This window comes from Snodgrassella sp. W8132 (assembly GCF_016100865.1).
Classification (GTDB): domain Bacteria; phylum Pseudomonadota; class Gammaproteobacteria; order Burkholderiales; family Neisseriaceae; genus Snodgrassella; species Snodgrassella alvi.
Genome location: NZ_JACFRQ010000001.1, coordinates 356,644 through 414,314, shown reverse-complemented (window position 1 = coordinate 414,314; position 57,671 = coordinate 356,644). Strand labels below are relative to the sequence as shown.

The 57,671-nt window shown below is 40.4% G+C and carries 38 protein-coding genes (2 of these 38 only partly in view); 21 read left to right on the top strand and 17 right to left on the bottom strand.

The features are described 5' to 3' along the window. A protein-coding gene (locus H3U82_RS01855) for a calcium-binding protein (protein WP_198208937.1) crosses the window boundary here: on the top strand, positions 1-2,538 show its 3' end. It extends 3,285 nt beyond the left edge of the window; only the last 2,538 of its 5,823 coding nucleotides appear in the window; its start codon lies off the left edge, out of view; the stop codon is at positions 2,536-2,538. Between the two features lie 179 nt (positions 2,539-2,717). On the opposite strand, the gene carB is transcribed toward H3U82_RS01855, so the two are convergent. The 4 genes from carB to guaB form a co-directional block, all read right to left on the bottom strand. Then, on the bottom strand, positions 2,718-5,939 hold the full coding sequence (gene carB, locus H3U82_RS01850) for a carbamoyl-phosphate synthase large subunit (protein WP_198208935.1): 3,222 nt from the start codon (positions 5,937-5,939) through the stop codon (positions 2,718-2,720). 72 nt (positions 5,940-6,011) lie between these two features. Beyond that, complete coding sequence (gene leuE, locus H3U82_RS01845; RefSeq protein WP_198208925.1) at positions 6,012-6,692, bottom strand: leucine efflux protein LeuE; 681 nt, start codon at positions 6,690-6,692, stop codon at positions 6,012-6,014. A gap of 57 nt (positions 6,693-6,749) precedes the next feature. Then, entirely contained in the window at positions 6,750-7,883 is a 1,134-nt protein-coding gene (gene carA / locus H3U82_RS01840; RefSeq protein ID WP_084586677.1) for a glutamine-hydrolyzing carbamoyl-phosphate synthase small subunit, read from the bottom strand. A 307-nt stretch (positions 7,884-8,190) separates the two neighbouring features. Then, entirely contained in the window at positions 8,191-9,651 is a 1,461-nt protein-coding gene (guaB, locus tag H3U82_RS01835) for an IMP dehydrogenase (protein ID WP_084550851.1), read from the bottom strand. A 182-nt stretch (positions 9,652-9,833) separates the two neighbouring features. On the opposite strand from guaB, the gene H3U82_RS01830 reads away from it, so the two are divergent. The 3 genes from H3U82_RS01830 to H3U82_RS01820 all read left to right on the top strand — a co-directional run bounded on the left by H3U82_RS01830 (position 9,834) and on the right by H3U82_RS01820 (position 15,478). Further along, complete coding sequence (locus tag H3U82_RS01830) at positions 9,834-10,280, top strand: DUF4124 domain-containing protein (RefSeq protein WP_078474736.1); 447 nt, start codon at positions 9,834-9,836, stop codon at positions 10,278-10,280. Between the two features lie 104 nt (positions 10,281-10,384). Then, a complete protein-coding gene (gene uvrC / locus H3U82_RS01825) occupies positions 10,385-12,247 on the top strand; it encodes an excinuclease ABC subunit UvrC (protein ID WP_084550848.1) in 1,863 nt (620 codons plus the stop codon). 2,454 nt (positions 12,248-14,701) lie between these two features. After that, positions 14,702-15,478, top strand: a complete 777-nt coding sequence (locus H3U82_RS01820) for an N-acetylmuramoyl-L-alanine amidase (RefSeq protein ID WP_078474223.1) — start codon at positions 14,702-14,704, stop codon at positions 15,476-15,478. A 129-nt stretch (positions 15,479-15,607) separates the two neighbouring features. On the opposite strand, the gene H3U82_RS01815 is transcribed toward H3U82_RS01820, so the two are convergent. Then, on the bottom strand, positions 15,608-17,818 hold the full coding sequence (locus tag H3U82_RS01815) for a bifunctional (p)ppGpp synthetase/guanosine-3',5'-bis(diphosphate) 3'-pyrophosphohydrolase (RefSeq protein WP_084586664.1): 2,211 nt from the start codon (positions 17,816-17,818) through the stop codon (positions 15,608-15,610). A gap of 195 nt (positions 17,819-18,013) precedes the next feature. Between H3U82_RS01815 and H3U82_RS01810 the strand changes: the two genes are divergently transcribed. Further along, on the top strand, positions 18,014-18,580 hold the full coding sequence (locus H3U82_RS01810) for an adenine phosphoribosyltransferase (protein WP_025331077.1): 567 nt from the start codon (positions 18,014-18,016) through the stop codon (positions 18,578-18,580). Between the two features lie 81 nt (positions 18,581-18,661). On the opposite strand, the gene kdsA is transcribed toward H3U82_RS01810, so the two are convergent. Further along, on the bottom strand, positions 18,662-19,501 hold the full coding sequence (kdsA, locus tag H3U82_RS01805; protein WP_096765882.1) for a 3-deoxy-8-phosphooctulonate synthase: 840 nt from the start codon (positions 19,499-19,501) through the stop codon (positions 18,662-18,664). A 338-nt stretch (positions 19,502-19,839) separates the two neighbouring features. Between kdsA and H3U82_RS01800 the strand changes: the two genes are divergently transcribed. From H3U82_RS01800 to H3U82_RS01765, 8 genes are all read left to right on the top strand, one after another. Further along, positions 19,840-21,678 carry an autotransporter assembly complex family protein gene (locus H3U82_RS01800; protein WP_198208923.1) on the top strand — a complete coding sequence of 613 codons (1,839 nt, stop codon included), beginning with the start codon at positions 19,840-19,842 and terminating at the stop codon, positions 21,676-21,678. Beyond that, positions 21,678-25,571 (top strand): translocation/assembly module TamB domain-containing protein, encoded by a 3,894-nt coding sequence (locus H3U82_RS01795; RefSeq protein ID WP_198208921.1) that lies wholly within the window; start codon positions 21,678-21,680, stop codon positions 25,569-25,571. The genes H3U82_RS01800 and H3U82_RS01795 overlap by 1 nt, the downstream gene beginning before the upstream one ends. Positions 25,572-25,720: 149 nt before the next feature. Beyond that, on the top strand, positions 25,721-26,170 hold the full coding sequence (locus H3U82_RS01790) for a DUF3592 domain-containing protein (RefSeq protein WP_198208917.1): 450 nt from the start codon (positions 25,721-25,723) through the stop codon (positions 26,168-26,170). Positions 26,171-26,324: 154 nt separating this feature from the next. After that, positions 26,325-26,522, top strand: a complete 198-nt coding sequence (locus tag H3U82_RS01785; RefSeq protein ID WP_037394507.1) for a hypothetical protein — start codon at positions 26,325-26,327, stop codon at positions 26,520-26,522. A gap of 150 nt (positions 26,523-26,672) precedes the next feature. Next, positions 26,673-27,140, top strand: coding sequence for a DUF3592 domain-containing protein (locus tag H3U82_RS01780; protein ID WP_037394511.1), 468 nt, complete (start codon positions 26,673-26,675; stop codon positions 27,138-27,140). Between the two features lie 582 nt (positions 27,141-27,722). Continuing rightward, positions 27,723-28,175 (top strand): hypothetical protein, encoded by a 453-nt coding sequence (locus tag H3U82_RS01775; RefSeq protein ID WP_084547915.1) that lies wholly within the window; start codon positions 27,723-27,725, stop codon positions 28,173-28,175. A gap of 572 nt (positions 28,176-28,747) precedes the next feature. Continuing rightward, complete coding sequence (locus H3U82_RS01770; RefSeq protein ID WP_174830424.1) at positions 28,748-29,605, top strand: LysR family transcriptional regulator; 858 nt, start codon at positions 28,748-28,750, stop codon at positions 29,603-29,605. 31 nt (positions 29,606-29,636) lie between these two features. After that, positions 29,637-30,905 carry a glycerate kinase gene (locus tag H3U82_RS01765; protein WP_198208915.1) on the top strand — a complete coding sequence of 423 codons (1,269 nt, stop codon included), beginning with the start codon at positions 29,637-29,639 and terminating at the stop codon, positions 30,903-30,905. A gap of 101 nt (positions 30,906-31,006) precedes the next feature. Here the strand turns inward: H3U82_RS01765 and H3U82_RS01760 are convergent, their stop codons facing one another. The 7 genes from H3U82_RS01760 to H3U82_RS01730 all read right to left on the bottom strand — a co-directional run bounded on the left by H3U82_RS01760 (position 31,007) and on the right by H3U82_RS01730 (position 44,056). Next, entirely contained in the window at positions 31,007-31,249 is a 243-nt protein-coding gene (locus H3U82_RS01760) for a helix-hairpin-helix domain-containing protein (protein ID WP_100125874.1), read from the bottom strand. Between the two features lie 222 nt (positions 31,250-31,471). Beyond that, on the bottom strand, positions 31,472-34,162 hold the full coding sequence (gene mgtA, locus H3U82_RS01755; RefSeq protein ID WP_232336091.1) for a magnesium-translocating P-type ATPase: 2,691 nt from the start codon (positions 34,160-34,162) through the stop codon (positions 31,472-31,474). A gap of 438 nt (positions 34,163-34,600) precedes the next feature. Further along, positions 34,601-35,674 (bottom strand): A/G-specific adenine glycosylase, encoded by a 1,074-nt coding sequence (gene mutY / locus H3U82_RS01750; RefSeq protein ID WP_198208911.1) that lies wholly within the window; start codon positions 35,672-35,674, stop codon positions 34,601-34,603. 267 nt (positions 35,675-35,941) lie between these two features. Next, on the bottom strand, positions 35,942-37,336 hold the full coding sequence (locus H3U82_RS01745; protein ID WP_110414384.1) for a tetratricopeptide repeat protein: 1,395 nt from the start codon (positions 37,334-37,336) through the stop codon (positions 35,942-35,944). Between the two features lie 175 nt (positions 37,337-37,511). Then, a complete protein-coding gene (locus H3U82_RS01740) occupies positions 37,512-38,702 on the bottom strand; it encodes an SEL1-like repeat protein (RefSeq protein WP_110414385.1) in 1,191 nt (396 codons plus the stop codon). Positions 38,703-38,869: 167 nt separating this feature from the next. Further along, positions 38,870-40,933, bottom strand: a complete 2,064-nt coding sequence (locus H3U82_RS01735) for an SEL1-like repeat protein (RefSeq protein WP_198208909.1) — start codon at positions 40,931-40,933, stop codon at positions 38,870-38,872. A gap of 321 nt (positions 40,934-41,254) precedes the next feature. Continuing rightward, positions 41,255-44,056 (bottom strand): SEL1-like repeat protein, encoded by a 2,802-nt coding sequence (locus H3U82_RS01730; RefSeq protein WP_198208907.1) that lies wholly within the window; start codon positions 44,054-44,056, stop codon positions 41,255-41,257. A 335-nt stretch (positions 44,057-44,391) separates the two neighbouring features. Between H3U82_RS01730 and H3U82_RS01725 the strand changes: the two genes are divergently transcribed. Further along, complete coding sequence (locus H3U82_RS01725) at positions 44,392-45,450, top strand: bifunctional transcriptional activator/DNA repair enzyme AdaA (RefSeq protein ID WP_198208905.1); 1,059 nt, start codon at positions 44,392-44,394, stop codon at positions 45,448-45,450. Positions 45,451-45,564: 114 nt separating this feature from the next. Here H3U82_RS01725 and H3U82_RS01720 read toward each other — a convergent pair whose 3' ends face one another. Further along, positions 45,565-45,849, bottom strand: a complete 285-nt coding sequence (locus tag H3U82_RS01720) for a YciI family protein (protein WP_198208903.1) — start codon at positions 45,847-45,849, stop codon at positions 45,565-45,567. 202 nt (positions 45,850-46,051) lie between these two features. Between H3U82_RS01720 and H3U82_RS01715 the strand changes: the two genes are divergently transcribed. The 6 genes from H3U82_RS01715 to H3U82_RS01690 all read left to right on the top strand — a co-directional run bounded on the left by H3U82_RS01715 (position 46,052) and on the right by H3U82_RS01690 (position 54,428). Then, the gene (locus H3U82_RS01715) at positions 46,052-47,209 is read left to right on the top strand and encodes a class I SAM-dependent RNA methyltransferase (RefSeq protein WP_198208901.1); all 1,158 of its coding nucleotides are present in this window, start codon (positions 46,052-46,054) and stop codon (positions 47,207-47,209) included. Continuing rightward, positions 47,206-47,952 carry a pseudouridine synthase gene (locus H3U82_RS01710; RefSeq protein WP_037474852.1) on the top strand — a complete coding sequence of 249 codons (747 nt, stop codon included), beginning with the start codon at positions 47,206-47,208 and terminating at the stop codon, positions 47,950-47,952. The genes H3U82_RS01715 and H3U82_RS01710 overlap by 4 nt, the downstream gene beginning before the upstream one ends. Before the next feature lie 598 nt (positions 47,953-48,550). Beyond that, positions 48,551-49,213 (top strand): CsgG/HfaB family protein, encoded by a 663-nt coding sequence (locus tag H3U82_RS01705; RefSeq protein WP_198208899.1) that lies wholly within the window; start codon positions 48,551-48,553, stop codon positions 49,211-49,213. A gap of 21 nt (positions 49,214-49,234) precedes the next feature. Further along, on the top strand, positions 49,235-49,591 hold the full coding sequence (locus tag H3U82_RS01700) for a DUF4810 domain-containing protein (RefSeq protein ID WP_198208896.1): 357 nt from the start codon (positions 49,235-49,237) through the stop codon (positions 49,589-49,591). Between the two features lie 2 nt (positions 49,592-49,593). Beyond that, positions 49,594-50,283, top strand: coding sequence for a GNA1162 family protein (locus tag H3U82_RS01695; RefSeq protein WP_198208894.1), 690 nt, complete (start codon positions 49,594-49,596; stop codon positions 50,281-50,283). 314 nt (positions 50,284-50,597) lie between these two features. After that, positions 50,598-54,428, top strand: coding sequence for a DUF3683 domain-containing protein (locus H3U82_RS01690; protein WP_198208892.1), 3,831 nt, complete (start codon positions 50,598-50,600; stop codon positions 54,426-54,428). 143 nt (positions 54,429-54,571) lie between these two features. Here the strand turns inward: H3U82_RS01690 and H3U82_RS01685 are convergent, their stop codons facing one another. Then, the gene (locus tag H3U82_RS01685) at positions 54,572-54,721 is read right to left on the bottom strand and encodes a hypothetical protein (protein WP_198208890.1); all 150 of its coding nucleotides are present in this window, start codon (positions 54,719-54,721) and stop codon (positions 54,572-54,574) included. Positions 54,722-54,859: 138 nt separating this feature from the next. On the opposite strand from H3U82_RS01685, the gene rimL reads away from it, so the two are divergent. Further along, the gene (gene rimL, locus H3U82_RS01680) at positions 54,860-55,411 is read left to right on the top strand and encodes a 50S ribosomal protein L7/L12-serine acetyltransferase (protein ID WP_198208888.1); all 552 of its coding nucleotides are present in this window, start codon (positions 54,860-54,862) and stop codon (positions 55,409-55,411) included. A gap of 31 nt (positions 55,412-55,442) precedes the next feature. Here the strand turns inward: rimL and H3U82_RS01675 are convergent, their stop codons facing one another. Together H3U82_RS01675 and H3U82_RS01670 are read right to left on the bottom strand one after the other, a co-directional pair. Then, positions 55,443-56,420: an SIR2 family protein gene (locus H3U82_RS01675; protein WP_370524550.1), complete on the bottom strand. Its 978-nt coding sequence runs from the start codon at positions 56,418-56,420 to the stop codon at positions 55,443-55,445. An 893-nt stretch (positions 56,421-57,313) separates the two neighbouring features. Beyond that, positions 57,314-57,671, bottom strand: partial view of an MFS transporter gene (locus H3U82_RS01670; protein WP_198208884.1) — the final stretch only. The gene runs 863 nt beyond the window's last position; 358 of the gene's 1,221 nt are visible here — the last part of the coding sequence; its start codon lies off the right edge, out of view — the gene reads right to left on this strand; its stop codon occupies positions 57,314-57,316.

The following is a 57,671-nucleotide window of genomic DNA, read 5'->3' as shown; positions in this document are numbered from 1 at the left end:
AATATCAGTCAGGCTGATTTAATTTTCCAGCGTACCGGCAGTAATCTGGTTATCAGAACCCGTCAGGGCGATAACAGTATTATTGTTCAGAATTATTTTCAGAATGAAGCAAAAGGAAATTATCGAATTGATTTCATTGAATTTGCTGATGGTACCCGGTTAAATGTGCAGGATATTAAAAAATTAACCCAGACCGGTACTGATGGTGATGACGAGCTTTATGCTTACAGTAATGAAGACACCGTACTTAATGGTAGTCTCGGTAATGATTCACTATTTGGTGCCAATGGTAATGATACATTGATTGGCGGCGACGGTAACGACCGTATTTATGGTGGTGCCGGTAATGATGTTCTGACCGGCGGCACAGGAAACGACTATCTGGAAGGTGGTGCCGGTTCTGATATTTATATATTCGGCAGCAATTTCGGTCATGATGTTATTAATAACTATGATTCATCCGGTAATCGTGAAGATATTATCCGCTTTACCGATAATATCAGTCAGGCTGATTTAATTTTCCAGCGTACCGGCAGTAATCTGGTTATCAGAACCCGTCAGGGCGATAACAGTATTATTGTTCAGAATTATTTTCAGAATGAAGCAAAAGGAAATTATCGGGTTGATTTCATTGAATTTGCTGATGGTACCCGGTTAAATGTGCAGGATATTAAAAAATTAACCCAGACCGGTACTGATGGTGATGACGAGCTTTATGCTTACAGTAATGAAGACACCGTACTTAATGGTGGTCTCGGTAATGATTCACTATTTGGTGCCAATGGTCGTGATATTTTAATTGGTGGCGATGGTGACGATAAACTATATGGTAATGATGGTAATGACATTTTAATGGGTGGCACAGGAAATAATTATCTTGATGGCGGTAAAGGAATTGATGGTTATGTATTTTCTCGTACGGATTTAATAGGAAAATCTGTTAATCATATTACCGACTGTGACGGATTAGGTTATATCAGTATCGATAATGTTCGTCTAAATAATTTAAAATGGACTATCGATGCAGTAAAAGATACTGTATGGTATTCGGGGAAATTAAAGCTGGAAAAAAATGGCAGTAATCTGATAATAACTGGTGATTTTAATTCAAGCATTATTATTCATGATTATCATGATGGTGATTTAGATATTAATCTACCTGAACGTAATCTAGCCCCAGAAGTAGCACAGCATATTGATCCTTTGAATACCCGAGGAGGTCGTTTCTTTAGTTATCAGCTACCATATAATTTATTTAAAGATCCAAATCAATCAGATGAAATCTTTATTAGCGTAGAAGGTTTGCCTGACTGGCTAAATTATGATGAACATACTCAAACCTTGTATGGTACACCTGATGCAGATTTAAATGGTGAATTCGTTATTCAGATTACAGGAACGGATACTGACGGTTTAAGTGCTCATATACCGCTTCACCTAAATATTCAAGCTAATCATACACCAGAAGCTGTCGGACATATACAAGATCAAAGACTGGTTGCAAAACAATCATGGTCTTTTGGAAAAATCGACCATCTATTTACTGACCAAGACGGCGATAAACTGCAATATACTCTAAAAGCAGTTAACCCCAAAGATGATATCAACTGGCTGACTATTGATCCGATAACTAATCAGCTAAGTGGTACTCCATCTCAAAGTGGTTGGTTTACTGTTCAGTTAGTCGCTACTGACGAATTTGGTAAACAGGCAATTCAACAAATTGAGTTTGAAATTTTACCAGCTGATACGATTTTTGCGGAAAACAAAACCAGTTATGGAAATGATAAGAATAATGTTATTATCGGAAACAATCTGAATAATCATATTCATGGCAAAGGCGGAGATGATTATATCGAAGGAGGTGCCGGTAATGATAGCTTATATGGCGATCAGGGTAATGATTATTTGAATGGAGGCATCGGGGATGATTACTTATATGGAGGTAAAGGTAACGACATTCTTGTAGGAGGTTTGGGTAATGATTATCTGGAAGGTGGTATAGGCAATGATACCTATGTAATCAGCCGTGGTCATGGTCATGATACAATAGTTGAAAGTAATCAGTTCGAACAGGATACAAATATCATCCAGTTTACTGATATTCGATCTGATGAAGTCATTTATCGCAAAGAAGGGGCTAATCTGATAATTTCCGGATACTCTGATACTGATTCAGTTTTAATCAAAAACTTTTTTGGTAAAAAACAGCTTATACAAACTATTAATTTCGAAGATAAAAGCATAGATTGTAAGGAGCTTAAGCTGAATCAGATTAACACTTTAACTAAACGCAAAAAATTTACGGAAATCAGTGACAGGAGTCTTTATACAAATAGTAATAAAGGACAGAATATCAACCAAACTGGATACTTTGTCACGAACAGTACACATGAAGCTAAGATTGCTAATCAGGTAAATCGGCTGATTACAGCAATGACAGATATGTCTGTCGGTAATACAACTGGTTTTATGGCTCCTGAGCAGACAATATTACCTCATCAGCATAATACTGTAGCTGCATACTGGGGTAATTAACAACTGTACTTTAAAACAAAGCCTGCAATTTGATTTCAGGCTTTGTTCATACTTGAATTTAGTAAAAGACTAAAGCTATTACTTTCTAATGATTTCAAAGTAAATTTTTGTTTTTTTTTATTAATAAAAAAGCTGCTGGTTGCTAATTATGCAACCGGCAGCTTTTTATCTTGAAATAATTAGTTTTGCAGAGCTGTCTTTATGCGCTGATGTAAATTCTGAATACTGTAAACATCAGTACGGGATAAACGGCTTACACCTTCACTCATCGCTAAAGCACCTGCAATGGTGGTATATAAAGGAATACGCATATTCAGTGCACTACGGCGGATTGAATGGCTGTCTTTAATAGACTGTACATCACTGCTAACAGTATTAACGACCAGAGCAATCTCACCGTTTTTAATGACATCAACAATATGCGGGCGCCCTTCAGTTACCTTATTCACCACTTGCACATTGATTCCGTGCTCAGCCAGAAAAGCTGCTGTCCCGCGGGTGGCACATAGTCCGTAACCGAGCGACTGAAAATTGGTTGCCACCTGAACAACAGCAGGTTTGTCTTCATTACGTACAGCCAGAAACACTTTGCCAATAGTCGGCATATGCTCACCCGCTCCAAGCTGGGCTTTCAAATATGCTTCGGCAAATGTTTCACCAACACCCATTACTTCACCGGTAGAACGCATTTCCGGCCCGAGAATGGTATCTACGCCGGGAAATTTAATGAAAGGAAATACGGCTTCCTTAACTGCAAAAAATTCAGGAATAACTTCTTGTGTGTAGCCCTGTTCGGCCAATGAGATACCGGCCATAACCCTTGCTCCGATTTTAGCAAGAGACACACTTGTGGCTTTAGATACAAATGGAACAGTACGTGAAGCACGCGGATTGACTTCAAGTACGTAAACGATATCATCCTGTACCGCAAACTGCACATTCATCAGACCAATTACATCTAAAACCATTGCCATGGCTGCTGTCTGACGACGAATTTCATTCTGAATATCTTCACTTAGCGAATAAGGCGGAATGGAACATGCTGAATCGCCACTATGGACACCTGCCTGTTCCACATGCTGCATGATGCCGCCGATAACCACCTGTTTGCCATCACATACACAATCTACATCTACTTCAATAGCGTGGCTGAGAAAATAATCAAGCAATACCGGGCTATCATTCGATACTTGTACAGCTTCGCGCATATAGGTTTGTAATTCATTGGCTGAATGCACTACCTGCATAGCTCGTCCGCCAAGTACATAAGATGGACGTACTACCAGCGGATAACCAACTTCTTCAGCCAGTTGCAGTGCCTCTGCTTCAGTACGTGCTGTACGGTTTTCCGGCTGACGCAATCCCAGTTTATGCAGAATCTGCTGAAAACGCTCACGGTCTTCTGCTGCATCAATAGCATCGGCTGAGGTACCGATAATATTGACACCATTAGCTACCAGTTCATTAGCCAGTTTTAAAGGCGTCTGACCGCCATAATGCACAATGAGACCATCAGGTTGTTCTGTATGACAGATTTCCAGTACGTCTTCGAGGGTAAGCGGCTCGAAATATAATCTGTCAGAAGTATCATAATCTGTCGAAACGGTTTCAGGATTACAGTTCACCATAATGGTTTCAAAACAGGATTCGCGCAATGCTAATGCAGCATGTACACAGCAATAATCAAACTCAATACCCTGACCGATACGATTTGGTCCGCCACCAAGAATCATAATTTTTTTACGCTGTGTCGGTTCCGCTTCGCATTCTTCTTCATAAGTTGAGTACAGATAGGCAGTATCGGTAGCAAATTCCGCTGCACAGGTATCTACGCGTTTAAAAACCGGATGCAGATTCATGGCATAACGATGCTGCCTTACACTGGCTTCATCCTGATTAAGCAATTGTGCCAGCCGTTTATCAGCAAAACCTTTGCGTTTAAGTTTACGCAAATAACTGTAATCGATATCTTCCAGTCTGATCGCTGTTAGTTTCTGTTCTTCGCTAACCAGATCAGCAATCTGTGCCAGGAACCACGGATCAATAGCACAAATTGTATAGATTTCCTCTAATGAAAAGCCAGCACGAAATGCATCGGCGACATACAGTATCCGTTCAGGACCGGGATTAGCCAGTTCACGCTGAATGGCTGCACGGTCACTGCTGCGGCAATCAAAGCCGCTCAGACCAACCTCCAGACCGCGCAGAGCTTTATGGACAGACTCCTGAAATGTACGGCCGATAGCCATTACTTCCCCGACTGATTTCATCTGTGTCGTCAGGCGATCATCTGCGGACGGAAATTTTTCAAAGGCAAAACGGGGAACTTTAGTTACCACATAATCAATGGAAGGCTCAAAGGAAGCTGGTGTGCGTCCGCCGGTTATATCATTTTGCAATTCATTCAGTGTATAGCCTATTGCCAGCTTAGCTGCGATTTTGGCAATCGGGAAACCGGTAGCTTTAGAAGCCAGAGCAGAAGAACGGCTGACACGCGGATTCATTTCAATCACAATCATTTCGCCGTTTTGCGGATTAACGGCAAACTGTACATTAGAGCCACCGGTATCCACACCGATTTCACGCAGCACTGCCAGAGAAGCATCACGCATCAGCTGATATTCTTTATCCGTCAGTGTTTGTGCCGGAGCTACTGTAATCGAATCACCGGTATGTACGCCGCACGGATCAAAATTTTCTATTGAACAGATAATAATGCAATTGTCGGCACGGTCACGCACCACTTCCATTTCATATTCTTTCCAACCCAGTACAGACTGTTCGACCAGTAATTCATGAGTAGGTGAAGCATCGAAACCACGTTCACAAATAGTAATAAATTCATCTTTATTGTAGGCAATACCGCCGCCACTACCGCCCATGGTGAAAGACGGGCGAATTAATGCAGGAAATCCAACCTGCGCCTGTGCCTCCAGTGCCTGCTCCATGCTATGGCAAATAAAGGATTTCGGGGTATGCAGACCAATTTTATTCATTGCTTCTTTAAAACGGCCGCGGTCTTCTGCTTTATCAATTGCATCTTCGGATGCACCAATCAGCTCTACCTGATATTTTTTCAGAATACCGTTATGCGCCAGATCAAGAGCACAGTTCAGTGCCGTTTGTCCGCCCATCGTTGGTAAAATGGCATCGGGACGTTCTTTTTCAATAATTTTTGCCACTGTCTGCCACATAATCGGCTCAATGTAAGTAACATCAGCCATATCCGGATCTGTCATAATCGTAGCCGGATTGGAATTAACCAGAATGACTTTATAGCCCTCTTCACGCAATGCCTTGCATGCCTGAGCTCCGGAGTAGTCAAACTCACATGCCTGACCAATTACAATAGGACCGGCACCAATAATTAGGATAGATTTTAAGTCTGTGCGCTTAGGCATACTGATACCTTTATCAAAAATTATCTGTTAATTTAGCGGTACGGCAAGATTGATTTTCTGACAGTCAATCGGTCATTTGATACTTGCCGTCCATAATTTCAGTGCAAACGCAATAAACATCAGCCCGATTGTGGCTACTGCCCCGGCAGCCAGACGCTGATAGTGACGAAACCACTTGACCAGCGATAAACCACTGAATATCAGTACGCTTAGATAAGTCAGGCTGAAAATTTGCAAAATAATAGCCAGCAGTAGAAAACTATATGCCGGGTGTGAGTAATGCGGATCAACAAACTGAACAAAAAAAGCCAGAAAAAACAAAATTGCTTTCGGGTTTAACAAACTGAGCAGCAAAGCATGCTGAAAGAAATGACGTGCCGGAAGCGGTTTACTGGCTGCTGCCGGCTCACACAATGATTGTCTGAAAACATCTGCAGCAGCATTCTGACGTCTGTTCCATTGCTTAAGAGCTGAACGCAGCAACTGCCAGCCCAGATAAAACAAATACAAACCACCGACCAGTTTCAGTATTAAAAACAATGCAGGTATGGTTTTGATAATTGATGTTGCACCTGAGGCTGAAAGCAACATCAAAATACTGTCACCCAGAAATATTCCGGCAACCGCACAATAAGCAGCCCGTGCTCCATATTTTCCGGCCATGGCCAGACAATACATTGAATTTGGTCCCGGCAGAAGAACAATTGCTATGGCACCGACAATATACGTTCCCAGATCAGTAATACCAAACATGGGGATTCCTGTACTTTTTTACTATTCTCAATAAATTTAGTTCGTAATATCACGCAATTAATTTTTATTTGCCGCCTGCATATGTTCGATAAAGCGGTCAAAAAGGTAGGCAACATCATGCGGGCCCGGACTGGCTTCCGGATGTCCCTGAAATGAAAAAGCCGGCTGACTGGTCATGCAAATACCTTGAAGTGAACCGTCAAACAGCGATTTATGAGTAATACGAACATTTTCCGGTAAAGTATCTGCATCTACTTCAAAACCATGATTCTGACTGGTAATCACAACCCGGCCGGTATCCATATCCTGTACCGGATGATTGGCTCCGTGATGACCAAAAGGCATTTTGCGGGTTTTCGCCCCTAAAGCCAGACCAAGCAGCTGATGTCCCAGACAAATACCGAATAGTGGCAGTTTATGTGCCAGAATTTCCTGTACAGCTTTAATGGCATAATCACAGGGTTCCGGATCACCCGGTCCGTTAGACAAAAATACGCCGTCAGGATTCAATGCCAGTACTTCAGCTGCCGGTGTAGTAGCAGGAACCACAGTCAGACGGCAGCCCCGTTCACTCAGCATACGCAAAATATTGGTTTTTACCCCGAAATCGTAGGCAACCACATGATATCTGGCTTGTTGCGGTTGAACATAACCCTGCCCCAGCTGCCATTCACCCTGAGTAAATTCATATTTTGCAGAACAGCTTACTTCCCGTGCCAAATCTTTTCCGGCCATGCTGCCAAAAGCACGTGCCATTTCCAGAGCCTGTTCTTTATTTGCATCGGCGCCAGTCAGAATACAGCCGGCCTGTGAACCTTTATCACGCAGCAAACGGGTAAGGCGTCGGGTATCAATATCTGCGATTGCCACAGTATGCTGACGTTTCAGATAATCGGACAGGCTTTCTTGCGCACGAAAATTACTGTGCAATAAAGGTAAGTCGCGAATAATTAACCCGGAAGCATAAATTTGTTTACTCTCAATGTCTTCACTGTTGATACCGGTATTGCCGATATGCGGATAAGTAAGAGTCACCATCTGCTGAGTATAAGACGGATCAGTGAGGATTTCCTGATAGCCAGTCATGCTGGTATTGAAGACTACTTCACCAACTGCCTGCCCGGCTGCACCAATGCTGACACCATGAAATACGGAACCGTCAGCCAACACCAGAATTGCACTTGTAGTCATGGATGAGTCCTGTGTATTTAATAGACCGTCAATAACGACAATCTGTTTTTTATGGATTAATAATCGTGCTTCCAGTTACCAGTTGCAGGCAAAAAAAAACACGCCACTTCACGCAAAAAGCGTGAGCTACGTGCTTGATTATGGCAGAGACATAAAATCTGACACTGCCATGAAAGCAATGCATTTTAGCTAATCTTCTCTGCTTTGGCAATGCAGATATTACTAAATAAAAAAGAAAATTTTTATTAATTTACTGGGCAGCCCGCCGGCTGCCCATTAGACTGACTGCAAATTTTACAACACTATTTTAGCGTACATGATAATTCGGCGCTTCTTTGGTGATTTGCACATCGTGTACATGCGACTCACTCATACCCGCTGCGGTAATTTCAACAAATTCTGCCTTATCATGCATCTCATGAATGGTTTTACAGCCCAGATAGCCCATACTGGAGCGTAATCCGCCTACAAGCTGATGGATAATCTGGCTGATTGGTCCTTTATAAGGTACCCGTCCCTCAATGCCCTCCGGCACATATTTATCAGCACTGGAGACATTATCTTGAAAATAGCGGTCAGATGAGCCCTGGCTCATGGCTCCCATTGAACCCATACCGCGATAGGATTTATAAGAGCGTCCCTGATAAAGCTCGATTTCGCCCGGTGCTTCTTCAGTACCGGCAAACATACCGCCCAGCATTACTGCAGAGGCGCCGGCTGCCAGCGCTTTAGCCAGATCACCTGAAAAGCGTATACCACCGTCAGCAATCAGCGGCACGCCGGTACCGGCAAGTTCTGCAGCCACATTATGAATAGCGGTTAACTGCGGCACACCTACACCGGCTACTATACGGGTTGTACAGATAGAACCCGGCCCGATGCCGACTTTAACTGCATCCGCTCCGGCTGCAACCAGATCACGCGCAGCAGCGGCTGTTGCTATATTACCGCCAATGACATCTACATCCGGATAATGCTGTTTTACCCAGCGTACACGTTCTATTACACCCTGACTGTGTCCATGTGCTGTATCCACCACCAGCACATCTACTCCGGCCTGTACCAGTGCAGCTACCCGCTCGTCTGTGTCTTTTCCGACTCCTACTGCTGCGCCTACTCTCAGCCGCCCTTCACTGTCTTTATTGGCATTAGGAAAAGCTGTGTTTTTTAATATGTCTTTTACCGTAATCAGACCTTTCAGCGCCCAGTCTTCATTCACTACCAGCACACGCTCAATTTTATGTGTATGCATTAATTCACGCGCATCATCAATACTGGTAGTTTCACTTACAGTAACCAGACGCTCACGCGGGGTCATAATGCTGGATACTTTTTGCTGCAGATTACGTTCAAAACGTAAATCCCGGTTAGTGACCAGACCAACAACTTTACCATTTTCCAGCACCGGTAAGCTGGAAGCTTTGTATTTACGCCCGGGACCAATTAAATCGCTAATCAGCGTATCAGGCGTAATGGTTACCGGATCCTTGACCACACCACTTTCATATCGTTTAACATTGGCTACGGCCCGTGCCTGCCGTTCAACACTCATGTTTTTGTGAATAATGCCAATACCGCCTTCCTGAGCCATGGAAATAGCCAGCTTAGCCTCAGTAACCGTATCCATCGCCGCTGAAACCAGGGGTAAATTCAGATTAATCCGGCGGGTAAGCGGAGTTTTCAGAATAACGTCGCGCGGTAGTACTTCAGAATGAGCAGGTACGAGCAGCACGTCGTCAAAAGTGTAAGCTTTTTCGACTATACGCATTTTAGGGCTTCTTTTTAGAGGATGAGAAGAAATTTAGATAAGGGAATTGGCGGGTAATTTTAACAAATATACGACACACTCGCAAAATATACTTTTACATAAACCGGTCAATTGGCAAACATTGGTTTTTTTTATCGTATAATAGTCAAAACATATATTTTCAAACCCAAGGAAAAGTAAACATGCGTCACAAAATACTGAAAATGTCACTGGCAATGGTACTGATGGGCAGCACATTAATAGCAGGTGCTGTGGAGGTATATACATGGCGTGATAACAAAGGCGTAAATGAATACTCAGACACCCCAGTAAATCTTTCACCTGCTAAAACTCAGCGTTTTAATGTGCGCACACAGGTTGCCACGCCTGTGGCAGCACCTCAGCCTAATGCTGAAGCCAGTTCTGATTCAATAACAGAACAGCAGGCAAAACTTAACCGTAAAATTGAAGAACATAACAAGCTGACAGATGAGCGGAACAAAAAAATTGAAGAACAAAACAAGAAAAACCGTGAAGCCGCCTGCAAAACTTCGAAGATGAACCGCCAAATGGCTGACAGTCTGCGCACCAATAATCGCGATGCGCTGATTAAACGTTATGATGAAGACGTACAACTGAATTGTAAATAAACTTTTACTCTTGACTATTTTACTCCTTATCCATAAGTTGTTTACGCAGCTTATGGACTTTTTTATGGCTGCATACATAGTTGTTAACCAGATATACCATTACTATGACCAATACCACAGCCACATCATCCAGCAATGCTGACAGTAATAAATTTGATATAGCCCTGTTTCTTAAAAACCTGCCTTTAGTGCCGGGGGTATACCGAATGCTCGATGCAAATGATAAAGTATTATATGTGGGCAAAGCAGTGAATCTGAAACGTCGTGTCAGCAGCTACTTTCAGAAAACCAATTTATCGCCCCGGATTCAGCTTATGGTGAAACAAGTGGCGCGAATTGAAATTACAGCCACTCATTCAGAAACAGAAGCATTGATTCTGGAAAATAACTTTATCAAGGCATTATCGCCGAAATACAATATTCTGTTCCGGGATGATAAAAGCTATCCTTATCTGATGCTGAGTGGGCATCAGTTCCCGCAAATGGCGTATTACCGTGGCAATCTGAAAAAAAATAACCAGTATTTCGGTCCTTATCCTAATGGCTATGCGGTACGTAATAGCATCCAGACATTACAGAAAGTATTCAGACTGCGTACTTGTGAAGATAGTGTATTTGAACATCGCGACCGTGCCTGCCTGCTTTACCAGATTAAGCGTTGTTCTGGGCCATGTACAGGGCATATCACAGTTGAAGATTATCAGAGCAGTGTTAAAGCTGCGATCAGCTTTCTGGACGGAAAAACCAGTGAACTGACTGCTTCTTTGCATACCAAAATGCAACATGCTGCTGAACAGCTGGATTTTGAAACGGCAGCACAGGTGCGAGATCAAATTCAGGCACTGGGACTAATGCAGTCTCAGCAATTTATAGACAGCAAACAGGCTCGTCACAATGACATTGATATCCTTGCGTTGGCTGAAGAAAATGATATTGTATGTATTCACTGGGTTAGCATTCGCGGCGGCCGGCATGTCGGGGATAAAAACTTTTTTCCAGATACCCGCTACCGTGTTACTGAAAAACTCAATCACTATGGAGAGGCATTTGTTGCACAACACTATCTGGGTAAAAATAAGCCGGATATAATCATCAGTAATTTTCAACTGCCCAAAAGTCTGTGTGAAGCACTGAATAACGAAAACGGTAAACAGATTCAGTTTATTCATAAAACTGTAGGTGAACGGCGCGTATGGCTGAATATGGCGGAACGCAATGCACATATGGCGATTGAACAGCATCGTTTACAGCAGCATAGCCAGCAACACAGGATTGAAGCACTGGCTCAACTGCTTGATATGGATGCAGAAAATCTCAACCGGATAGAATGTTTTGATATCAGCCATACTCAGGGCGAGGCTACTATTGCTTCATGTGTCGTATATGAAGATGAAGCCATGCAGCCTGCTAAATATCGTCGCTATAATATTACAACCGCAAAGGCCGGTGATGATTATGCCGCCATGCGCGAAGTATTAACCCGTCGCTACGGACGACTGGCAGATAATGATGACAGTATCGGTGCGTGGCCGGATCTGGTGCTCATAGACGGAGGTAAAGGTCAGGTGCATATGGCTCTGGATGTATGGCAGGAGCTGGGTATTCATATTCCGATAGTCGGTATTGCCAAAGGTCCGGAACGAAAAGCCGGTCTGGAAGAACTGATTATTCCGCATCAGCAGCGCAATATCCGGATAGAACCGCACAATCCTGCCCTGCATTTGTTACAAACTGTCCGGGATGAATCCCACCGCTTTGCCATTACCGGCCATCGGCAGAAACGTGCCAAAGCAAGAGTCACTTCTTCACTCAACGACATACCGGGTATTGGCAGCAAGAGGCGTCAGGCACTATTAACCCGTTTTGGGGGGTTACGCGGCGTGGTTGCCGCCAGTGTGCATGATTTAAGTCAGACGGAAGGTATTAGCCTTGCTCTGGCCGAAAAGATATATGATGCTTTACATTAATACTAATAAATTAATCTGATTACTATCAGTTATATCAATATTACCAATAAACAATACCGGAATATTCAGAAATTTTATTTACAATACTGAATATACAATTATGGAATGCCTGAAACATTGCTGCCTGGGTAAATATCTTTTTTAGATAATACTGGGTATTTTCAGAAATGTGTCAAAACAATATTTATCTCTTCATCAGACTACATGCTGATGACCGGAAACCAGAGATACCGGATATTATTAATAATTTCCAGTAATGTTACCAGTGCTACCAGCTTACAGACAGCGTACAGAAGGCAGAAAATTTTAATCAGAATCCAGCTTAAATATTTGTTTTTCTTTACATTAAAAAGAATACATAAATATAATTATCTCTGAATTTGTTAAATGGAATAATAAAATGACAGAAATAGTTCAAATTTCTTTACATAAAAAATTATCTAGAAATTTTTTAATATTATTTGTCAGTTATTTCATATTTATACTGTGTTCAGTTGGAGCACTCTTATTTTATTTTTATGATGAATGTGAACGATCAGGTGCATGTTTCTTTTTAGGTTTAATAGCACTGATTAATTTTTTGGTTTTTTTATTTTCTATAGTTATTAAAGCTTTAAAGGCAATTTTTTCCCGGACTGAAAATAAACAATCACTTTCATTTAACTTTTTACTAATCAATTTTACACTATTTCTTATTACCTTTTTTATCAGTATTTTGGGTTATAGATTATTAAGTATCTATTATAATCAAACAGATATTGTTTTAATTAATATTCTCTGCTGTTCTTTTTGTATCTTTATCTGTTTTTTAATTTTATTTTTCGCCAAAATAATCAAATGGCTTTTCTTACGTTCAGCTTAATGATAAAAATTTTAACTAATTAATTCCGGAAAAAAGCAGATGAACTTCACTCAATACTTACTGCAAAATAAATATGATGACTTGTATCGTTATATATTTAATTAAGAATCAATATACTTATTCCGTGTTCAATTATTTATAACATCAGCACCAAATGCAGCATTTTAATCAGAAATGTAATAGCCCGAGCCAGAATTAATTTTTAAACAGTCATTCATAATATACAAACAGCTAGTGATAAATCTGAATATTTTAATGAGTTCAGCAGCAGATAATATTATTTTCCAGTTGCTGTAATTTAAGGCAATTATGATAACTGACTCATCAATATAATGATCAATTGTATATATGATTTAAATCAAACCACAACATTTAAATATATTTAATTTAAAAAATTTATATATAATAAAATAATTTTTATTGACAATAAAATTTAAATATGATTCAGCATTACTTAAATCGCAGAAAATTGATCAGATTTTTAATTAACTATTTAATATTTACAATAGTTTTTTTCATTATACTCGAACTCCCTAGCGGTTTTAGAGATATTAATGAATTTTTTACACGAGAGTCAGTTTTGGGTCTGATGGAAATAACTTTCATTCTCTTTTTATACTTCTTTTTTTTGTTCAAAACGACTAAAACTATTTTCATTCGCAACAGCAAAAATCAATCATCTTCTTTTAAATCTTTATTTTTTAAATTAGCACTTAACATTGGTTTAATTTTGCTATTTCACTTTGTTGTTTATTTATTAGGTATCGACAGAGATTTAGCGTACACTATTTATGGTTTAATGATATATTTCATTTTATATTGCTGGGCAGTCAGTTTTTTTATACTAATAAATATAAAAATCATAAAATATTTTTTACGGGCAGAAAAAAATGTTCAGATTTCTTCTTATAGACTTGTATCCGAAGATTTATTTATGTTTTTAACTAGTTACTCATTAGTTATAATCTGCATGATTGGATTTTACTATTCTATTGGTGATTATACTTACCAATTCAAGCTTTTGCTTGGAATCGGAAAATTAAACTTAATTCTGCTCGGAATTAATTTTTTAACTTTTATATTGATTATATCTGTTTCTACTATTAAACCTGTAAAATATATTTTTTTTAATATTGAAAATAGTGAATCCTTTTCATTTATTTCTTTACTTAGCAGCTCCGGATTATCTCTGATAAACTGCCTCTTTTTGTTTTTTATTAACGGTATATTATTTTTTATAGAATCTTCACAACTTATACAACTTGTTTTCATTTCAGGTGAAATTTTCTGCTTGTGTATCTTTATTCGTTTTTTTATTTTACTTCTCGCTAAAATAATTCAATTATCTTTCTCTTTCTTAACCGGGATAAGAGATTTTAAATAAATTAATACAGAATAAATAACAAAATATTTATATCTTTATAATAATTAAAAATTTTCATTTAAAATATTATAATTAAACTATTATTTTCATGAATAAAGTATTGCTTAATAAAAAATAAACTATATAATTTATTTACCTAACTTCTTTAGCTTAGGTTATTAATTTAAATTATAAAAAATCTTAAAAGCATATAAAAGGAGAAAATAATATGTATAATATTGACTACAATAGCTATCGCTCTATAAACGGTTTTAATCAGCGCGTACGTTTTTTAATATTGCATTATACTGCTGAAAATTTTGCTGATTCGATCAAATCACTCACCGGTCCAAATACGAGTATTCATTATCTGATTCCAGATGAAGCAGAAGCAAGCTATCAGGCAGCCGGCTTTAAAGAGCTGCGTATTTTTAATCTGGTGGCAGAAACAGACCGGGCTTGGCATGCAGGTGTCAGTAGCTGGCAAGGTCGTAGTAATCTGAATGATACTTCCATAGGTATAGAAGTTGTTAATCTGGCTACCGATAATAACGGTATATTTACTTTTCCATCCTATGGAGTAAATCAGATTAAAGCGCTCAAACAACTAGCTCTGAATATTCTCCAGCGTTATCCGGACATTACGCCAACTCATGTTATCGGCCATTCAGATATCGCACCACAACGCAAAAGTGATCCGGGTGCGGCCTTTCCATGGAAAGAACTGTACAAAGCTGGAATTGGCGCCTGGTTTGATACAAAAACCAAATTAAATTATCTAATCCAATTCACAAAGCAAGGGATACCTGATAATGCAACCATTTTAAAACAATTAAATCGTTATGGTTACGATATCACCGGTGCTGACGCTGATGCTGAACAATTCAACAAACTGATACGTGCTTTTCAACTGCATTTCCGTCCGACAGACTATAGCGGAAGAGTGGATTGCGAAACGGTTGCTATCTTATACGCTTTAATTGAAAAATATTTTCCGGAGGCATAAAACTCTCTTACTTAAAAGAAATAGATATTAAGCAGTTTGAACAAGCCACGAACATAGGTACAAAGTCCGTGGCTTGTTCAGATAAATGATAAATAAGCTGATAATTTATCCGCAGCGGATAGCAATTGCTTATAAACGGGTTACTGAGAGTACACCTTTAACATCGCTCAAATGGCTAAGTACCCGGGGTAAATCATTTACCTGTTGTACTTCAACAGTAAATCGCAACTGAGCTTCCATATCACGTGATAACGTCTGTACCGCAGTAACATTAAGCCGGTTGCGTGCCAGTGTTTCAGAAATATCACGCAATAATCCACTGCGGTCTCTGGCACGAATTTCAATATCAATAGCAAAAACCTGTCCGGCTGAATCACTTGCCCAGGATGCAGGTAACACTTTATCCGGAGAAATCTGAGCCAGATATTGAAACGAAGAACAATTGCTGCGATGGATTGAGATACCACGTTCCCGTGTTACAAAACCAATAATTTTGTCTCCGAATGCCGGTTTACAGCATTTAGCCAGTGTCGTAAATAAACCAGCCTCACCATCAACGAGAACACCACCAAAATTTTTCTTAATTTTACTGCGTTTGACTAAATGGTTTTCTGTTACCGGTGCTTCCGGTTTTTCCAGTAAAGTATCGACTGCTTTCTGAATCATGCGGCCGGAAACTTCACCATGCCCCATAGACAGATAAAAATCATCTGCACTGGAAAATCCCAGAGCTTCAGCCAGCTTATGAATATTTGGCTGTACCTGCATTTTTACTAACTGTTTTTCCAGCGCAGCACGTCCTGATTCCCGTATGGATTCACCGTTCTGCTGCCGGATAAACGCACGAATCTTACTAATGGCTTTATTACTTTTCACCCAGCCATCATGCAGCCAGTTAACTGACGGTTTACCTTCGCGTGCAGTAATAATTTCAACCCGCTGACCATTCTCCAATGGTGTGGATAACGGAACAATCTGTCCGTCTACTTTGGCACCGCGACAACGGTTGCCAATATCTGTATGTAATGCATAGGCAAAATCAATCGGTGTGGCACCAGCCGGTAAAGAGAATACCTTGCCATGCGGAGACAGAACATAAATAGTGTCATTAAAAAGTTCTGTCTGAAAAGCACGTGACAGATCTTCACGGCTACTATCGTTTTCGGCGATATTTTCGCGCCAGTCGAGCAACTGACGTAACCATGCTATTTTATGTTCATAGGCTTCATTACCCTTGCCACCCTCTTTATAGCGCCAGTGAGCGGCCACCCCAAACTCTGCATAACGATGCATATCAAAAGTTCGAATCTGGATTTCCACGCCTTTGTCTTCAGGTCCAACGACAACAGTATGCAAACTTTGATAATCATTGGGTTTAGGATGAGCAATATAATCATCAAATTCACCCGGTATAGGCTGCCATAAGCTGTGCACGATCCCCAGAGTGGCATAACAGTCTGCTACTGTATCCACCAGAATGCGTACTGCCCGTATATCATACAAACCATCAAAGCTCAGTTTCTTTTTTACCATTTTACGGTAAATGGAATAGATATGCTTTGGTCGTCCGGCCACTTCAAAATGCATATTCAGGCGGCTCAGTTGCTGTCTGAGGGTATCAACAAAATGTTCAATATAGTCCAGACGCTCAGTACGCTTTTCATCCAGCAGACGGGCAATTTTCTTATATTCATCCGGATTCTGATAACGAAAACTTAAATCCTCAAGCTGCCATTTCAGCTGCCATACACCCAGACGATTTGCCAGAGGGGCAAAAACTGTCATGGTTTCTTTAGCTACGTCCTTTTTTAATTTTTCGTCGGTGACTTTACTCAGGTAGCTCATGGTCTGGGCGCGCATAGCCAGTTTAATCAGTACGACCCGGATATCCGATACCATCGCCAGTAACATCTGTCGCATTGCTTCAGCCTGCTGCTGCCGTTCCTCCTGTGTAGCCAGAGGGCTGATGCTGACAAAATAAGTAAGCTTCTGTACCTGATACAAACCTGCAACCAGCTGCATTACACTGTCACCACATTCTTCTTTGACAATATTTTTCCAGTCAGTGACATAATTGGGCAGACAGCTCAGCATTGTGGCGGCAACAGCATCGGCCATCAAATCCATATCTGCTACCGATTTAGCAGCAGCCATTAAATTGATATACAGATCTTCACCGGCAAAGGTTACCGCGTCTTTCGGATAGCTGTTATTTACCAAACTCTGGGCATGCCGGAGCATTACTCCCATCGCTGCTGGTAAGGTGGCAATATAATCATCTAACCAGACACACGGTAAGCATGGATTGGTGACAAGAGCTTGATCAGGCGTGCTAACCATGTTATCAACCTGTTGATTTGTGTAAATTATGGCGACCATTTTACCAAAACAGACCATTTTATGCTTCATATTAGGCTGTAGAAAAACAGGAATAGTGCTATTATGCGCAACTTTCGCATACACTATATGCAAATAACTTCGCTCGTCCTGCGTTTATAGCTTTCGCATATAGTCTTTATTTTTAAAGGATTTATAATGCAGACTCATCCCGAAGTCATAGGTGTTGACGCGCTGGCCGAAAAAATTCGCAAAATTCCGAACTGGCCGCAGGAAGGAATTTTATTTCACGACATTACTCCGGTATTACAAAGCCCGCAGTACTTCCGTCTGCTGGTAGATTTAATGGTTTACCGGTATATGGATCAGAAAATTGATGTTGTAGCCGGTCTGGATGCACGCGGTTTTATTATCGGTGCTGCTCTTGCCTATCAGCTGAATGTCGGTTTTGTTCCCATCCGTAAAAAAGGCAAGCTTCCTTTTACTACTATTGCGGAAAGTTACGAACTGGAATACGGACATGCAACCATCGAAATGCACACTGATGCAGTAAAACCGGGCACTCGTGTGCTGCTGGTAGATGATCTGGTTGCCACCGGAGGTACGATGAATGCCGGTGTAAAACTGATTCGTAAACTGGGTGCTGAAGTAGTAGAGGCAGCTGCAATTATCGAATTTACTGATTTGCCCGGCGGCAAAAAAATTCGAGATGAAGGAGTACCATTATTTACGCTGTACCAGAATTCCGGTTCTGTTGAGCAATAAAATCCTTCTGGTTGAATTTTTACCTGATCAACAAAAAAGCAGAGCAAAACGCTCTGCTTTTTTATACAAAAATATATTTATTCAGTTAATATCCAGTACCGGCATGGTTTTTACCAGCTCATCCACAGCTTTAACCTGAGCAAGAAATGGTTCGAGCAAATCCAAAGGTAAAGCGCTGGGACCATCGCAACGTGCCTTATCCGGATCAGGATGTGATTCAAGAAATAAACCGGCCAGCCGGGTAGCCATACCGGCTAATGCCAGATCCAGTACCTGACTGCGACGACCGCCTGAAGCGGCAGCATCAGCCTGACGTTGCTGCAATGCATGGGTTACATCAAAAATAACCGGTAAATCAGCACAAACTTTTTTCATCACCCCAAAACCCAGCATATCAACTACCAGATTATCATAACCAAAGCTGCTGCCACGCTCACACAGAATAAGCTGCTGATTGCCGGCTTCATAAAATTTTTCAACAATATTCTTCATCTGGTGCGGGCTTAGGAACTGAGGTTTTTTGATATTAATTACTTTACCGGTTTGTGCCAGTGCCACCACTAAATCAGTCTGACGGGCTAAAAACGCCGGCAACTGTAATACATCAGCAACCTCTGCTACTGGCGCAGCCTGATAGGGTTCATGTACATCGGTAATCACCGGCACACCGAATTCCTGTTTAACCGCAGCAAAAATTTTCATTCCCTCTTCCAGCCCTACTCCGCGATAGGAATGAATGGAAGAGCGGTTGGCTTTATCGAATGAGGCCTTAAAAACCAGCGGAATGCCCAGTTTACGGGTAACCTCTGCATAATGTGCACATGTGCGCATTGTTAAATCCAGATTTTCCAGTACATTCAGACCACCAAACAGTACAAACGGTAAATGGTTGGCTACTTCAATATTGCCTACACGAATAATTCCGGCCACAATTAATCCTCAGTAAATTCGGGTGAATGGATAACACAATCCATATTAACCTAAATTATTTATTCTACAAAAATGTCAGACATTCGTCCAAGTCAGTAAACAGCTTTGATGATTTAACATTTCACTAAACCTGTTATCATGACTTTAAATTTGTTTGTACATTAATATAGAATATCTGTGTCATTCAAGGCATAGGATGAAATTTCAGTTTCACGCTACAATAGCAGACATAAACAGACTGCAAAAACTGACATATGTTTTAACTTTCTGAAACAGGACTGATTTTGGTATATTTCACGCAGAAGCGCTTGCAATGGCTGTTTTTAAGTATGTTACTGTCGTCCATTACCTCCATGGTGTGGGCTGTGAGCCTGCCAGTAGACAGTGATGATACTGATGATGATATTCCGCCACCCAAAACCGGCCTGCTGCACAGATTACTGCACGGGCAGGAATCTGAGGAAAAAAAACAGCCTCAGACACCAAAAAGCCCTCGAGTTCCTGTAACCATAGATATTAACAATTCATCCTTAAAAAAACTGATTAATGATCATCTACCTTTGATTACTCAGCAATTGATTGAAGATCTGGATGATGAGCAGCTCAGTTTTCTGGCAGAAGAAGCACCGCAGCAAACGCAAACCATGCTGGAAACTCAAGGATACTTCAATGCTGAAGTTAATCTGGAGAAACAAAGTAATAGTTACATTATCCATATAAAGCCCGGTCCTCTGACCCATATTGAAAATGTCGACGTTTCTCTGATTGGTGACGTAACCAGTGATGATAATTTGACCAACTATTACAAAACTGCTATTGATAACTGGGTGCTGCCTGTAGGTGACCCGTTTACTCAGAGTAACTGGTCAGCAAGTAAATCTTCTGTTCTCAGCGCTATTGTGCGCAAAAAATATCCGCTGGCAACCATTAGCGCCAGCCGTGCAACTATTGATCCGCAAAAAAATAAGGCTGAACTGTCTCTCACAATTGACAGTAAGCAGCCTGTATACTTTGGTGATATTCACGTTAGCGGAAATGAACGATATCCTGTTTCAATCGTCACCGGTATGGCCGGTTTTGCTTCTGGCTCTCCCTATGATCTGGACAAACTTCTGGACTATCAGCAGGCACTGGAACAGGACAGCCATTATGGTAATGCCGTAGTCAGTGCAGATTTCGACCATATGGAAAATAATCAGGTGCCGGTTCTGGTGAAAATCAGTGAAATGCGCCGCCAGAAGCTGACCTTTGGTTTACGTTATGACACCAAAAACGGTCCGGGTTTTCGTGGTGGGTATGACCACTATAATGTTTTTCATAAAGGTTTTGTCGGTTCAACCTTGCTGGATACAGACCGCTATGAAACTACTTTCGGTTTAGGTCTGAGCCAGCCGCGTGACAATCGCGGTCACTACTGGACCAGCAATCTTAACTATACCTACTCTACTGTCCAGCATCTGGAAAGCCGCGCTCTATCCAGCGGGATGTGGAAAGTTCGAGACCGTGACGGAATTGATTCGCGGATCGGGATTGAATACGTTACTGAAAGCAGCAAAATTGAAAACGGACCTAATCTCGGACACAGCTATGCCACCATGGTGACAGCTTCATGGAAACGTCAGAACATAGAAACCCAGCTGCGACCGGCTAATGGTTATTATCTGGAAGGCAAAGTCGGCACCACTCTGGGCAAACTGATATCATCGGCATCCATGCAAAGAATAACAGCCAGTGGCGGCTACTATTTCACCCCTGAAAACAAAAAATACGGAACATGGTTTTTACGCAGCCAGATTGGCTATGTACATACCGGTGATGCAGTAAACGTACCTTCTGTGCTGATGTTCCGTGCCGGTGGCGCCAATAGCGTACGTGGTTATGAAATAGACAGTATCGGTATTAAAAGCTCACATAATTCAGTGTTACCTAACCGTACGCTGGCTGTAGCCAGTGTTGAATACCAGATTCCAGTGTATAAGGATTTTTCTCTGGCGCTTTTTCATGATGCCGGTTCGGTATCGAAAAACTTCAGCGACATGCAATGGCGTCATGGCAGCGGATTCGGAGTACGCTGGTTTAATCCGGTTGCCCCGTTTGCCTTTGATATAGCCTATGGCCATCATGATGAAAAATGGCGCTGGTCTATCAGTTTGGGAACTAAATTCTAATGGCTGAAACCACTATCAACTCAGGCGAAACACCAGTTCCCGCCACGCCGCCTTCCGTACCCCCGCGTAAACCACGCTGGAAATCATGGCTGAAAACCAGTCTGTATTCTCTTCTGGCTTTGTTTATTATTATTGTGGCACTATTATGCTGGCTGATTGGTACAGAATCCGGTCTGCGTTTTGGTGTACATACTGTCCCGAAATGGTTTGGTGTGCACATCCAGACAAAAAATCTGACTGGTAGTATCTGGCGCGGGTTTTCCGGCACAGATATTCACGTCAGCCATCGCGATTTTGACTTATCCATAGATAAAGTACGTCTTGACTGGAACAATCGTGAATTATGGCGACGTCGCTTCCACGTACGGCTGCTCGATGTTGGTAAAATTAATTATACAGACCATAGTGTACCCAAACCCAAGCCCGTTCCTACCCTACCCAACAGCATCAGCGTGCCATTACAAGTTATTATTGATAACATTCAGCTTGGTGGATTCACACTGGGTAAAAAAGAAACGCCAGTTTTACTTGCCAGCCAGGCCAGCTACACTTTTGACTATCACAAACATCAGCTTATTCTCAGTGAGCTGAATACACCATGGCAGAACATTCACGGCAATGCAGCTATTACTACTCAGACACCCTTTATACTGAGCGGACAGCTGAACGGTAGCGGCACTCTTGATAAAACTGCGGTTGAAAGTGCTGCACTCATCAAAGGCAGTCTGCAACAGCCAGATATATTTGCCCGCCTGGACGGCGGAAATATTCATTTCCGTACCCATGCCATCATCAGACCGTATGCACTGCAACTCAATCATAAAATCATCAGCCTGAATCTTCAAAGCCGCCATATTAATCCGGCTGCTTTTAATGCAAACTTACCATTTGCCGATCTGAATCTCAATTTAGATCTGGCACCCGTAAACAACGGCAAAGGTCAGCTTGCCGGACATATTAAGCTTGGGAATGAACAGCCACTGGCCTACAACGATGCCAAACATGGCGGTTTACCTGTACGCAGTATTGAAGGTGACATTAACATCGATAATAACGGCAAACTTATCTTACCGGCATTAACTACACGTCTGCTTCAGCAGGGACAAATCATCACCCGCGGAAATATCGATAGTGCATCCAGACAACTCGATATCAACAGCCAATTATTACGTATTTACGCCAGCGATGCTCTGGCTACACCACTACCCGGTTCACTTAATGGTCATATTCGTGTATCCGGTAGTTTCAACGGCCTGATTACCCAATGGCTTCTGTCCAGTGAAAAAGGCAACAGCGAAGGTTCGATTCAGATTATTACTGATGAACAGAAACATCAGCAAACCCTGATACTCGATAAACTGAACATCACCCCCAATGGCGGCGGCAGCTTTAATGCCAAAGGCAGTCTGGCACTGTATCAGAATAAAGCAATCCAGCTGGCCATCAACAGCAACAATTTTAATCCCGCCAAAGTTAATTCAGATTTTCCGGCAGGCAGTATCAACGGACATATCAACGTTAACGGACAATTGGGACAACAACCTGCCATTCAGGCAGACATGCTCTGGCATAACAGCATTCTTTCCGGCGCACCTCTTTCAGGCAAAGCTGTCATCCGCTATCGCAATCAGCATCTGGAACAGGCCAATATTAACCTCAATGCCGGCCCGAACCGGATAGTTACCAATGGCAGTTTTGGTAAAAAAGGTGACAAGCTCAATCTTGATATCAATGCACCCAATCTGGGATTATTTGGATTAGGCATGAAAGGTTTGCTCAGCACCAAAGGCTTTATCGCCGGAGAACCCAAAAAAATTACAGCAAATCTTACTGGTGCGGCACGCAACCTGCAAATTGCTCAACTACTTAACATTAATCAGCTGGATTTTAAACTTGTTGGTTCACCTGATATTAATCAGCCATTACTGGTTAACCTGAATGCAGATCATATCAGCATCGCCGGCAGCACCAGCGAAAAACCCACGATCATTAACAGTACCGACATCAAAATCAATGGCCGCGGCAGCCAGCATCAGCTTCAGGGTAGCAGTAATCTGACTCTGGATGGCAAAGCTTACCATTTTAATCTCAATGCGCATGGTGGTCTGGACCAGCATTATCAGTGGCGCGGGCGAGTTAATGCTCTGGATATAAGTGGCGCACTTAATTTGAAACTGCTCAATCCTATACAGCTTGAGGCCGGAACCGAGCATGTCAGCATGCAAAATGCACGCTGGGCTGCATTGAATGGTAACTTAACTCTGAATAATCTGAACTGGGATAAAGATAAAGGTCTGATTACCCGTGGTTCAGCCAGCAATCTGGCTTTGCACGAATTACACAACGTCATAGAATTACCCGTAGAGCAAAACCTGATCATTGGTGGCGACTGGAACTTCAGTTACAGTCGCCACATGCAGGGCTATCTTAAACTATACCAGCAGGGCGGTGACATTACCCTGCCACAGCATCAGCAGAAACTTGGCTTACAAAATGTACGTCTGGATGCACAATTCCAGAACGGTCATATCAATAATCATCTGAGTGGTATTACCCGTTATGGAACTACAGATGCCACACTGGTTATTACTCCTGACAATAACGGCAAAGTCAGTACTGCCCCCATCAGCGGGCGTATAAAACTTGATAGCCCGGATCTGAGCACTATTCGCAATCTTCTTCCCATTGGTATGCAGCTTAAGGGCAATATGCATGCCGAAGCCGGTATCAGCGGACATCTGAATGAACCTCTGCTTAATGGTACGCTTACCGGTAATAACCTTTACTACCGAGATCAGGCCAACGGTACTATTCTTGAAAATGGCAACCTTAAAAGCCACTTTCAGGGGCGGCGCTGGTTAATTGACAATCTTAGTTTTGCGCGCCGTGATGGAACTATTAAACTCAGTGGCGTAGTAGATATGACCAAACTCACTCCAGATATTAACGTTACTGCCCACTTTGACCATTACAACATTTTTGATCAGATAAACCGTCGCCTTACCATAAGCGGAAATACTCAGCTACTGTATACTATTGCACACGGAATTGTTCTGAACGGCAAACTAAAAGTCGATAAAGGCCTCTTTGGTATGCAAAAATCAGGAATGCCACAGTTAGATGACGATGTTGTCGTACTGGGTCGCGAAAAGACAGCAGAACAGCAACGCCCTACACCGATCCGGCTCAATCTCGATTTAGACATGAATGATGCTTTCCGTTTCAGTGCTGAAGGGATTGATGTTCTGCTTGGCGGTCAGCTTACCGCTACTGCCAATCCGGGCAGCACAGTTCAAATTGTTGGTACAGTAAACGTTGTTCGCGGACAATATAAAGCTTACGGACAGGATCTGGTTATTCAGCATGGCAGTACCATTTCTTTCGTAGGTCCGATGGATAATCCCAATTTGAAAATACGTGCCAAACGCCGTTATTCACAAGTTGGTGCGGGTGTTGAAGCACTCGGACGGCTGGATAGCCCGCGTATTAATCTGATAGCCAATGAAGCCATGAGTGAAAAAGACAAACTATCGTGGCTGATACTCAATCGTCCCAGCAGCGGCAGCGCCGGTGACGAAGCCGCCATTGCAGCTGCGGCCAGTGCCTGGCTTGCCGGAGGCCTGAATGACAAGCTTGGTTTACTTGACGAAATCGGCCTTACCAGCCAGCAAACCCGAAATAGTCAGACTGGCGAAATGAATCCTGCAGAACAGGCCATCACAATCGGTAAACATCTATCTAACAATCTTTATATCAGCTATCTGTATGGAATTGAAAGTGCGACCCAGACTGTCAGCATTACCTATCAGATTAGCCGTGCACTGCAAAGCATTGTGCGCGTAGGTACCGGATCGGCCGGAGGTGAAATCCGCTATACCCACCGTTTTGATTAAATCATCACTGATAAAAATGTTCAGAGTATACAACCGACACATGGTTTAAAATACTCTGAACATTTTATATATTGCTTTAATTATAAAAATAAATAAATTATATTATTTAATTAATTTTATATGTAAATATTTGTTATAATAATTTTATTATGGAAAAAATAGAAAAAATACTCTTGTCAGTGGCTGCCATAGTTTTTAGCGTTTCGATTATAGTTTTAACTCTATCCGATGCGAAATTTATTTTCGGGCTTGCCAAACACGGAAAAGAAACATTAGCTACGGTAATAGATACCAAATCCCAAGACGAAGGACGTGGGATAGTCCTCCATATACTGACAGTAGAATACACCGACAACTATAATAAAACCTATATCAAAAATGATATTAAAACCTATAAAAACTTAAATCCTGGCGATAAAATTACAATTATTTATAATAAATTTTCTCCTCAGGTAGCCGATATCAAAGGCAACCATAACCGTAAAAATAATTTTTCTGCAGAACTATTCGCCTCCTTTATGATTATCATTGCTGCAATTTATTATTATCAGGAATTTAAATTCAATCCAAATTATTGGAAATTTAAAAAAAGATATTAGTATCAGTTTTAGATAAAAAAATAGTGTATTGAATTTACTAACGAGAAACAATATCTTTTTTACTGAATAATTATTTCCTTTAAAGAAACAGAATGAACACATTACAAAATGTGTAGGTTTTTGGTTACCTAGTAGAGACAGAGCAGCTTTACTAATGAATCCTACAGAACAGGTCATCACAATCGACAAACATCTGTCTAATAATCTTTATATCTGTTATCTGTATGGAATTGAAAGTGCGACCCAGATCATCAGCATCATCTATCAGATTAGCCGTGCACTGCAAAGCATTGTGTGCATAGGTACCGGATCGGCCGGAGGTGAAATCCGCTATACCCGCCGTTTCGATTAAGTCATCACTGATAAAAATGTTCAGAGTTCACAACCGGCACATGGTTTAAAATACTCTGAACATTTTATATACTACTTGAATTGTAAAAATAAATAAATTATATTAGTACAATGAATTTTATATATAAATATCTGTTATTAGCTCCTTATTATGAAAAAAATAAACAAAATAATAATAATATCCTGCTATATCAGCTTTATAGTCCTTACCGCACTATATATGGCTGTAACTTTCTCCGATGCGAAAATTATTTTCGGACTTGCCAGACATGGGGAAGAAACATTAGCTACGATAGTAACTAGCGAATCCTATGTCTATAGAAATCGTGAATATTATTTAGTAACAGCCGAATTTACTGATAAATATAATAAAACTTATATTACAAATACTATCAAAACCGAAAATAGCTTGAAGCCTGGCGATAAAATTACAATTATTTATAATAAATTTTCTCCTCAAGTTGCCGATCGCAAAGACAACAGTTTGCGCAAAAAGAAATTTAATATAAATTTATATATTTGCTTTATTTTTATTATTCTTACAATTCAAGGGTATCAGGAATTCAAATCCAGTCCAAATTTTTGGAGATCCAAAAGAAAATATAAGCATAAGCTTTAAGTAAAAATTTAATACAAAATAAATAATCTTTTTTCTAAAGATATTAGCTTATATTCTTGAAAAAAATCCAATCTATTCCAATTTAACTTTTATCAGACATAATTCCAGGTTTATAATAATTATTTCAGCAGATACATAAACTTATTACTGACACCTGTGTCTACTGAAAATGCCAATTAAGTAACAATCTGCAATTATTTAAACCTATTTTCTGTCTTAAAACGACCAACAACAGTAAACCACTCAGCCCTCACAAACAGACCCGTCAGCAACAGAAAACTTCCTAATCATTCCAGCATATCAGCAACACCAATTATCGAAATGCTATTGATCCAGTCTCGTCAGTTATAAAAATCGCCATTATCAGAATATTGTGCGCATAGGTACCGAATCAGCCGGAATGAAATTCGTTATATCCGCCGTTTTGATTAAGTCATCACTGATAAAGATGTTCAGAGCACACAACCGACACATGGTTTGAAATACTCTGAACATTTTATATATTGCTTGAATTGTAAAAATAAATAAATTATATTATTTAATTAATTTAATATGTAAATATTTATTATTATTCTTTATATTATGAGTAAAATAGAAAAAATCCTCTTGTTAGTGGTTGCCATATTTTTTAGCTTTAAGATTATAGGTACAACTTTATATGATGCAAAATTACTTTTCATACTTTCCAGATACAGTGAAGAAACATTCGCTACGGTAATAGATTCCAAAGAATCTATCTTTTCCTCAAGAAAAACTGGGGAAGTCTATATACTGACAGTTATATATACCGACAAACACAATAAAACTTATATTACAAATATTCGTAGCGATTATCACTTATCTCCTGGTAATACAATTAAAATTATCTATAGTAAATTTTTTCCTAAAGTAGCAGATATCAAAGGCAATCATAGCCGTAAATTTGAGTTTTATTGTTATTTATTTTTATCTTTTATGATTATTATTACTGCAATTTATTATTATCGAAAATCTAAATCAACTCTGGATTATTGGAAATCTAAAAAAAGATATTAGCATCAGTTTTAAATAAAAAAATTTAGTACAAAATAAATAATCTTTTTTCTAATGAAATTGGCATATATTCCTAAAAAATCCAATCCATTCCAATTAAACCTTTATAACTCTTATCAGACATAAATCCAGGTTTATAATAATTATTTCAGCAGATACATAAAATTATCGCTAGCACCGGCATCTGCTTAAAATGCCATTTAAGTAACAATCTGCAATTATTGAAACCGATTTTCCGTCTTAAAAATGACCACCGCCGGCAACAGAAAACTTCCCAATCATTCCTGCATACCAGCAACACTTATTATCGAAAATAACGCTATTAATCCATTCCCGTCAGTCATTGAAAATCGCCGCTATAAAAATTTTGCCGTGGCATGCTGTATGTATAAAAATGCTGCGACTATACATAGTAACCCCAAAGCAAACTCAGCCTCCATAGTATGAATCTTATCTATCTTAAACATAGTAATTTCTGCCATTCATTCATAAAAAACATGAAAATAGTGTATTGAATTTACTAAAAAGAAACGATATCATTTTTATTCAATAATTATTTCCTTTAAAGAAACAGAATGGACACATTACAAAGCATGTGGGTTTTCCGTTACGTAGTAGAGTTAGGCAGCTTCACTAAAGCAGCTGAATTTATGGATATTTCTACTGCGATGGCCAGTAAACACCTGCATCATCTGGAAAAAAACATACAGGCTAAACTACTCAACCGTACCAGCCGTCGCATCAGCCTTACCGAAGCCGGACAGGAATACTATCATCGCTGCGTAGAAGCACTGGATACACTTACCGAAGCCAAACGTATTGCACAGGCGGGGACAGTCAAACCGCAGGGCTTACTTAAAATTACCGCTCCTAACTGGTGTGCTTCACGTCAGTTTAGTGAAATTCTGTCAGAATACCGGCAGCAATTTCCGGAAGTAAGTTTATCCATCAACCTGGACAGCCGGCGTACCGATCTGGTTGCAGAGGGTATCGATCTTGCTTTACGTGTCACCAATAACCCTGAACCCAATCTCATTGTTAAACCCATTACCCGCATTGATTTTTTATGGGTAGCCAGCCCGAAATATCTGCAAAAATACGGCATGCCGCATACTGTAGCAGACCTGAAACAGCATTATGGACTGTTACCACAATACGTTCATCTTGATTTACCGCTTATTCCTGCCTGTACCAGTAACAGTGCTCTGCTAATACACAAGATGGCGCTTAATCATATGGGACTGGCATACTTGCCTGAATGGATGGTAAGAGAAGATATACAACAAAAACGTTTAGAAATCATCGAACACATCGCTTGTCCGGAAAGCCATACACTGTATGCAGCCTATATGAATCGTGAATTTCTCAGCGCTAAAGTGCGCAGTTTTATTGATTTTCTGGCAGAAAAATTTGAAACTGCTAAAAACCGCTAAAATCCAATAAAAAGTCTAAGGGGAGAACAATATGCTCAGCCACGATAATGCCATCAGCTTTTTACAGCAATTATTTCGCTATACTATCGAAGAAGCCAGTCCGGTGAATAAAATGAGTAACTGGTTACCACAGACCAATCCATGCGGACGAGTGATAGTTGTCGGTGCAGGCAAAGCTGCTGCTGCCATGGCGGCTGAATGGGAAAGAATCTGGCCGCAAGACTATCCGCCATTATCCGGTGTCGTTGTTACCCGCTACGGACACACTACCCCTACAAAGCACATCAAAGTACTCGAAGCCAGTCATCCCCTGCCGGACACTGCCGGACAGGCTGCTGCTCAGGCCTTACTTAATGCTGTTAGCGGACTAAATCCGCACGATCAGGTATATTATCTCGTTTCCGGCGGTGCTTCCGCTCTAACCACACTGCCTGTTAGCAGCATTACACTGGCTGATAAGCAATATATTAATCGCCAGTTACTTAGTAATGGTGTTCCCATAGACGCCATGAATACACTGCGGAAACATCTTTCTCGCATCAAAGGCGGTCGACTGGCTGCCGCAGCAGCACCAGCACATATCACCACTCTGGCTATTTCAGATGTAGTTGGTGATGATATCAGTACCATAGGCTCTGGCGCAGGTGTGCCCGATCCTACCACGCTGGCTGATATTAAACGTATCGTAAATCAATACCAAATCGACCTCCCCGCAAGTGTTATCACCTATTTAAACAAAGCTGATGCAGAAACACCTAAAAATCTTCCAAACAGCAGTGCTCACATAATTATTAACCCTGATCAGGTATTTACTGCCGTGCAAAATTGGGCAATCAATCAGGAAGTTGAAGTACTGTATCTGGGAGACCGTATAGGTGGCGAAGCACGGGAGGTGGCTCAGGTGATGGCCGGAATCGCTCTATTTCAGCAAAACCGGCATCAACGCAGTAAACCTTTGCTGATTCTCAGCGGTGGAGAAACCACTGTTACCCTGAACCGGCAACAAGGACGCGGCGGTCGTAACACTGAATTTTTACTAGCACTGGCTATTGCTCTGAATGGAGCAAACAATATTTATGCACTGGCGGCCGATACAGATGGTATTGATGGCAGCGAAGATAATGCCGGAGCATGGATAACACCTGATACATTACTCCGTGCTGAACAGGGCCGAATATCAGCACACGACATGCTGAATAATCATAATGCATATGATTTTTTTAGCACAACCGGACAACTACTGGTGACAACCCCGACATTAACCAATATTAATGACTTTCGTGCGATCTTAGTGCTGTAAATTAAATAATAGTAAAAACTAACCTGATAAATTGTTGTTAATAAATAATATATTTTTATCAGACATACAGTAGTTAATTGCTCTAAACTATACAGATTTACTCATTTCTGAATTTTTCCGCGCGCAAAATCTACTGCCATAGTGACAGCTGCTTTGGCTTGCGGACTATTTTTCCAGCAGCTGCTGCCAACCAGACTGGCTGCCTGCTCAGTGATATCCTGCGGGTTTGCAAGGGCAAGCTTATCCAATGAATCAATACCCATCTGCTCCAGACGCATAATTACCTTTTCTCCTACCCCTTTTACAGTAAGCAAAGCCGCTTTTTCAGTTTCAGTAAATGCCATTTATTTCCCTTTTATGAATATAATAACTTCAATATGATTTAAAATACTATAAATATCAGTCACAAAGCAAACTGAAAAATAATCAGATTCAATCTTAAAACAGTCAGTTCTTAATACTCATTTTGATAAAAGTATTCAGGCAATAAAATCAGTATTTAGCTTGTCCCTGTCTGATTCAGACCTGAAAAAAGCGAGTACTCAACTCGCTTTTTTACATAATATTCAGAACCATTGTCCGAAACGGCGAATATACCAGCGTTTCACTATCTGAGTCACAATACAGTAACAACCCAGTGTCAGTACCAGCCAGGGGAAATATTGCCATGGCAGCGGTACCAGCCCGATCCAGCTGCTAATCGGCGAAAACGGAATATAAATACCAATAGCCATAATTAACCCTGTCATCAGCAATACCGGTAAAGCAGCAGTACTTTGTACAAACGGTATTCTGCGGGTACGCAGCATATGTACTACCAGAGTCTGTGACAATAAACCTTCTACAAACCAGCCGGAATGAAACAGATTCTGCACTTCTGGCGCATTAGCATGGAACACAAACCACATCAGCGCAAAAGTACTGATATCAAATATAGAGGAAATAGGACCGATAAACAGCATAAAACGGCTGATATTGGATACATCCCATTTACGCGGTTTACGCAAAAATTCCTCATCCATTTTATCCCATGGCAGTGATAGCTGAGAAAAATCATACAGAAGATTCTGAATCAGTAACTGAATAGCCAGCATAGGCAGAAATGGCAGGAACGCACTGGCAAACAATACAGAAAACACATTGCCAAAATTAGAGCTGGCAGTCATATTCAGATATTTAATAATATTGCCAAAAGTTTCACGTCCTTTGATTACGCCCTCTTCCAATACCATCAGACTTTTTTCCAGCAGAATAATATCAGCCGATTCCTTAGCAATATCAGTAGCTGTATCCACAGAAATACCGACATCGGCATCGCGCAGAGCCGGAGCATCATTGATACCGTCACCAAGAAAACCGACTGTATGTCCGTTTTCCTGAAGCAGACGAATAATGCGTGATTTCTGTAATGGTGTAAGTTTAGCAAATACAGTGTGTTTTTCCAGCAGAGGTTTCAGTTCCTCATCACTTAGAGCCTCAATTTCACTACCTAGTAAAGGCTGTCCGGCTTCAATTCCTACTTCATAACAAATCTTACGGGTAACAATCGCATTATCACCAGTTAAAACCTTAACAGCCACACCATTTTCACTCAGCGCAGCAATAGCCTGTGCAGCACTGTCTTTCGGCGGATCAAGAAATGTCAGAAAGCCGAACAGAGTAAGCTCAGTTTCATCAGCAACTGCATATTGTGCTTTCTGGGCTTCAGCAGTAATGTATTTTTTACCAATCGCCAGTACCCGAAAGCCTTCCTTATTATAGCTTTCAGCTAAAGCCAGCAATTGTTCCCGCCGCGCTGCATCTAATGGCAAATATTCTCCGTGCTCATAAACACGGCTGGAAATAGACAGCATTTCTTCCACTGCGCCCTTACAAATCAGCACATGGCGCTGTTCTTCATCCTGTAAAACCACAGATAAACGCCGGCGAATAAAATCAAACGGTAATTCATCAATTTTATGATAACCACCATCGCTGATACCCGCCCTGTTTTCAGGCTCCTGTGCAAAACGCACAATGGCTTTATCCATCAGATTTTTCATACCGCTCTGATAGGAACTGTTTAACCAGGCCAGTTGCAAAACTTCACTATCATTATTGCCATGAATATTCGTGTAATGCTCAAGAATAATTTTATCCTGAGTTAATGTACCGGTTTTATCTGTACATAAAATATCCATTGAACCGAAATTCTGAATAGCACTCAGGCGTTTTACCACTACCTTACGCCGTGCCATGGCCATAGCACCTTTAGCCAGATTGGCACTGACAATCATGGGCAGCATCTCAGGAGTCAGCCCGACAGCAACAGCAAGTGCAAACAGGGCAGCATCACCCCAGTCTCCCTTAGTGAAGCCATTAATCAGCAACACCACCGGTACCAGAACCAGCATAAAACGAATCAGCAGATGGCTTACACTGTTTACACCGCGATCAAACGCAGTCTGGCTGCGTGTACCGACAATGGATTTGGCCAGAGAGCCAAAATAGGTATCATTTCCTGTTGCCACAACCACAGCTTTAGCCGTACCACTGACAATATTAGTACCCATAAAGCAGATATTTTCTGCATCCAGCGGATCAGCTAATAATGGCTGCTCTTCAATAGCTAGCGAGCTATTCATGCCAAGAGTATCAGATTTCTCTACCGGAATAGACTCACCGGTCAGTACGGCCTGACTGATAAACAAATCACGTGATTCAATCAGACGCACATCAGCCGGTACCATATCGCCGGCAGATAACAAAATAATATCTCCCGGTACTACTTCTTTAATCGGTACTTCAAGCTGTTCTGCATTGATATCTCTATGGCTGCGGCGCACTACTGTAGCAGTGGTGCTGATCATGGATTTCAGCGCCTGTGCAGCCTTATTGGAACGATATTCCTGCCAGAAACTGAGTACACCACTGAGCAGAACCATTACCAGAATTATTGTAATACCGCTCACACTGGTTTCTTCGCCATTATGCAAAGGAATCAGATAATCAGTGAAAAAGCTTACCAAAGCCAGCGCCAGTAAAACAAAAATAAACGGATTTTTAAAGGCTAGTAATAATTGCAGCCAGACTGATGGTGCTTTATCGTGCACTACATCATTATTGCCAAAACTGATCAGTCTTTCTTTAACATCCTGCTCAGTCAGACCATTTAAACTGGTCTGTAAATTAGACAGCGTACGGTCAAGACTATTGCGGGACTCCAGCACAGCCTTGATTACTACTGGTTGAGAAATGATTTTTTTGAATTTTTTCATAAACAGTACCTCACCGACCATGATGTTTCCCGGTCGGCAGATACTGTTAACCCGGAAACATCAACGGCCTTGTTGCAGTTGTTGTTTTAATAAAATAAACGGTCGACTCGAATCTTCTTCCATTGTTTTATTCCCGGTTAAATAATCAGATACCTAATAAATAGAATTAAGCACACCTTACTGAAATAACAGCCTTCCCTTCTTTATTCCGTCTGAATAACTAAAAAATCTGAAAGACAGCAATATTTCAGCAAGATAGCGTTTATACATATTTGTGATGTCAGCGTCAATTATATTTACGCTATACAAAACAAAAAACAATATTATTCACAATATATAATATTAATAACAATAATACGCACATAAAACAGACAAATTTAAAAATAAATATACGCAGCAAAATAGCAATAAAATTATGCTATTAACATAATAATCAAATTAGAAAAGACTGCTCTGTTTTACGTTCAGATAATCATATAACGGTTTAGGGATACCATACGCATTCAGATTATCAGCTGATACCCATTCACCAGTTATTGCAGAAGATGCAGCATCCTGCCCGGTATTTATCTGAGCAGCAAAAGGCAGAATATGCAATTGACGATGAGTTAAACGATGACTGAATTCAATACCTTCTGTTAAATCTTCAGCAGTACAACCAAATTTTGCTGCAAGTTGATACAAATCATCCAGACTGTCTGCACATGGTACACACCATAAACCACCCCATATTCCTTTGGCAGAACGTTTATGTAAAAATATCGCACCATCACAGTTACGTAAAACCAGCCAATATAGCGATAAATTTTTTACACTTACAGCTTTTTTCTTACGCGGTAATTCAGCAATACGGTTCTGGGCATATGCCTGACACAGATCGTTCATCGGACATGAACAGCATATTGGCTTACTGCGCTTACATACCGTTGCTCCCAAATCCATCAACCCCTGAATATAAGCCGGCATATCTGCTGCATTAAGTGGCAGCAAGGCTTCTGCTTTGCGCCAGAGCTGATCTTCAAAAGTTTTATTCGCAATATCACCGTCCAGAGCAAAAACCCGGCACAATACCCGCTTTACATTACCATCCAGAATGGTTTCGCGTGCATCAAAGCAAAATGCAGCAATCGCTGCTGCCGTACTGCGACCTACACCACATAAAGATTGTAATTCCACACGACTGTGTGGAAAATTTCCCGAAAATTCAGATATAACTTGCCTGGCAGCCTTATGCAAATTGCGTGCACGACTGTAGTAGCCCAGCCCTTGCCACAAACCCAGCACTTCATCTTCATCAGCCGCCGCCAGTGCCCGGACATCAGGAAATGCAGCCAGAAAGCGCGGATAATAATCAAGTACCGTGGACACCTGCGTTTGCTGCAACATAATTTCCGATAACCATACCTTATATGGTTCACGACACTGCCATGGCAGACCATGCCGGCCATGCTGATGCTGCCAGCTTACCAGACGAGGAGCAAACTCCGCCTCCCGCACAGCTTGTTTATTCATAACACCCTAATTTAACATAAAAATCATGATAAGCCTGAATAATTCAGGTAATAAACTAATATGGGTGATTATAGACATAAAACAAGAATCTGCTTTAGAAAAGCAAAATTATTTCATAATCATAAACAGAGAAATATTATAAATACGGTGAAATTTCATGATATAAAATTTAAATAACAGTGACTACTTATTAAAATCTACTGTTAAAAAATTTCAGAATTCATAGTTTTAAAATAAAAAATAATATCCATGATAACCAATATGGTTTTATTTCAATTGATTGTATATTTCACATGCTTCCTGATTACCATTTTTACAGCTCTTACCGAATAATTCTTTAGCTATCCGTTTATTTTGTTTGACACCGGTACCATTCAAAAACATATAGGCCAGATTATACTGAGCATCTGCATTTTCCTGTTTAGCCGCCAGCTGATAATATCTGGCTGCTTTTGCAAAGTCCTGTTTCACTCCTTCACCATTCTCATACATATTAGCTAAGCTATTTTGTGAGAACGAATCTCCCTGGTCGGCAGCCAATTGGTAGTATTTTAATGATTTTATAAAATCTTGTTTAACACCCTCTCCCTCCCTATACAAATACCCCAAATGAGCCTGAGCACCAATTTTTCCCTGATCTGCCGCTAATTGAAAATATTTGACAGCCTCTTCATAATTCTGTTCTATCTCTGTACCTTTGAAATACATTAATCCCATATTATATTGCGCAGCTGCCAAGCCCTTTTTAGCAGCAAGACGATAACACTGAGCAGCTCTCTGATAATCTTGTTCAATACCCTTACCATTAAACAACATCAGCCCTAAATTATAGATAGCGTAAGAATACCCTTTTTTGGCTGCCAGTTTATAATATTTAACTGATTTAGAATAATCAGCCGGGACAATCTGACCAAACTCATAAATTACACCCAGATTATATTGTGCAATTGCATTACCCTGATCAGCCGCTAATTTATAATATTTAATAGCTTCGGTATCATTTTGTTCAATACCACCATAGCCATATCTGTAATATGCACCAAGATTAAATAGTGCTTCCGGACTGTTCTTTAATGCTGCAAGATGAAAGTACTTTAAGGCTTGTTTGTGATTCTGTTTGACGCCTGAACCTTCGCTATACATCATACCCAGATTAGTCAGAGCATCGGCATGTCCTTGTTTAGCAGCCAGTTGATAATACTTAAATGCCTGCGCAAAATTTTGTTCTACCCCTATACCATTATAGTAAACATATCCTAAATGAAACTGTGCATTTATATTTCCTCTATCAGAGGCTAGCTGATAATAATATATAGCTTTATCATAATCCTGCTGAAGACTATTACCTTTTTCATACATGTTTGCCAGACTGAGCAAAGCATCTTCATTCCCTTGTTCAGCAGATAACCGGCAATAATAAAATGCCTTTGTAAAATCCTGTTTTACTCCTTCTCCATAGTAATACATCACGCCTAAATTATATTGAGCACCACTATCACCTTGTTCAGATGCTAACTTAAAATAGTTAAAAGCATTAATATAATTCTGCTCAACGCCTGCACCCTTGTAATACATTAATCCAACAGTAAATTGGGCATTAACATCTCCTTTTTTTGCCGCTTCCAGAACACATAAAAAATTATCTGAACTTTTTGTTTCCATCTTCTTATTATTCCTTTTACAGTAAGCTTTTAAACTTTTTCAGAATATTTTTATCTGCAAATATAAATAACCTCAATCACAGAGATCAATAATAAAAAAGTTATATAGCATTCAGACATCATCAAAGATTTTTGTACTACTTTTTTATAAATTTTCTGAAAATACTTTTATTTCTTTATTCCAAAACCATTTTCTTCATAAGCTCCAGATTATGCTGAGCTCCAGAGTGTCCTTGTTCTGCCGCCAGATTAAAGTACTCATATGCCTCTGCATAATTTTGCTCTGCTCCTTCACCATTTATATACATAAAACCCAGAGCAAATTGTGCATCACTATTTCCTTGTTCCGCAGCTGGCTTATAATATTCAAGACTTTTAATGAAGCTTTGTTCTACACCTTTACCATAATAATACATACTACCTGCATAATATTGAGCGATAGGATTCCCTTGCTCAGCGGCAGCCAGATAATACTCAAATGCTTTTGCATAATTCTGTTCTACACCATCACCGTTTTCATATAAAATACCTAAATTAATTTGTGCATCACTATTTCCCTGTTCTGCAGCCAGCTTATAATATTTATATGCCTCCGCATAATCCTGAGCAACACCTTCACCAGTTTTATAAATATATCCTAAAGTAAATTGTGCCTTACTATTACCCTGTTGCGCTGCTAACTGATAGTATTCAATACTTTTAGTATAATTTTGTTCTACGCCTTTTCCATAGTAATATAAATTAGCTAAGTTATACTGGGCAGTAACATCTCCTTGCGCAGCTGCAGCTGAATAATACTCAACCGCCTTTTCATAATTTTGCTCTACACCATAGCCGTTGTAATATAAAAATCCTAATTTACTTTGGGCAATATCAACTCCCTGTGCAGCTGCAGCCAAATAATACTCAGCTGCCTTTTCATAATTCTGCTCTACACCATAACCATCTTCATACAATATACCTAAATTACTCTGAGCATTTGCATTTCCCTGTGCAGCTGCAGCTGAATAATACTTAGCTGCCTTTTCATAATTCTGCTCTACACCATAACCATCACTATACAATATACCCAGATTACATTGAGCGGAAGCATCCCCCTGTGCAGCTGCAGCCGCATAATATTCAGCTGCCTTTTCATAATTCTGCTCTACGCCATAGCCCTCGCTATACAATAAACCTAAATTGAATTGTGCATCGATATTTCCCTGTTCGGCAGCCAATCTATAGTATTTATATGCTTCTGCATAATTTTGCTCTGTTCCTTCTCCACCCTCATACATAACACCCAGAGCAAATTGTGCATCCGCATTCCCCTTTCGAGCCGCTTCCAGAGTATTTAAAAATTTATCTGATTTTTTAGTTTCCATCTTTTTATTATTCCTTTTACAGTAAGCTTTTAAATTTTTTCAGAATATTTTTATCTGCAAATATAAATAACCTCAATCATAGAGATCAATAATAAAAAAGTTATATAGCATTCAGACATCATCAAAGATTTTTGTACTACTTTTTTATAAATTTTTTGAAAATACTTTTATTTCTTTATTCCAAAACCATTTTCTTGCATAAGCTCCAGATTATGCTGAGCTCCAGAGTGTCCTTGTTCTGCCGCCAGCTTATAGTATTTATATGCCTTTGTATAATTTTGCTCCGTTCCTTCACCATCCTCATACATAAGACCAAGAGCAAATTGTGCATCACTATCTCCCTGTTCCGCAGCTAGCTTATAATATTCAATACTTTTAATATAGCTTTGTTCTACACCTCTACCATAATAGTACATACTACCTGCATAATATTGAGCGATAGGATTTCCTTGCTCAGCGGCAGCCAGATAATACCTAAATGCTTTTTTATAATTCTTTTCTACACCATCACCGTTTTCATATAAAATACCTAAATTAATTTGTGCATCAATATTTCCCTGTTCAGCAGCCAGCTTATAATATTTACATGCCTCTGTATAATTTTGCTCCTTTCCTTCTCCTTTTGCATACATAAGACCCAGAGCAAATTGTGCATCGCTATTGCCTTGTTGCGCAGCTAACTGAAAATATTCAAAGCTTTTAGCGTAATTCTGTTCTCTACCTTTACCGAAATAATACAAATCACCTAAGTTGAATTGTGCATCAATATTTCCCTGTTCTGCTGCAAACTTATAATATTTGTATGCTTCTGCAAAATCTTGTTCTATTCCCCGTCCACATTCATATATAACACCCAGTTTATTTTGGGCATCGCTATTACCCTGTTGCGCAGCTAATTTATAATATTTAATACTTTTAATGTAATTTTGTTCTACACCTTTACCGAAATAATACAAATCACCTAAATTACACTGTCCAGTGGCATTTCCATGCTCAGCAGCTGCTGCAATATACTCAAATGCTTTTGCATAATCCTGTTCTACACCAAAACCATACTTATATAAAATACCTAAATTAATTTGTGCATCAATATTTCCCTGTTCAGCAGCCAGTCTATAGTATTTATATGCTTCAGTATAATCTTGTGCTGTCCCCTCTCCATCTCTGTACATATTACCCAGATGAAATTGCACATCACTATCACCTTGTTGCACAGCTAATCGATAATACTTAATTGCTTTTGCATAATTCTGTTCTACACCCTTACCCTCATAATACAAAGTGCCTAAATTGATTTGTGCCCTAATATTTCCTTGTTCAGCAGCCAGCTTAAAGTATTTATATGCTTCTGCATAATTTTGCTCTGTTCCCTTACCCTTCTCATACATGATACCCAAAGTAAATTGGGCATCACTATTTCCCTGTTCCGCAGCTGACTTATAATATTCAATACTTTTAATGAAGCTTTGTTCTACACCTTTACCATAATAATACATACTACCTGCATAATATTGAGCGCTAGGATTTCCTTGCCCAGCGGCAGCCTGATAACACTCAAATGCTTTTGCATAATTCTTTTCTACACCATCACCGTTTTGATATAAAATACCTAAATTAACTTGTGCATCACTATTTCCCTGCTTGGCAGCCAGCTTATAGTATTTATATGCTTCTGCATAATTTTGCTCTGTTCCCTTACCTTTCTCATACATGATACCCAGAGTAAATTGAGCATCACTGTCACCCTGTTGCGCAGCCAACTGACAATACTCAAAGCTTTTAGTGTAATTTTGTTCTGTACCTTTACCGAAATAATACAAATCACCTAAGTTATACTGAGCAATAGCATCTCCCTGCTTAGCCGCAGCTGCATAACATTCAAATGCTTTTGCATAATCCTGTTCTACACCATCACCATTTTCATACAATAGACCTAAATTATACTGAGCAATAGCATCTCCCTGTGCAGCTGCAGCTGCATAATATTCAGCTGCCTTTTCATAATTCTGCTCTACTCCATAACCCTCACTATAAAATAAACCTAAATTGACTTGTGCTCCAATGTTTCCCTGTTCGGCAGCCAGCCTATAGTATTTATATGCCTCTGCATAATTTTGTTCTGTTTCTTCTCCGTTCTCATACATAAAACCCAGGTTAAATTGGGCATCCGCATCTCCTTTTTGAGCCGCTTCCAGAGTACTTAAAAATTTATCTGATTTTTTTGTTTCCATATACTTATTATTCCTTTTACAAGATTGCTTTTAAAATATTCTCAATTTATTGTATTTATAAAATACAGATAAACCTAAACGCTGATACCAATAACAAAAATAGTCATCATTTTGTATATCATTAGCAATCATTCTTAATATTTGTATTGAGTATAAACAGTGAATATAAAAAATCTGCTTTTAAAATATCGGATTTCAGACTTTTTTAAATATCATTAATCATCGAATTAATTCTATTTAATTTTTCAATCATACTTTAATACAGTAATGTTTATTCAGCCTGAATACTACGCTTTATTTCTTCCATCAGTTTTAGATTAATCACTGATAAAATCTACGTGTCCCCGTTTTTTTGTATACCGCGCTTCTTTTGATCAGTTGCCGGGCAATGCGTTTATTTTTTTTCACACCCTGACCATCGGCATACATTATTCCTAAATTGTGCCATGCCTCTGTTTCACCTCGTTTTGCTGCCAAACAAAAGTAATATACTGCTTTCATATAATTCTGCCGTACACCATTTCCTGAGAGAAACATAAGTCCTAACTTATTTAGTGCTCCACTATGTCCTTTTCTGGCGGCTGAATAAAAATAATCCCTTGCTATTTTAAAATTTTGTTTTATTCCCTTACCTTCAGCATACATGCATCCCAGTTCATTCTCGGCATTAACATACTTTTGCGTAGCTGCTTGTAAATAATATTTATAAGCATTAATCTTACTCAGTTTTACTCCAAGACCTTTACAATACATCAAACCTAGTTGATATTGTGATTCACCATAGTTTTGTTGCGCAGCTAACTGATGATATTTAAAACTTTTGTTGTAATTTTTTTCTACACCTCTACCATAGCAATATAAATTACCTAAATTACTCTGGGCAACAGCATGTCCCTGTGTAGCTGCTGCTAAATAATACTCTGCTGCCTTTTCATAATTCTGCTCTACACCATCGCCATTTTCATACAATACACCTAAATTACACTGAGCATTTGCATTTCCCTGTGCTGCTGCAGCTGAATAATACTCTGCTGCCTTTTCATAATTCTGCTCTACACCATAACCATTTTCATACAATATACCTAAATTATACTTAGCAACAGCATATCCCTGTGCTACCGCTGCTGAGTAATACTCTGCTGCCTTTTCATAATCCTGCTCTACACCATAGCCACAGACATACAATAAACCTAAATTACTCTGACCAGCAGCACATCCCTGTTCAGCTGAAGCTGAATAATACTCTGCTGCCTTTTCATAATCCTGCTCTACACCATAACCATCTTCATACAATATACCTAAATTACACTGGGCAGCAGCATCTCCCTGTTCTGCTGAGGCCGAATAATACTCTGCTGCCTTTTCATAATTCTGCTCTACACCATCGCCGTTGTGATATAAAAATCCTAAATTACATTGGGCAGCAGCATGTCCCTGTGCTGCTGCAGCTGAATAATATTCTGCCGCCCTTTCATAGCTCTGATCTACACCATCGCCCTTTTCATAGTATAAACCCAAATTAAATTGGGCATTACTATCCCCCTGTTGCGCAGCAAATTTATAATACTCAGCCGCTTTTTCATAGTTCTGCTCTACACCATAACCATTTTCATATAATCTACCTAAATTACACTGGGCAACAGCATCTCCCTGTTCAGCTGCAGCCGAATAATATTCAACCGCCTTTTCACAGCTCTGATCTACACCATCGCCCGTTTCATACAATACACCTAAATTACACTGAGCATTTGCATGTCCCTGTTCAGCTGCAGCTGAATAATACTCTGCTGCCTTTTCATAATTCTGCTCTACACCATCACCATTTTCATACAATATACCTAAACTACACTGGGCATTAGCATATCCCTGTTCAGCTGCAGCTGCATAATATTCTGCCGCCTTTTCATAATTCTGCTCTACACCATCACCATTTTCATACAATCTACCTAAATTACACTGGGCAGCAGCATGTCCCTGTTCAGCTGCAGCTGAATAATATTCAAATGCCTTTTCACAGCTCTGATCTACACCCTCGCCATTTTCATACAATACACCTAAATTACACTGAGCATTTGCATGTCCCTGTGCTGCTGCAGCTGAATAATACTCTGCTGCCTTTTCATAATTCTGCTCTACACCTTGACCATATTCATATAGAATACCTAAACTCAATAGTGCACTAATATTTCCGAGCCGGGCAGCCTGCTTAAAATATTTATGTGCCTCTGCATAATCCTGAGCAATTACCTCTCCAACGTCATAAATATATCCTAAAGTGTATAGTGCTTCACTATCACCTTGTTGCGCGGCTAATTTATAATATTCAAAGCTTTTAGTGTAATTTTGTTCTACTCCTTTTCCAAAGTAATATAAATTACCTAAATAACGCTGAGCAGTAGCATCTTCCTGTTGCGCGGCTAACTGATAGTATTCAAAGCTTTTAGTGTAATTTTGCTCTACTCCTTTTCCAAAGCAATATAAATTACCTAAATTGACTTGTGCATCGATATTTCCCTGTTCGGCAGCCAGCTTATAGTATTTATATGCCTCTGTATAATTTTGCTCCGTTCCTTTTCCATCCTCATACATAAGACCAAGAGAAAATTGTGCATCACTATTACCTTGTTGCGCAGCTAACTGAAAATATTCAAAGCTTTTAGTGTAATTCTGTTCTGTACCTTTACCGAAATAATACAAATCACCTAAGTTATACTGAGCAATAGCATCTCCCTGCTTAGCCGCAGCTGCATAACATTCAAATGCTTTTGCATAATTCTTTTCTACACCATCACCATTTTCATACAATAGACCTAAATTATACTGGGCAATAGCATCTCCCTTCGCAGCTGCAGCTGCATAATATTCAGCTGCCTTTTCATAATTCTGTTCTACGCCATTACCATACGCATATAAAAGACCTAAATTGACTTGTGCATCAATATTTCCCTGGTCTGCAGCAAGTTTATAGTATTTATAGGCAGCTACATAATTTTGCTCTGTTCCTTTTCCATCCTCATACATAAGACCCAGAGCAAATTGTGCATCCGCATCTCCTTTTTGAGCTGCTTCCAGAGTACTTAAAAACTTATCTGATTTTTTTGTTTCCATCTTTTCATTACTCATTTTGCAAAACCGATTTATATTATTTTCACAATATTTTTATTTTAAATTACAAAGAGATTAAATCATACAATCTAATAATTCAAATTATAAAAATAGTTATCCATTTTTCGGTTGTTATTGTCAGCATTAATTTTTAATATCTTTTTATTTACTGCTACATCAGCAGAAACTACATCGGAGCAAATTTAGCTATGCTCATTCCAGAACCTAATTACATAATCTTTTAACTTTAAATAAGCCTAATGAAATTATGCATAAAAAGTAATTTAACTACACCATTGCAGGCAGATGAATTGGTTTACAGTGTTCACAAAATACAGGAAAGTATATTTTAAATGCCAGTTACAGAGATAAATGAAATCAAAAAATACTATCAGGCCTTACTCACAAAAGATCAAAGTTATGTTGGTATTTTTTATGCAGGTGTGAAAACCACCTCAATATTTTGTATCGCAACATGCAGAGCAAAAAAGCCTAAATTAGAAAACACAGAATTTTTTTATACAGTCAAAGAAGCTCTGAATGCAGGTTACCGCCCATGTAAAATTTGCCGACCGACTGAAAATGCCAATGAGGCACCCGAACAGATTATTAATGCCATAAAAATGATTACTCAGAATCCGAAGATAAAAATTTCTGATTCCGTATTAAGAGCACATGAAATCAGTCCGGAAATTGTTCGCCGCTGGTTTAAAAAAAATTATGGAATTACTTTTCAGGCATATCAGAGAATGTACCGGATTAATCAGGCATATCAGGAATTGAAAACCGGTAAAAAAATAATAGATGTCGCTTTCGATAATGGTTATGGATCATTAAGCGGCTTTGGCTATATCTATAAAAAAATTGCTAAAAACTCACCATCCAGCCATTTAAACAACAACATCATACTTATTAACCGGCTGACTACTCCTATAGGTCCAATGTTTGTCTGCGCCACGCAACAGGGAGTCTGTTTGCTGGAATTTGTCGACCGGCGGATGTTAGAAACAGAGTTTAAACAATTACAGCAATCACTGAATGCTACAATTATTTTTGGTGAAAATGAACATATCATTCAGACCAGAATTCAAATTAAGGAATATTTTGAAGGAAAACGAAAATATTTTTCTATTCCACTACATACTCCCGGCACTGATTTTCAACAGGCAGTATGGAATTGTCTCAAACAGATCCCTTACGGAGAACTCACTACCTATAAACAACAGGCAGAAAAACTGAATAATCCTCAGGCAGTCCGAGCTGTAGCCAATGCCAATGGTTTTAATCGTATTGCTATTATTATCCCCTGTCACAGAGTAATCGGCTCCAATGGTAAATTAACCGGCTACGGCGGTGGACTGGAACGTAAAAAATGGCTGATTGACCATGAAAAAAGTAATCTTAAATCATAAAATTGTTTACACATATAAAACCAGTAATGCGATTTGAGCGTCAGCATAATGATGATTTACCGTTTATCTGCCTGTAAAACAAAAAACAAGTAAACATCATTCTGAAAATATTTTTTAAATAAACGCTTCAAAACCTGATGCATATTTTGTCGGTATAAATTCAATCAGTTCATATTCGGCAATCTGATGAATGTAAAACGGATCTTTAACCATAATAGACTGCGCCGATTCTTTACAGGCCGCCCGGCACAGAATAACTCCGCCGATGCGCGGTACCTGCCGGCCGGAAGCAATAAAATCACCACTATCATAGTGTTCCTGCAAATAATTCAGATGAGCAGGCAAATATTTTTCTACGTCTTCTATCGACTTCAAATAATGCAGTTTAAAAATAAACATGGTATTTATCCCCGATTAATTAGACATATACAGACTTCTTGTCCCTTTTCATCTTAAGGTTATCTTCACGCTTAATCACTCAAATTTGCAAGCCCGAAAACATAAACAATAGTCAGCACATAAACTTCAATATTACAATCATACTATTTATACATGCGCAAACCAATTTAGCATGTCCTATCTTCTTTAAATAAAGTACTGCATGAATTCATATTCTCTTTTCGTAAGCTGTCCGCGCGGGCTGGAAACCATATTAAATCAGGAACTGGTTACCCTGGGCTGTGAGCAGATTCATAATCGTGACGGCGGTATCGCACTTACAGGTGATTTAGCCAGCGTATACAAAATTAATCTGCACAGCCGTGTAGCCAGCCGGGTACTTATTCGTCTGACTACCGGCCACTTTCGCAACGAAAACGAAATTTATCAACTGGCCCGGAAAATCTGCTGGCCTGAATGGTTTGACGTAGATAAAAATTTCAAAATTCATATCGAAGGCAAACAGGCACAAATCAACAGCCTTAATTTTGCTGCCCTCAAAGTAAAAGATGCTATCTGCGATGTATTTCGCGATAAAACCGGCCGCCGCCCCAGTATAGAAAAATTTCGTCCGGATATCCGCATTCATGTCTTTATTGAGAAAAACGAAATATCTGTTTATCTGGACAGCAGTGGTGAAGCCTTATTTAAACGTGGCTACCGCAGTGACACCGGTGAAGCACCATTACGTGAAAATCTGGCAGCCGGTTTACTGTTACTGGCCGGCTATAACGGCAGTCAACCCTTCATGGATCCTTTTTGCGGCAGTGGTACCCTTGCCATTGAAGCCGCACTGATTGCCACCGGCACAGCACCCGGGCTGGAACGTGCTTTCGGTTTTGAAAAGCTGAATAATTATAATGATAATTTATGGCAGCAGCTGCATCGCGCTGCTCAGGCAGCCATACACCAGCCATCTGCACCGATTTTCGGAGCAGATATTGACAGCAGGCTAATCAGACTGGCTCAGGACAACGCCCGCTATGCCGGTATGGAGCAATATATTCAATGGCAGGTAACTGATGCTCTGGATACCCGTCCGAACGGAAAAAACGGCATCATGATAAGCAATCCGCCTTATGGTGTCCGCCTTTCTGAAATTCAGCTCTTACATGCTTTATATCCCCAATTAGGCAGCTGGCTGAAACAACATTTTGCCGGCTGGCTGATCGGTATGTTCAGCGCCGACCGTGATATGCCCAAACTGATGCGTCTGTCGCCAAAACGTAAAATCCCATTGTTTAACGGTAATCTGGATTGCCGCCTGTTCCTGCTGGATATGGTAGCCGGTTCTAATCGACAAAAAGAGCATAAAGCATGACAACTACAGAACAAAACGAAGCTCAGCGTCTGTCAAAGCGCATGGCGCAACTGGGTTTATGCTCACGCCGTGAAGCAGACAGCTATATTGAAAAAGGCTGGGTAAAAGTTAATGGTAAAACCGCCGTACTCGGACAAAAAGTTTTTAATAGTGATCGCATCGACCTCGACCGGCAGGCGCACCGTCAGCAAGCCGAACGCGTTACCATTCTACTGAATAAACCAGTAGGCTTTGTCAGCGCGCAGCCGGAAAAAGGTTATCGTGCGGCTGTTGAGCTGATTACCGAAGCCAACCACTGGCAGGAAGACAAAAGCCGGATTCAGTTTCAGCCGGAGCATACACGCCATCTGGCGCCGGCCGGCCGTCTGGATATCGATTCAGTAGGCTTGCTGGTACTCACTCAGGACGGGCGTATTGCCAAACAGCTGATCGGTGAACACAGTGGTATCGAAAAAGAATATCTCGTACGCGTAACCGGCAAACTGAGTGAAAGCGGTCTGGCGCTGCTGAACCACGGATTAAGTCTTGACGGTGAAAAACTGCGGCCGGCTAAAGTCAGCTGGCAAAATCAGGATCAGCTGCGCTTTATACTTAAACAAGGTAAAAAACGCCAAATCAGGCGCATGTGTGAACTGGTAGGCTTACGTGTAACCGGTCTGAAACGGGTACGCATGGGTAAAATCAAACTGGGTGCCCTGCCACCGGGGCAATGGCGTTATTTAAGCCCGCAGGAAAAATTCTGATATCAGCCACTATTGAACACATCAGATAAATCATATTTCCTGGTTATCAATCATGTGATCAATAATCCAGAGCTAACCGTATCAAAATAATATACCAGCGGATGTCTTGTGCTATCTTGATAACACAAGACAATATAATTTTATCCTGAATTATGAAAATAATTATTATGTCAACACCTTTATTGTTTTCTATATGCTTAGCTGATATTAATTAATTTTTATATTTAACCAGATATGATCCCATGAACCATTTCATGAAGTTCATTTACTGTCGCAGAGAGTAAATTGGATTATAAAAAACTGTATTATCAAGGAATCCAAAATAAGATTAAAACAACTATAATTGACCGTTAAAATAATAAATAATTAGTTATCACATCGATTTTTGGTATATAAGCTTAAACACAATAATAATTTTTACGTCATTAAAAATAATGTAATAAAAACATCTAAAAACAAAAATTTATATCATAATTTTATTACATCAGTTAAATAATTCAGCTTTTAAATTAATATACCGGTATTAATAATATTTAAAATTTTGACATAAAAAATAGTCTATATATACTTAATTTGAAACCAATTAACATAAAACATCATGAATAAATTATGTTTAACCATATTAAGCGCATTTTTACTATCAGCCTGTGCTACCGAATCTTTTCAGGTACTTAATGTGCCTAAAGTAGAAACTTACCAGCAGGCATACAACGGTGTAAAAGCCCCGTTAGCCGTAGGCAAATTTGATAGCCGCGGTAACCTGGGCGGAGGTATCTTTAGTAATAGTGCCGATCAGCTTACCAGTCAGGCTAAAACCATACTGATGGCAGATTTACAGCAAACCGGTCGTTTTACCGTGCTGGATCGTACCAATTTGGACGAAATCAGAAATGAAGCCAGTATTAAAGGGCTGAACCAGAAAATTAAAGGTGCACGCTACGTCGTTACCGGTGCGATTACAGAATTCGGACGCAGAAATATCGGTGACCAGCAACTGTTCGGGATTTTAGGTCAGGGCAAAACCCAAGTAGCCTACGCAAAAGTTACTCTGAGCATTGTTGACGTACAATCTTCCGAAATTGTATTTTCCAGTCAGGGTGCCGGTGAGTTCAAATTGTCATCACGCGAAATTCTGGGCACCGGCGGTCATACCGGCTACGATGCCACTCTTAACGGCAAAGTACTTGATTTAGCCATTCGCGAAGCCGTGAACAATCTTGTACACGGTATCGAACAAGGCCAGTGGAACCCTCAGCCCTAAATTAAATCAGGTATTTACAATATGAAACACATTCTGACAACGGCCGTAATAGCTCTGTTACTGGCTGCCTGTGCGCAAAATAAGCCGGCGAAAAACTCATTGTACTACTGGGGAGATTTTAATAAGCAGCAATATCAAACTTTGAATAATGCCCTTACTCCTCAGGAACAGATTGCCAATATGGAAAAATATTTCCTTGATGCTCAGAGCAATTATGCAAAAGCAGCACCTGGAACACATGCGCATCTGGGTATGCTCTATGCCAAAGTAGGTAATCTGGCCGGAGCCAAAACCCAATTTGAAATGGAAAAACAGGCATTTCCGGAATCTGCTACCTACATGAATTTCTTATTGAAAAACGTCGTAGGAGAAAAATAATAATGCATTTACGCCAACTATTACTTTCTTTATCTGTTGCCGCCATTCTGTCTGCATGTGGTACTACCAGCCATAAACAGCCCTACGATTACAGTAAATTCCAGCGCACTAACCCTCGTTCCATACTTGTGGTACAGCCAACCAATTCATCTGTGGACGTAAAAGCACCTAATGCAGTAATGGCACAATCCACCCGGCCTTTGGCAGAATCCGGCTATTATGGATTTCCGGTTGTATTGGTTAACGAAACATTCAGAGAAAACGGACTGAATGATGGTGCAGAAATCCAGGCCGTTGATTTAAGCAAAATCCGTAAAATATATAATCCGGATGCCATCCTTTATATGGATATAGATGATTACGGAACCAAATATCAGGTTATTAACAGCAACACCACCGTAAGCGTCAAAGCTAGGCTTGTTGACGCGAAAAACGGTGAAGTAATCTGGACTGGCTCTAAAAAAATTACCGTAAATTCGAATGATAACAACCAGCAGGGATTTTTGAGTGCTGTCACCTCTGCCCTTTTCAATCAAATTAAAGACAAGCTGACAGACGGTGCTTTCAATCTGACTGAAACTGTCAATGACAATTTACTTTCAGCCGGTGTTGAAGACGGGATTTTATACGGGCCGCATCATCCTAACTATCAGAAACCTTCTGCTGCGATAACTTCTGAACAAAATCCATAAAAATAATTCATAGCTAAAATAAAAGCCCTTTAGTAAAACTAAGGGGCTTTTTCTGTTATCAGAACTACAAACCGTAAACTGATTTTCAACTGCCACAAAACGATAATTTTTGATTAAATTTAAGAAACTCTCTAGTCTGAAACAGATGTATGAAACAAAATACCATCAAACCAGCAGATTTTTCCATTGCCATTACCACTGTTTTCACCTAAATTGTTATTAGACAAAACTGCGAAAAGTAAAGTAAACAGTTAAAATAACCAATTTACAGCCTTACCAATTTAACGCCAGCAGAGCGGAACGGAACACGTTTAATGAGCACACAAGCCAGTCAGCGTATACGCGAAATCCCTTATAACTACACCTCTTATTCCGACAGAGAAATAGTCATTCGCCTGCTCGGCAGCCATTCATGGGATTTATTGCAACAACTGCGCGAGCAAAGACGAACCGGTCGCTCAGCACGAATGCTGTTTGAAATACTCGGAGATATCTGGGCAGTTATCCGCAATCCTTACCTGATTGACGACCTGCTCGAACACCAGCACCGCCAGCAGGCACTGGTTAAAGAAATGCGCCATCGCCTCAGCGAAATTCAGAAACGGCGCGACAACAACCAGATGGTCGAGCAGCTGATAAAAAGCACAGAGCAGGCCATCAGCGATTTTGACAGCAGCTTTGGTAAAACCCGCAGCAAACGCGAACAGGTATTCAACCGCCTGCGTAAAATCACCCACAAAGACAACATTATGTTCGACGGGCTGGCGCGCGTTAGCCACGTTACCGATGCTACCGACTGGCGTGTTGAATACCCTTTTGTAGTTATCAACCCGGATCACGAAAAAGAAGTTGCACCGCTTGTACGCGCTTTAATTGAGCTGGATCTCACCATCATTCCGCGCGGCGGCGGTACCGGCTATACCGGTGGTGCCATTCCGATGGACGCCATGAGCGCCGTGATTAATACCGAAAAACTCGACCAGTACAGCCCGGTTGCCTTACAGCAACTGCCCGGGCTGGAAGGCACTCATCCGGTAATTACCTGCGGTGCTGGAGTAGTTACCCGCCGTGTAGAAGAAGCAGCCAGTGCTGCCGGCTGGGTTTTTGCCGTAGACCCGACATCTGCCGATGCCTGCTGTATCGGCGGCAACGTAGCCATGAATGCCGGCGGTAAAAAAGCCGTATTGTGGGGCACCACTCTGGATAATCTGGCGTGGTGGAAAATGGTCAACCCGCAGGGGCAATGGCTGAAAATAGAACGTGTACGCCATAATTTTGGCAAAATCCACGACGAAACCACCGCCATATTTGACATACATACCCTTGATAACGACGGCTACAGCATCCTTAAAACCGAGCGTCTTGAAGTACCCGGGCAGCGTTTCCGCAAAGTAGGTCTGGGTAAAGACGTTACCGATAAATTCCTTGCCGGCGTACCGGGTGTACAAAAAGAAGGCACGGATGGCATCATCACCTCTGCTGCTTTCGTTTTACACCGCATGCCTAAATACACCCGTACCATCTGTATGGAGTTCTTCGGCACCGTAGCCAATGCCACCCCGTCCATCGTCGAAGTGCGCAACTACATGCTTAACCATAAAACCGTCAAACTGGCGGGGCTGGAGCATCTCGACTGGCGCTATGTACGCGCCGTAGGCTACGCCACCAAGGCAGCCGGCAAAGGTCGCCCGAAAATGGTATTACTGGCCGACATCGTTTCAGATGATGAAAATGAAGTACAGGCAGCAGCAGCTCATATCGTGCGGCTGGCTAACGCCCGCTGCGGCGAAGGCTTTATCGCCGTTACACCTGAAGCACGCAAAACTTTCTGGCTCGACCGCGCACGTACGGCCGCCATCGCCCGCCATACCAACGCGTTTAAAATCAATGAAGACGTTGTTATCCCTCTTGAACAGCTTGGCAGCTATTCCGACGGTATCGAACGCATCAACATTGAGCTGTCGATTCAGAACAAACTTGCCCTGTGCGCGGCCATTATCGAATATCTGCAAACCAAACTGCCGGTAGATAAACTTGATACCGACCTTTCCAGCGCCGAGCTGCTCGGCTCCCGCAAACAGCATGCCCTTGATTACATCACCGGTATCCAGACCCGCTGGACATGGCTGCTCAACCATCTCGACACACCACTGGCGGACTATCTGCAGCAGTTTCCGCAAAAACTTGAAGACAACGAACCGGCTGGTGACCAGAGCTGCTTTATCGCCATGCGTGATTTTCATCTGCGCGTATCCATCAAACGCGACATCATGCAGCCACTGGCCGAAATATTCAGCGGCAAAACCGATACCCTGATACTGGAAAAACTCGACGAAATTCACCGCCATATCATCCGCGGCCGTGTCTTCGTTGCCCTGCATATGCATGCCGGTGACGGCAATGTCCATACCAACATCCCGGTTAATTCCGACGACTACGACATGCTGCAAACCGCTCATCATGCCGTAGACCGCATCATGGCACTGGCGCGCAGCCTTAACGGCGTTATTTCCGGTGAGCACGGTATCGGCATTACCAAAATCGACTACCTGACACAGGCAGAAATGCAGCCCTACTGGGATTACAAACAGCAGGTAGACCCACACGGCCATTTTAACCGAGGCAAACTGATGCCCGGTGCCAACCTCGACAAAGCCTATACACCCTCATTTGAGCTGCTGGGCGTAGAATCCCTGATTATGGAACAGTCCGAGCTGGGTAAAATTGCCCACTCCATCAAAGACTGTCTGCGCTGCGGCAAATGTAAACCCGTGTGCAGTACCCATGTACCGCGCGCTAACCTGCTGTACTCACCGCGCAATAAAATTCTGGGTGTCGGTCTGCTTACCGAAGCCTTCCTGTACGAAGAGCAAACCCGCCGCGGCGTTTCCCTGAAACATTTTGATGAACTGAACAGCGTGGCCGATCACTGTACTGTATGTCACCGCTGTATAAAACCCTGTCCGGTAAAAATCGACTTTGGCGACGTCACCGTAGCCATGCGCAACTACCTGCGCAAAGCCGGTAAAAAGAAATTCAATCCTACCGTGTACATGGGCATGGCCTTTCTTAACGCCACCGACCCCAGAACCATCAAAGCCCTGCGTACAGGCGTCGTTAAAGCCGGCTTCAGACTGCAAAACTGGGGCTATGAAATGGGTAAGCACTTTAGCCTTGGCTGGCTGAAGCGCCAGAAAACCGCACCGCGTGCCACCACCGCCAAGCCGGAAATCCGCGAACAGGTAATACACTTTATCAACCGTCCTTTACCGCGCCACGTACCGATTAAAACAGCCCGTGCCTTGCTGAATATCGAAGACAGCACCACGGTACCGATTATCCGCAATCCGCAAATCAGCGATGAAGCCGAAGCCGTTTTCTACTTTCCCGGCTGCGGCTCCGAGCGGTTGTTCAGCCAGATAGGTCTCGCTACTCAGGCCATGCTCTGGCATGTAGGCGTGCAAACCGTCTTACCGCCGGGCTATCTGTGCTGCGGCTATCCGCAAACCGCCGGCGGTAATAAAGACAAAGGCGATAAAATCACCATGGACAACCGCGTACTGTTCCATCGTGTAGCCAACACTCTTAACTATCTGGATATCAAAACCGTGGTCGTAAGCTGCGGAACCTGTTACGACCAGCTCAAAGATTATCACTTCGATAAAATTTTCCCCGGCTGCCGCATACTCGACATTCACGAATACCTGCTGGAAAAAGGCCTGAAACTGAACGGCGTAAAAGGCCGTCAGTACCTCTATCACGACCCCTGCCATACCCCGATTAAAACCACCCAGCCGATAAAAGTTGTGAATGAGCTGATGGGGCAAAACGTACCTTTGTCAGACCGCTGCTGCGGTGAATCCGGCATGTTTGCCGTCAGCCGGCCGGATATCGCCACACAGGTACGCTTCCGCAAACAGGAGGAAATCGAAAAAGGCAAAGCCAAGCTGCCTCAGGGCGAACCAGTAAAAATCCTCACCAGCTGCCCCGCCTGCCTGCAAGGCCTGAGCCGTTATACTGATGATGCAAATATCAAGGCTGATTATGTAGTAATTGAAATGGCCAAACATATACTGGGCGAAAACTGGCAGGATGAATTTGTGCAGAAAGCCAGTAACGGAGGGATTGAGCGGGTGTTACTGTAAATAGGATTAAAAAAAGGTTGCTTCTTTACTAAGTAGCAACCTTTTTTATTAAGTCTGATTTCTATAGCTGAAAATTAAGCACTAAAATATAAATATTTTATTCATTGACACTTTAATTAATATGGTTTAGCAGATTAATTTATTCATAATTTATAAAATTCATCAGTTTCGGCAAAACGCACCTCTGGCAATGCATCATTTTTAGCTTCTTCCAGAATATTTTGTAATTCTGTAATCGGTTGCTGGCTTCGATTCAGAATATCCATAGCAGGGTCACATATTTCCAGTAACATGGTTTGAATATTTTTACGAATATCATAATAAAAAATTATTCCATATCTCCATACTAATTCATAAAGTAACTTGTTTCTAACATATACTTCAATTTATATTAACACAGAATTGGTTATACTCTCTTAAAGGAATAATTAATGACAAATACCAATCAACAAAGTATCTTTGTCAATGAACATATTCATTTAGTGCCATCAGATCGACAATACTCAACTAAGTTATACAATATTATTGATGTTAATCGTGATAGTTTTAGTCAATTTATGGCTTGGCCTAAGTTTGTTAATAATGAAGCAGACACATCAAATTTTTTAGATAATTGTTCAGTCGAGCATCAAAAAGATATTACCAAAACTTATGTAATTTTACTAAATAATAACCCTGTTGGCTTACTGTCTTTCAATCGAATAGATAAAAACAATAAGACAGCCTATATTGGTTATTGGCTCAATAGCCAAGCACAAGGTAAAGGTGTTATGACACAAGCAATTCAAGCACTTACTCATTACTATGCATCACAAAAAATAATTAAACGATTTGTTATTAAATGCTCAGTGGATAATCCTAAAAGTAATGCGGTTGCTAAGCGATGCGGTTTTAGTTATGAAGGAACTCTAAAACAGGCTGAATACTTAAATGGAATTTATCATGATCAAAATATTTATGGTCTAATTTCAACATATATTTAAAATTTTCACCAAGCTGTAACAAAATGATTACTCATTGTCTAGAAATATCAGGGATTAAAAACCAGAATCTATATATTTGTACTATTAAACTTAATCTTAAAAAATTAGGACAAATAATCCATTCTGGATATGGTTCTCTATCCTTTCTTAAAGCGGAAAGAGCTTCATCTATTTTTATTTCTTCTTGGTTACGTGAATAAAGCTTAATAATTTCATCGAATTGTTTAGGAAACCAATCCCAGGCTTTCTTTACCTCAATATTTGACAGTTGTGTTAAAAACAATTTAATTGCCGTTTTATGTTTTAAATCTCTATCATCGATATCGGCAACAAGCTCAGATAAATCAATAGGAGCTACATTCAAACTTTCCAGATACTTACGTTTAGCAGAAGATAAATTCAATGCTCCTACCAGATAAATACGTCGCTCATTGCTTTGAAGATTATCCCTTACCCAGCCTATCCATTGGAGAAAATTCGGATCATCTCCTGAAAAGCCTATCAGACATAATTCATTTTCTACAAACATTTGCCGGACAAAATTAACAAAAATACCGTATTTCTGCGGATAATGACGATAATCTTCCTGGGTAAAAATCAAATCGCTACTAAGATTAATTGTGCCATGCAATTTTACAATCCTGGGAGAATGACAACAGGCTAAATCCTCCTTTTTATTGACAATATCATAGATAGGTTCATGTATCTCTCTGGCCGCACGCTCCAGCAATGTATCCCAGTTTGTGGTTAATACTTCAGCCCAGGGTAAAGTTAATAACTGCTGATAAAGCTCTGCCGGCTGCCCTATTTCATCATCAATTTCATTTTTCAATAAATCATACAGTGTCTGCTTACCAAAGTAATCCTGATACATTTGTGCCAGACGTAAAGCATCTGTATGCTCCTCCTCTCCAAGTTCTTCAGCAATTTTTTTTAGCCAAATTTGCCCAGATTGGCATTTTCTTATTGATATCCTGTGTTGTAGCAGCACTGCGGCTAAAGCCCGCACCAACCATAATGGCTACCCCATGACCATCATCTTCACTCTGCCACAATGCCTGTGCCAGCTTTTGAATTAAGGGATAATCAGTTATATTGAGAAACCATGTTGGACATTTTCTGTTAAGCGAATTTACAGCTAGTTCAGCAAAATAGCTGCTGTAAATTTCAAAACTGACTTAATCAAATAAACACGGCTTATCTATAGTGTAATCAGCATCAATAAAGTGTAATTTTACTCTAAAATACACTGTTATAGCTGTTAATATCTCTATTCCGGCTGCTTGAATTTAACATGGGATAGCAGAAGCTAAGAAATAATTTCCAGTTTGCATAAACAAGCTTAGTTTAAAAAAAATTAAGCGTAGTAATCAAACTGGCTATTAGTAAAAATCCTCGGTGTTATACTAAAATCCTGATGAACATCCGATTAAAAATCATCATTATAGTTAAATACTGCCTTATGCAATAATGTAAGCAACTGATGCTCTGGCAGTGTTAACCCTCTGCAGGTTTCCAGCTAAACTATAATTTGATTTAATGTCTGGATTAATCGACCCATTTCTGGAATTAACGATGGCATGGGTCTGGTCATATGCCCTGGATACGTTGGGTTTGCTCAATGAGACCAAATAGGAATGATAGTATTTTTTACATTATCAATATAGGATTCGATACTTGCGGGCGTTTCAGGAACGATTAAAGTCGAAAAGATATTATCTGACTCTTCTTTTTTGTTATAAGAGTTAGCCACATCTTTTTGCTCAGTAAATTTCCTAATACGCTAAATAATTTATTGCTGCAAATAAGTAACGGACGGTTCAAACAATTTTTTTGATAGAAAAATTTTGTTGATTGAATGTCATCGTGTTACTTAATGTTTTAATAGCTATAGTGTTAATGCTAATCGGACTGATTTTGTACGACTCTTGTTGCCAAAAATGCGGCAAAAAAAGCGATCGCAACAGAACCAGCGGTGATGACAAAATATCCCCACATTAGAGCAAGATAAAAGCTTAAGGATACAACGATAGTACCAAAGACAGAGCCAATTGCCGTCTGAACATTGTAGGCTGTAGCCGGTGCTATGCTACTGGCTACATTATCCATAATAATGGTAGATAGGGAGATAAAAACAAACGGCAAACTAACGAAGTACAGGAAAAATGAAAAATAAACCAGCAAGGCGTTATTATAACCAAGCGAGATAGGGATAAATGACAATAAACAGCAAGCATGGAATGTAATAGAAAACGACAAG

Excerpts from the sequence above, each read along its gene's own strand:
- H3U82_RS01705 (WP_198208899.1), top strand. The coding sequence starts at position 48,551 with ATGAATAAATTATGTTTAACCATATTAAGCGCATTTTTACTATCAGCC.
- H3U82_RS01725 (WP_198208905.1), top strand. The coding sequence starts at position 44,392 with ATGCCAGTTACAGAGATAAATGAAATCAAAAAATACTATCAGGCCTTA.
- leuE (WP_198208925.1), bottom strand. The coding sequence starts at position 6,692 with ATGTTTGGTATTACTGATCTGGGAACGTATATTGTCGGTGCCATAGCA.
- H3U82_RS01735 (WP_198208909.1), bottom strand. The coding sequence starts at position 40,933 with ATGGAAACAAAAAAATCAGATAAATTTTTAAGTACTCTGGAAGCGGCT.
- H3U82_RS01785 (WP_037394507.1), top strand. The coding sequence starts at position 26,325 with ATGAATCCTACAGAACAGGTCATCACAATCGACAAACATCTGTCTAAT.
- H3U82_RS01685 (WP_198208890.1), bottom strand. The coding sequence starts at position 54,721 with ATGTTACTGGAAATATGTGACCCTGCTATGGATATTCTGAATCGAAGC.
- mgtA (WP_232336091.1), bottom strand. The coding sequence starts at position 34,162 with ATGAAAAAATTCAAAAAAATCATTTCTCAACCAGTAGTAATCAAGGCT.
- H3U82_RS01820 (WP_078474223.1), top strand. The coding sequence starts at position 14,702 with ATGTATAATATTGACTACAATAGCTATCGCTCTATAAACGGTTTTAAT.
- guaB (WP_084550851.1), bottom strand. The coding sequence starts at position 9,651 with ATGCGTATAGTCGAAAAAGCTTACACTTTTGACGACGTGCTGCTCGTA.
- H3U82_RS01810 (WP_025331077.1), top strand. The coding sequence starts at position 18,014 with ATGCAGACTCATCCCGAAGTCATAGGTGTTGACGCGCTGGCCGAAAAA.
- H3U82_RS01760 (WP_100125874.1), bottom strand. The coding sequence starts at position 31,249 with ATGGCATTTACTGAAACTGAAAAAGCGGCTTTGCTTACTGTAAAAGGG.
- H3U82_RS01700 (WP_198208896.1), top strand. The coding sequence starts at position 49,235 with ATGAAACACATTCTGACAACGGCCGTAATAGCTCTGTTACTGGCTGCC.
- H3U82_RS01775 (WP_084547915.1), top strand. The coding sequence starts at position 27,723 with ATGAGTAAAATAGAAAAAATCCTCTTGTTAGTGGTTGCCATATTTTTT.
- H3U82_RS01815 (WP_084586664.1), bottom strand. The coding sequence starts at position 17,818 with ATGGTTAGCACGCCTGATCAAGCTCTTGTCACCAATCCATGCTTACCG.
- H3U82_RS01745 (WP_110414384.1), bottom strand. The coding sequence starts at position 37,336 with ATGGAAACAAAAAGTTCAGATAATTTTTTATGTGTTCTGGAAGCGGCA.
- H3U82_RS01780 (WP_037394511.1), top strand. The coding sequence starts at position 26,673 with ATGAAAAAAATAAACAAAATAATAATAATATCCTGCTATATCAGCTTT.
- H3U82_RS01695 (WP_198208894.1), top strand. The coding sequence starts at position 49,594 with ATGCATTTACGCCAACTATTACTTTCTTTATCTGTTGCCGCCATTCTG.
- H3U82_RS01710 (WP_037474852.1), top strand. The coding sequence starts at position 47,206 with ATGACAACTACAGAACAAAACGAAGCTCAGCGTCTGTCAAAGCGCATG.
- H3U82_RS01715 (WP_198208901.1), top strand. The coding sequence starts at position 46,052 with ATGAATTCATATTCTCTTTTCGTAAGCTGTCCGCGCGGGCTGGAAACC.
- H3U82_RS01690 (WP_198208892.1), top strand. The coding sequence starts at position 50,598 with ATGAGCACACAAGCCAGTCAGCGTATACGCGAAATCCCTTATAACTAC.
- mutY (WP_198208911.1), bottom strand. The coding sequence starts at position 35,674 with ATGAATAAACAAGCTGTGCGGGAGGCGGAGTTTGCTCCTCGTCTGGTA.
- carA (WP_084586677.1), bottom strand. The coding sequence starts at position 7,883 with ATGACTACAAGTGCAATTCTGGTGTTGGCTGACGGTTCCGTATTTCAT.
- H3U82_RS01730 (WP_198208907.1), bottom strand. The coding sequence starts at position 44,056 with ATGAGTAATGAAAAGATGGAAACAAAAAAATCAGATAAGTTTTTAAGT.
- H3U82_RS01830 (WP_078474736.1), top strand. The coding sequence starts at position 9,834 with ATGCGTCACAAAATACTGAAAATGTCACTGGCAATGGTACTGATGGGC.
- H3U82_RS01720 (WP_198208903.1), bottom strand. The coding sequence starts at position 45,849 with ATGTTTATTTTTAAACTGCATTATTTGAAGTCGATAGAAGACGTAGAA.
- rimL (WP_198208888.1), top strand. The coding sequence starts at position 54,860 with ATGACAAATACCAATCAACAAAGTATCTTTGTCAATGAACATATTCAT.
- H3U82_RS01770 (WP_174830424.1), top strand. The coding sequence starts at position 28,748 with ATGGACACATTACAAAGCATGTGGGTTTTCCGTTACGTAGTAGAGTTA.
- H3U82_RS01740 (WP_110414385.1), bottom strand. The coding sequence starts at position 38,702 with ATGGAAACTAAAAAATCAGATAAATTTTTAAATACTCTGGAAGCGGCT.
- H3U82_RS01790 (WP_198208917.1), top strand. The coding sequence starts at position 25,721 with ATGGAAAAAATAGAAAAAATACTCTTGTCAGTGGCTGCCATAGTTTTT.
- carB (WP_198208935.1), bottom strand. The coding sequence starts at position 5,939 with ATGCCTAAGCGCACAGACTTAAAATCTATCCTAATTATTGGTGCCGGT.
- H3U82_RS01800 (WP_198208923.1), top strand. The coding sequence starts at position 19,840 with ATGTTACTGTCGTCCATTACCTCCATGGTGTGGGCTGTGAGCCTGCCA.
- uvrC (WP_084550848.1), top strand. The coding sequence starts at position 10,385 with ATGACCAATACCACAGCCACATCATCCAGCAATGCTGACAGTAATAAA.
- H3U82_RS01795 (WP_198208921.1), top strand. The coding sequence starts at position 21,678 with ATGGCTGAAACCACTATCAACTCAGGCGAAACACCAGTTCCCGCCACG.
- H3U82_RS01765 (WP_198208915.1), top strand. The coding sequence starts at position 29,637 with ATGCTCAGCCACGATAATGCCATCAGCTTTTTACAGCAATTATTTCGC.